This is a genomic window from Streptomyces thermovulgaris, assembly GCF_002155915.1.
GTDB classification, from domain to species: domain Bacteria; phylum Actinomycetota; class Actinomycetes; order Streptomycetales; family Streptomycetaceae; genus Streptomyces; species Streptomyces thermovulgaris.
In genome coordinates this window covers 1-52,827 of the sequence record NZ_MUME01000150.1, presented here as the reverse complement: position 1 = coordinate 52,827, position 52,827 = coordinate 1, and the positions used below count along the sequence as shown (strand labels likewise).

Here is a 52,827-nt window from a genome sequence, read left to right as displayed (position 1 = left end):
TGCGGAGAACGGCCCTGTCGGCACCGACGCGGGAGAGGGAAAGCCCTGGGCCGCGGCGCTCCGTCCCGATGACGACGGAGCCCGCGGCAAAGCGGACTTCTATGTTCCACCAATGTGACATCTACATGTCAAGTCTTCTACTCCCTTGATTATGCGGCCTAGTTACTCGACTCTTTACTCGGCTCTGAGCGAGACGCAGCGCTTCAGGGCCGTGTGTGCGGTAGCGCACTCACCCCCACGTCGCGCGCCCCACCCAGGCGCGCGACGTGGGGGTGAGNNNNCGCCGCCGACTCCCCCACGGCGATCAAGGACAGCTACATCGTCACGCTCAAGAAGAACGCGGGCTTCACGGCCGCGTCGGCCAAGGGCAAGGGCCTGGTCACCAAGTACGGCGGCAAGGTGAAGAAGACGTTCGGCAGCGCGCTGAACGGCTACACGGCGAACCTTTCGGCGACCGAGGCCAGAAGACTCGCGGCCGACCCGGCGGTCGCCTCGGTGGAGCAGGACCAGAAGGTCCAGCTGGCCGACGTCACGCAGACCAACGCCCCCTGGGGCCTGGACCGCATCGACCAGGCGTCCCTCCCGCTCTCCCGCACGTACACCTACCCCGACTCCGCGGGCAGCGGTGTGACCGTGTACGTCATCGACACCGGCGTCCGCATCACGCACCGGGAGATCAGCGGACGGGCCTCGTACGGCTACGACGCCGTCAGCGGCGGCACCCCGTCGGACGGCAACGGCCACGGCACCCACGTCGCCACCACCGTCGCGGGCACCACCTACGGCGTCGCCAAGAAGGCCAAGATCGTGGCGGTCCGCGTGCTCAACGCCAGCGGCTCGGGCACCGTGTCCGGCGTCATAGCGGGCGTCGACTGGGTCACCAGGAACCACTCCGGTCCCTCGGTCGCCAACATGTCGCTGGGCGGCGGCATCTCCACCGCTCTGGACACGGCCGTGCGCAACTCGATCGCCAGCGGTGTCACCTACGCGGTCGCCGCGGGCAACAGCAACACCAACGCCTCCTCCTCCTCGCCGGCCCGGGTCACCGAGGCGCTGACGGTCGGCGCCACCACCAGCACGGACGCCAGGGCCAGCTACTCCAACTACGGCTCGGTCCTCGACCTCTTCGCCCCGGGCTCCTCGATCACGGCGGGCTGGCACACCAGCGACACCGCGACCAACACCATCTCGGGCACCTCGATGGCGACGCCGCACGTCGCGGGCGCGGCCGCCGTCTACCTCGCCAACCACCCCTCGGCCACCCCGGCCCAGGTCTCCTCGGCCCTGGTGAACGGCGCCACCTCGGGCGTGGTCTCCAACCCGGGCTCCGGTTCGCCGAACAAGCTGCTGCGGCTCGTCCCGTAACCCGACTCACCGTCTGAACGCCGTCTCCTGAACGCCGTCTCCCGGAGGCCGCCGCGCCTCCGGGGGGCGGCACACGGCTTTGCGGCCGAGGCGCGGTCCCCCGCCACCGTGCGGGAAGTCCCCGCCGCCGGCGGCCTGTCGTACGACACCTTCCTCAACCGGCTGTGCCAAAGCCGTGATGCGGACCTCCTGATGACTTCCGCCGTTCTTGTCCGATGCCCCGCCCGGCTCAGAACTGCCCGGTGTCCAGGTCGAAGCCGAGCGGTTCGGGAAGGGGCACCACCGCGGACAGCTCGTACGGCACTGTGCCGGTGTACTTGTCGCCCTCCGGCTGCGAGTGGACGACCTGACCCGCCTCGCGGTCGATGAGCAGATGGACGGGGATGCCGGCACGGGCGTAACCGGGGAGCTTTTTCCGGCGGTCGTTGTCGCCTGTGGACGGGGAGGCCACCTCGGTGACCATCAGCACCGGCGAGGCGTCGTGATACTCCTCCTGGTCGGCGAAACCGCCCTTCGGTGCGAGAACCAGATCGGGCTCGACCTTGCCGGTTTTCGAAGCCCCGGGCACGAAGAGCCCGATTCCGGTGCAGCGCCCCAGGTCCTTGCGATGATCACGCACCTGGCCGCTGAGCTCCGAAACGATTTCCTCGTGCTCGCCGTCGGCGGGAGGCGTGACGTGGATGTCCCCTTCGATCAGCTCCACGCGCCACCCCTCGGGGGCAGCGGCACTGAACACCTCGAAGGCCCCTTCCGCCGACAGGGCGGGGACGGGCGCCTGCCGGAGCAGGCCGGGAACAGCGGTCAAAAACGGAATCATTCACCCGCACGTGTGCGCGTATGAGCGCGATGTCGCGATGGCAGTGCCGCGGTGGGGCAGGGGACGACGGGAACACCGGCAGCACCCAGGTCGAGCCGCGTTGCGGATGCCGGATGCATCGTTCGGCAGGAACGCGTCCGTGCGGCTGTGGGGCGTGGGGCTGCCGCTACGACGCGCTCGGGGCAGGGGTCGGGCCCATGCCCCGCAGCTGCTGAATGGTTCCGCCGGGCTTGGTCCGGAACTCCTCCAGCATCTCCGGCTCCTTCGCGCTGACGATCCAGCGCGGGCCGACCAGGTACGTGCCCCCCGTACACGGCGGCGGAGTCCAGCCAGACCTGCTTGTACTCCTCCTTCGGGAAGGTGGTGATGAGGTAGTCGATCTCCGGTGTGTGGCACACGCCCTGGCGCAGTTGTTCCGCCTCGATGCGGATGTCGGGCGTGCAGCCGGTCAGACGGGCGATCACCTCGACCTTCGCGGGTGCCACGACACCGGCCTGCGGGGCGGAGATCCTCGACGGGGCGCTGTTCACCGCGGCGTCGTCCGCACCGCCGTCGCACGCCGTGGCCAGGGGCACCAGGACCAGAGCTGCGGCGAGCAGGGTGCCGCGTGTCCGGCGGGCGGCGAGCAGGGGCCGGCCGGTGCGCCCGGGCTGCGGCTGCTGTGACTGCTCGGGATGCTGTCGCACGTGCCTCTCCGTCTCCGGGATGTTTCTGTCCGCCTCGGTGACCGGGCATGACCAGGCATGACGACAAGGGGTACGGGTGAACGCCCATGCCCGTTCACCCGTGGGAGCCCGTAGGAGAGCGGGAGCCCGCGGCACGGCCGGGACCCCGCCCACGGGCCCGGACCCATGCCCGGGCGCACGGTCTTCGCACGGACGGTGTGCGCGTTGTACCGGCCCACCCGGTGCTGCGGGGAACTCATGCGGGCGTGATCGGGGTGCAGCAATCCGGCGAGGTCGAGCTCGACCTGCCGGTCGGCGGGCAGTTGCTCCAGAGGAGTCGAGGATGCGCGGCAGACGCAGAAAGGCCGCGCGCCCGCGGATGGCGGCCCGCACGTGCCCTCACCGGAGTCATCCACGTTGATGTGGACGCGCGTGGTCTCCCAGGCCGCCTTCACCACCGCCAGGCCCAGTCCGATCGGGACGCCCTCGAACATGTCAATGACCAGGATCGCCCCAGCCGTGAACACCAGCACCACGACCTGCCCCTGCCGGATACCGAGGCCCCGGGCACGAAGAGCCCGACTCCGGTGCAGCGCCTCAGACCCATTGAGCTGATCACGCACCTGGCCACTGAGCTTCGAAATGTTTTCTGGAGGCTCTTTCGATCAACTTCACGCGCCACCCCTTGGACGGGGCGTGGCTTTGCCGGATGGGTCGGGAGCACGGGGCGAAACGGAATCGTTCACCCGCATGTGTGCGTATGAGCGTGATGCCGCAATGGCCGTACCGCGGCGAGACAGAAGGACGGCGGGAGCTCCATCAGGACGCATCAGGGCCTCGACCAGGCCGCTCTCCCTGGTCCGAGATCATGACGAACGACAGACAAGTCGGGCTGTACGCCAGGTTCTCCAGAAGCTCTTTTTTTGAACCCATCGTGACATGCGATCGCCTCGGTCCGGCCGAGCGAGCAGTACGAGGTGCGCAGAGCAGACTCCTGTCGTATGCGTAAACTCAGTCAAACAATGCCCCCGTGCGCGCAAATGATCATGGATCATGGGGCGCGAGACCGCCACGAGCTCCGGAGAAGATCATGTCCATGTCCCCAGAGCTGCCCCCGGTTGTTGTCACCTTGGCGGAGATCGCCCGCATCGCGGGGGTCGGGCGCGCCGCTGTCAGCAATTGGCGGCGACGATACGACAACTTCCCCTCCCCTGTCGGCGGCACCGACACGAGCCCGCAGTTCTCACTTCCGCAAGTCGAGGAGTGGCTCAGGCGCGAGAACAAACTCAAGGCGGCGCTGAACCCGCTGGATCGACTCTGGCCGGAATACGAGTCCCTGGGCAACCGGGAAGCAACGGGCTTGCTGGTGGCCCAGGTGGGCCTGTGGCAGAGCGGAGTCAAGACGGGGAGGCCAACGGCGGGGCCACCCCTTGATCAGCGTCAGCGCCATCTTCTGGAACGCACTCTCGAGCTGGCGAAGCAGGACGAGGAGCACAAGATCTTCGACCTGCTCATGGAGCGGTGGCTCCGGGCGCACGTGCGACAGGTCACGACAACTCCGGTGCAGTTGGCCGAACTCATGGCTCAAGCCGCAGCCATAAAGCATCCAGGGCCGGTACGGACCGTGCTGGATCCTGCATGCGGAGTGGGAACGTTGCTCGTCGCAGCCGGCCGCCGGTGGGGGGCCGACCATGCGGCGGGACTGCGCTTCCTGGGCCAGGACATCGACACGGTTCTCGTGGAGCTGGCCAAGGCGCGCCTGGCAGTCGGCGGGTTCACCGAACGTGACCTGTCCAATGTCTCGTTGGCGGCGGGTGACACATTGCGGGCCGACGCTCACCCCGGAGTGCAGGCTGACGTGATCCTTTCCAATCCACCGTCGAACGAGCGTGACTGGGGGCACGCGGAACTCGCCACAGACCCGCGTTGGGTGTACGGGCAGCCCCCGCGCACCGAACCGGAACTCGCCTGGGTTCAGCATGCCGCGGCAGCTCTGGCTCCCGGAGGCGTCGCAGTTCTCGTGCTGCCGCCCGCTGTGGCGGCACGCCGCGCGGGCCGTCGGATCCGGGCCGGTCTCCTGCGGTCCGGCGTACTCCGAACCGTAATCGCCCTGCCGCCCGGTGCCGCCCCGCCCTACGGTGTCGGCCTGCATCTGTGGATCCTGTGCGCGGACGGGGCCCCCGGTCGGGGCGGAGCGGACGGCGCAGAGCTCACGTTCGTGGACACCACACACGCCGCTCCTCCTGCTTCCGCCGACAAAGGCGGCATCGACTGGCCTGCCGTGACAGCGCAGATCACGGAGGTGCTCAGCGGTACAGGCGCGCAGGGAAGCATCTCGGTGCCCGTGGTCGACCTGCTGGACGACCAGGTGGATCTCACACCTGCCCGGCGTGTTCCGAGGACGCGGGCCGCCACCATCGTCGACCTCAGGCGTCTTTGGACACGGTTCGACGCGCACATGAGGGAACTGCGCGATGCCGCCAACGCTCTGTCCGCACTCGTGCCCGTGAACGACGACGAGACGGTTTCGCTCATCAGCGTCGGTGAGCTGGAGCGAGCCGGGGCCCTGGAGATTCGGCCCGGACAGGGGCTGCCGGAATCCCTGGTGCGCCGCGGGGAACGTCAGGAGGACGGGGCGCGCGTCCTCACGGGGGCTCCGCTGTCGGGGCAGGCACAGCTGTGGCTTCCGGCGACGGCCGTCGCGACGGGTGAGCAGGACGGCTCGCTCACAGTCACAGCGTCCCAGGACGTCATTGTCTCGGTGCTGGCCCGGGCCTTCGACGTATGGGTGGACACCGACGCCCCGTCCGTCCTGGGACCCCAACTCGTGGCACTCCGGGCGAATCCCGCAGTTCTCGACCCGTGGTTCCTGTCCGGCTGCCTGTGTGCCCCGGCCAATGTGCACAGGGCCGGCACTCACGCGTCCACCACGTCACGCATCGACATAAGGCGTCTGCACGTTCCGAGGCTCTCCCTGGAGGAGCAGCGGCGGTACGGGGAGATCCACCGGAAGATCACCGTTTTCGCACGCGAGCTCACCGACATGAGGAGTGTGGGCGGCGAGCTGAGCCGTGCGCTGGGGGATCTGCTGGCTGCGGGGCAGCTTCCTCGGGCCTGATCCGGCTACTGCTCGGGCAGCTGGTCGAGGAGGTCGGCCACCTCCGCTTCGTAGCCGGACTCAGCCAGTTCGACGGCGACCTCACGGCAACGGCTCGTCAACCGGTCGGACGCCGGTACGACGACGAGAGACAGACTGTGCACCACCGCGCGCCAGCCGCTGAACGCTCCGGTGAAGTCCCCCTCGGGCATCAGGCATTCGGCAATCCCAAGGCGCGCCTCCAGCACAAGAGGATCCGAGGGGTCTCCGTTCTCGGCGACGTGCTGGTACTGCGCCTTCGCCTCGGCCGTGCGGCCGTCCAGCCGGGCGGCGTCAGCACACACCAGTCGCCCCTCCAGGACGATCGGCTCACGGGCACCCCAGTCCGACACCGCTTTGGGCAGCAGGTCGAGGAGTTCGGCACAGCGGTCGCCGGGGCCGTTGGCGAGCAGTTCCGCCCGGGCCTGGGCAATCCGTCCCATGAACTGGTTGCGCCCCAGCCATCCGCCACGACGGCGGACCGGACGCCGCGATGCGGCACGGGGGCTGACCCGTGTGTCCGCCGTGCCGACCACCGGTCTCTCCCCGAGGCGATAGCGTGCGGTCGGGTCCGGATCCAGTTGCGGGTCCGGGGCCGGGTCGCCGGGCTTCGGCAGGAAGGCACGAAGAACGTCCAGCACTTCGCCGATGCTCTCGGGGCGATCCGCCGGGGTCTTGGCGAGGAGGTCCCAGGTCAGGTCGTCCAGTTCCTCGGGAATGCCGACGTTGATGCTCCGCAGCCGCGGCGGCAGGTCCTCGAGGTGCTGGGTGTTCATGTTCCGGTCCGGCTTGTCCTCGAAGGGCCGTTCACCGGTGAGAAGTTCGAACAGCACGCACCCGAATGCGTAGAGGTCCACCGAGGCGGAGATGTCCCGCTGCCCCCGCAACTGCTCCGGGGCCATGTACCCGGCGCTGCCCGGGGTTGCACCCAGCGCGGTGTAACGGGTCGCGTCGGGGTCGGTGAGGTGGGCGATACCGAAGTCGAGCAGCTTCACCGCTCCGTCCGCGAAGGCGATGACCACATTGCCCGGTTTCAAATCCCGGTGCACGACGCCGTTCGCGTGCGCATGCCCCAGGGCTTCGGCGATCTGGACGGCGATGGCGACGGCGGCGTCGAACGGGAACGGCCTGCGCATGTTCAGGAATTCGCGCAGGCTGACCCCTTCGACGTATTCCATGACGAGGTAGGGCTCCTCGCCCAGGTAACCACGGTGCAGCAGGCGGGGGATGCCGGGGTGCTTCAGTTCCTCGAGGATGACGCCCTCGCGTTCGAACCGCTTCAGCAGCTCGATCCGGTGTCGCGTGCGCTCCGCCGGAGCGAACCAGCCCTGCGTGTAAGCGTCGAGCCGCAGCACCTTGACGGCGACAACCTGTCCGCTTTCCAGGTCGGTGGCCGTCCAGATGGTGCCCATGCCGCCCTGGTCGAGTGCCTCCTTGACCCGGTAGCGGCCGTCGAGGACTTCCCCGGCTTCCACCCCTCACCCCCGGTGGTTCATGACACGCTGTCAGCCACACTGTAGCGGTTCACTGGTCACATCCAGTCAATCGCTTGACTTAGTTCACAAGCATGCGCTTCTCTGGGTGCGTTGGCGCTCTCATACCACCACGCCCCTAAGGGAGTGCATTGTGCCGCTCCGCCTGCCTCCGCCCGGAACGAACGGAGACATCCGACTCATCCGCACCTCACTGCCACTGCTGCGCGAGGACCCTCAGGACTGCCCGCGCGGCAACGCCCTGCGTGCCAGGGCGCTGCTCACCCAGGTTCCGCAGCGCCCGCGGGGCAAGCCCATCGAGGACTTCGCCCTCGGGCCTGTCATGAGTGTCCTGGACGCGATAGAGCACGAAGGAGAGGACGTCGACAGCGCCTTGGCACGGCTTCTGACGGATCAGAAGTACCACGCGGGGCACGTGCATTGGGCCGAATCAGCCGTTCGGTCCTATCTGCTGGCGCGCACGGCGCGCGAAGCACAGCGGCGCATGCTCGGGCGCCGGCCGACCCTGCCGGTGCGCGCTCAGTGGACGGCCATCACCCAGAGCGAGGTCCCGGACGCCCGAGGAGCGACCCGCTACGAGCGCACGGCATGGGGACGGCGGTATGCGTCCGCCGACGGATCGGAACGCGAACTGTGGCTGCTGTCCGTGAATTCCATCAACAGGAACCGGTCGCCTGCCGAGATCGCGGAGGCGGCGGCTGTGGCTGCAACGGGCATCCCCTCTCAGCCGGCATTCCGGGACATCTTCCGTCCGGTGCCTGGCTGCACCGTCCGCCCGCAGCGTGTCCGGATCGTCGGCATCGGCTGCGGCAGCGGTGAGCACGACGTGCTGGCCGACTGGGAAGTCGACGAGGTCGAGCGGCAGTTCGCCAAACATGCCAAGCCCGTGCTGCGCCGGGTGGTCGAGGACGACCGGCTCAACCCCGGCTCCAGTTGCACGCGCTGCGAGGGGCTGGTCTCCTGCGAGCAGCCGCCTCGCACCCCCGGTGTTCTCGGGGTCCCCGGGCCACGCCGCCCCCGCGTCCGCCGCTCCGTGTCCGCGAGCGACCTGCGTGTTCATGCGCGCTGCCCGGCGCAGTTCCACCTCACCCGCGTACTGCATCTGAAGTCGGGAAATCCGGAGAGCGAGTCGATCCGCAGGGGCCGCGCGGTCGACGAGTGGCTCAACCTCCGACACAAGCACGGATGCTGCCGCACAGCTCCCCTCCCGGACGCCCTTCCCGGCCTCTCCTCCGCTGAACTGCCGGCCGCCCTCGCCCTGCTCGCAGAACACCAGCGGGCCTGCCCTCTCGACGGCCTGCCGCCTGACGAGGTCATACGAGTGCAGCCACGTCTGACCGCATACGACCCCGAACTGGACGTCGTCCTGATCGCCGACCCCGACCTCTTGTACACCCGCTCCGGGGGCTGGATCTGGCACGAGACGAAAACGGCCGCGAAACCCCCTTGGGAAGGGCGCGCGCTGATGGAGACGTATCCGCAGCTCGCCTTCGCGGTGCTGATGATGTCCGCCGGAGTACTCGGTGGTGATCCGCGCCGGTCGCTGATCGAGCTGGAGGTGCTGTACCCGGATGCGGAGGGGACCGGGAGGTCGCGCTGCGAGGAGATCGATCCCGGCGATCCCGACACCCTGGCCGAAGCGCGCCGCATCATTGCCGGGCTCGCCGGCCCCTGGGCCGTGGACGAGACCTACGCGCCGACGCCCGGCGACCACTGCGACGGCTGCGACGTGCTCAGGCACTGCGCGGCGGGTCAGGCCCACCTGGAGGCACGGTGACCACGACGACCGGCAACGGAGTGCCGCAGCCCGATGCCGACTGGTCCGCCCATCGAGGCATCCCTCTCATGCGCACGCTCGCCACTGCCCTCACGGTGCTCGACGCGGCCACCGGCCCCGAAGCCTTCACCCTGCCCTATCCGCCCGAGGTCCAGCGCGCCCTCGACCGGACGGTGCTGGCCTGTCTGGAGCGCGGTGCCGAGCCTCCGGTGAGCCTCCCGGACCTGCTGTCCTGGTGCCGCGAGCGACCGGTGGCGGACTGGCCGGTGGGCCTGCCGGCCGAGGCGGCCGGGCCCAACGACCTGCTGCTCGACCCGGACTCCTCGCGACCCACCGAGTTGTGCTACGAGTGGGCGGAACAGTTCTCGGACAGCGCGCTGGTCCTCTACGACCGTGAGATCATCCGTGCCGCGCTGCGGTTGTGCCGCGAGCACGGCGAGGAGGACGCATACACCGAGTTCCGACGGCTCCTGGTCACCAAGCCCGTCCTCACCTCGGCCGAGGAGTGGACCGTGTCGATGGACCACGTGCTCGACCCGGTGAAAGAGCTTCTGAGCCGCATCTACCGCCCAGTCCCGGACAGCTATCTGCGCGGTGATGTCTACGCGACCTGTGGCCGGTGCCTCACCCTGCTGACGCCGCTCGACGGCGGCGGCTGGTGGTGCGAGCGGGATCGCTGCCGCCGCCGGGGCCGGCCGCCGGTGGGGCGTCGCATCGCGAAGGAGGAGGCCGGTGAGCTGCTGCAGCTGGCCAGGCCGTTGCGTCAGTTCGTCACCGGTCCCGGACAGGCGGAGGTGGACCTGGGACGGCGCCTGACGGAGCTCGGACTGAAAGTGCGGATGTGGCCGGCGTACGACGCCTACGACGTGCACATCACCTTCCCCGACGGCTGGGTGTGGGCGGTGGACGTGAAGGACTGGGCCCATCCGGCGTTCCTGGGGCGGGCCGCCCGGCCGGTGCCGCAGGAACCTCGGTACGACGAGGCGTTCTGGGTGGTGCCGCAGGAGCGTGTCGACGACCGGCCGGGCTACATCTCCGCATACGAGCGCAACCGCCCGGCCGCCGCCCGCGGGGTTCCGTTGCTCACCGACACCCAACTGCTCGCCCGTGCCAAGGACCGGCTCGCGCGCGTCGGCAAGGCCGCGCACAAGGAGGAAACCCGCAAGGAGGAGACCGGCGATGCGTGACCGTGACAGCTGGCACCATCCGGTCAGCAAGGAACTCGCTCGCCTGTGGGACGAAGTGCCCGCCGAACTCGGCAGCGTGAAACCCGGCCTGCTGTGCCAGACGGAACTGGCCCTGCGGATCCTGGAGCACATTGCACCCCACGAACCCGTCCGCGGCGCCTATGTCCTGTTCGGCGGCTACCCGTTCGCCGGTGCCCGGGGATACGTGTCCCGCCCCGAGCACGAGGTCATGCTCCTCGCGGGCCGCCATCTGCTGTGGCACCTGCGTCGCGGCCGTGCGTGGGAGCGCACGCTGGAGACCTACCGGGCTCTGCCGGACCGGCTGCGGGCCTATGAGGTCCTCGCGCTCGACCGGCCGGCCCGGCGGCGTGAGCCGGCCGTCGCCTCGGACCGGTTCGCCGTGTACGACGCCGCTCTCGCGGCGCTGCCTCCGCTGGCCCGCAAGCCCCTGCCCCTCGCGCCGGCCGGCCGCGCCACCTTCGTCGACCGGCGCCGTCCCACCTCTGTGACGCTGCCCGAGGGGCTGCGCTCCGACCCCGTTCCCGGTCATGACCCGGAGGCGGGACGGCCGGGGAAGGGTGAGCCGCTCACGATCAGCCGGGCCGAGCTCGTCGAGACCGCCCGCTGGATGGACGCGATGGAGCGGGCGAACGAGGTGGAGAACCCGGGCCACTGGGAGGACCGCCTCACCGAGCTGCACATCTTCCCGCGGGACGCGGACGGGCTGGGCTTCTCGCACGAGGGCGACCTCCGGCTCGACGGGCTGCTGCACCTGGTCGGCATGGTCGGCGCGGGCAAGTCGACCCTGATGACGCTGCTCGCGGTCTGGGGGGCCCGCCGGACTCCGGCGCTGCGCACCACACTCGTGGTGGGCGACGTGGCCGAACAGCTGCGTCTGACAACCCTGTTCCGCGATCTGGGGCTGACCGCCACGCCGGTGCTGGGCCTGACCACGCGGGAGACCCATGTGCAGCGGCTGCACCGGCGGCTCGCCTCCCGGGGCGTGCACAACCTGCTGGACCACGACGACCCGGGCTTCGACCACCTGAGCACGGTGTGCGTGGTGGACGCCCTGCGTGGCACCGAGGCGGCACAGCCCCTGCGGTTCGCGGACGCGCCGTGCACCTCGCTCTATCCGGAGAAGAAGCGCGCACAGGACGAGAGCGCGGACTCCGGCGCGCTGCCCGAGCCCTACCGGCCGGGGCAGCGGCGGTCCCCGTCCGAGGAGGACCGCCCGACCGAGGTGAAGGGAACCCCGCACGGGTGCCCTCTGTGGTACGTGTGCCCGCGTCACCGTGCGGCCCGGGAGCTGGTCGACTCCCTGATCTGGGTGGCCAATCCGGCGAGCCTCGTGCAGTCGGCCGTGCCGCGTCACCTGGGCGACGAACGGCTGCGTCACCTGGAACTGGCCTGCCTGCGCAGCGACATCATCGTCGTGGACGAGGCCGACTCGGTGCAGATGAAGCTGGATGAGATCTTCGCGCCGTCGGCGACGCTGGTCTCTCCCGGCCCCGAGTCCTGGCTGGATCAGGTGCAGACGCACCGCATCGAGGAACTGTCCCGGCAAGGCCGGCTGCCGCTCACCGACCAGGAGATCGAGCGCTGGTCCGCCTCGCTCACGGTGGTCCACGCCGCCACGGACCGCCTGTACAAGCTGCTGATCTCCGACGCGGACCTGCGCGAGTGGGCGGACATCGAGTACTTCAGCCCCTGGACGCTCCAGGAGAAACTGCTCGGCTCCTGGTTCTCACCGGGCCCCGAGACCGGCACTCCGGACGGCGTGCCCGACGAATCGGAACTGTACGAGGCATACGAGGACGATGCCCCGGAGCCCGAGTCGGCCGGGCCGGAGGTGGATGCCCGCCGCGCCGAACTGACCGAGCGGTTCGACGGCTTCCGGGACGATCCCCTGGGCGGCCGGGGCCCGTACGGCAACGTCACGGACGATCTGGTGCGTCTGACTCAGGATCTGCTGACCACGCTGTCCTCCGCCGGCACGCGCGAGCGGGTCCTCACCGTGCTCCGCCGGCTGCTCAAGGGCACCCCCGTGTCCGCCCGGGCCCAGGACGAGGACTGGCTCGATCTGACCGCCCGGCGCCTGGAGTTCATGCTGCTGCTCAGCGCCCTGCACCAGCGTCTCGACCGGCTGGTCTTCCTCTGGCCCCAGGTCGAGGCGGCCCTGCACCTGGACTCGACCGGCAACGAGCTGTCCCGCCGTCCGCCGCTCGACTACGCCCCGCTGGTCCCGGAGGCGCCGATGGGCAACGTCCTGGGGTTCCAGTACCTGCCCGACGAGCGGGAACGCGATGGCGAGGGGCGGCACAGCGGCACCCTGCGCTTCTTCCGGTGCGCGGGCGTGGGCCGCGAACTCCTGCTCTCCCTGCCCGACGTGGGGGCCGACCCGGGCCGCGGACGCAGAGGGCCGCACGTCGTGCTGATGTCCGGCACCAGTTGGGCGGGCACCTCGACACGCGCGCACGTTGTCGCCCCGGTGGGCGCGGTACTGACGCCCTCGCCACGGTCCCTCGCGGCCGTGAGCGAGTCGGAGTTCAGCACCCACTTCCTGTACGACGACGAAGGACGTCCTCTCAGCCTGTCGGGCGTCGAGCCGAAGGCCCGGCCCGCCGCCTGCCGGGCGATGGTCAGCCGGCTCGGCTCTCCCGGCCGGGGCGGTGCCCCGAGCCCTCTGGAGCAGGAACTGGCCAAGGTCGCCGACAGCCGCCGGCGCCGGGCGATCCTCCTGGTCGGCAGCTACAAGGAGGCGTACACCGCGGCGGAGGTCCTGCACGGGATGGAGCGCTGGCACGGCCGTGTCCGTGTGCTGACCGCAGACGACGCCGACCTGGAGCAGGCCGTCCGCGGCTCGGCACCGCCCCGGTCGGAGGCGGACCGGGTCACGGCACTGCGCCGGGGCGACCTCGCCATGTTCGCCCAGGACCCCACCGCCGAGGTCCTCGTGGCTCCGCTGATGGCGGTGGAGCGCGGGCACAACATCCTCAACGCCCAGCGCAACGCGGCTTTCGGCACGGCGTTGTTCCTGGCCCGGCCCCATCCGCGCCCGGACGACCTCGCCCTGGCCGTGTTCGCGATCAACGACTGGGCGACCCGGTTCGCCCGTGACGAGCCCGGGCTGCCGCAGGGCACGTTCAGCAAACTGGTCACGGCCGCGGCGGACCTGAACGCGGCCGGACTGGCCTTCCGGCACGTGGCACGCGCCGAGTGGCGCCGGCTGCTGTCCCGCCGCTACATCTACTCCCGCCTGTCCGACCATGAGAAGAAGTCCTTCACATGGGACCAGCTGGTGGCGATCTGGCAGGTCATCGGCCGTCTGGTGCGGGGTGGAGTGCCCGCCCGCGTGGTCTTTGTGGACGCCCGGTTCGCGCCGCGTACGGCCAAGTTGCTGTCGCCCGGCGCCGCGGCCGCGCCACTTCCGCAGGAGGACGGCCTGCTGACCGGTCTGCGGGACGTGCTCGCCCCCTACTTCGCGGAGGGCGCCCCGCCGCCCGACTGCCCCGATCCGGCGGACCCCGCGGTCGCCCGGCTGCTGTACGCGCCGCTGTACAAGGCGCTGTGCGCCATCGAACACCACACGTCCTGACCTTCACCGGAGAGGAACCCCGGCCATGGTTCGCCGTTACGACTCCATCCGCATCGCCGCCGCACGTCCCGTCTCCCCGGATGCCTCGGTGATCGAGCGGTACCGCACGCTGCCTTTTCCCGAGGAATGGACCGAGGCTCTGCTGACCCTGTGCAACGCGGGCCGTGACAAGCCGCTGGAGACCGTGCCCACGTTCCGCATGGACCAGGTCGTGCAGGCACTAGCCCCCGACGTGCTGGTGCGGCCCCGCCCCAACCGCCACCGCGGGGAGGGCCCGGACTTCTGGCTGTACGCCCCCGAAGACGTGCCCGATCCGCTGCCCGAGGCGGCGCTCAGGGGACTCCTCGGTGCCTGGCTGAAGGACCTGCGGCCGGAGCCCGAGTACCGTTCGCTGCTGTCCGAGACCCGCTCGGCGCTGCTGGAGAACCCTCCCCGATGGCAGGAGGGAGTGCCGGTGGAACTCCTGCGTTACGAACGGCCCACCGACGGCGGCACGGCCGCTCCGGAACCGCGCCAGTTCCAGCTGTCCACCGACTGGCTGGCCCGGCGGATTCTCGCCCTGGAGCCGTACGAGTTCGCTGGCGGCCGGCTGCGTTTCCGGGCGATGCCGCGTGGCCCGATGGACCGGGGTGCCGAACTCGTCTCGCAGGCGCTGGAGTTCGAGGGAAGTCGAGGGTCGGAGTGGTACTCCGTCGTCCTGAACATCACGCTGCAGACGGTGCCCTTCGACCCGCTGCCCCGCTTCCACCTGCACAGCCACATCCGCCGGTACGCGACCCGCGTGAGTGCGGGGACAGGGCGGCTGTACCTGCCGTTCGGCCGCCGCACCACGGTGCTGCTGCGTCCGCGGGTGCCGTGGCTGCCCGGAGCACCGGCGAGCGACCGGTTCGCGGTGGCGCGGCTCGCCTGGAGCCGGGACGGCTACGACTGGGTCGAGGGCGGGCCGGCCGGAATGCTGCGGAGCATGTCCCTCACGGAGTCGTTCCCGGACGCCGACGCCATCCTCACCGACCCGGTCGGCTGGCTGACCGACGACATGCGCGCGGCTGTTCTGTACAGCACGGCCATGGGGCCGCACGCGGTCGGCCACGGCCTGATGGCGGACCAGCGTTCGAAGATCGTGGAGTGGGCCCTGCAGGCCCTTCCGGAGCAGCTGGAGCCGGTGCCCGCACTGGTCCGCACCCGCTTGTCGGGCAGCACGCCCGGCAACCCCCGCCAGGAGCCCTCCAAGGAGCCGGCGAAGACCGAGGAGGAGCGCAGACGCGCGAGCGCCCGGCGGCGCGGTGCGGCATTCGCGCTGCGCCACCTGTCCCAGGATCTCGCCCCGGGTGAACTTCCCACCTTGGAGGCGTGGTTGCTCTGGCAGACCCCGGTGATGCGGGACACCGCCATCGACGCGCTCGTCGCGCACCTGGATCTGAAGGGCGACGGCGGCGCACCGACGGCCGAGGAGGCCTACGACGGCACAGTGGTCCTGGAGTGGCAGTCCCCCGAGCTCACCGTGCGTCTGCGCTGCCGCAGGCTCTCCCGTTCCCTCGGCCAGGACCTGGCCCTGCCGGAGGGGGTCCGGCACTCGCGGGCCGCGGTCACCGCCGCGATCCGTGACCGCCGCAGGGAGATGACGGCCTTCCTCACCGAGGGGGGCGTCTCCTCGCCCGCACCCACGCTCGCCCTGGTGGAGATCGACCGGGCCAAGGACTTCTCCTCCCCCGACCACGACGCGAAGTTCGCGCTGCGGCTGGGCTGCGCGGACGCCGGCGTGCTGACCCAGTTCATGGCCGTGCCGAAGAAGGCCAAGGGCTACAACAGCGAGAAGAACAAGGAGTTCCGCGCGGCGAAGGCCTGGGACGACGGGCTGCGGCAGCTCGGTGTGCGGGTCCATCCCGAGCACAGCCTCGGCGAGCGTCTGCCCGAGGGCCTGCGGTACGCGGCGGTGTGGATGGTGCGCAGGAACCGGCTCAGCCGCACCCGTTGGGCGGGGCATGTGCCCGTTGCCGTGCTGGTCACCCCGGATCCGTCCGGTGAGGGGCTGGCCCGGGTGGAGGGCTGGGACGACGAGGCGCGCGCCTGGGTGCCGTACCCGGTGATGCTGTTGAGGCTGACCAGGCAGTGCGAGGTGCCGAAGGACCTCGTTCCCGCGCCGCACGACGGCGAGGCACCGGCGGTCCGGCCGTCCTGGTGGGCGGACATGGCTCAGCAGCGGCGGGAGACCGAGGAATGGCTCCAGCGGGTGCGCCGCACGCTGCGCGGCAGGCCGACGATGCTGCTGGCCCACGGGCAGAACATGCGTTCGCACTGGACGTGGCTCCAGGACGGCACCGTGGTGGCGGACAAGTTCCGCGACGGCCATGCCCCCGCGCGCCGCCTGGATCCGGACCTGCGGCTGGTGCGGGTGCGCACGGCGCGCAACCGGGAGACCGCCCAGTGGTGGGGCGTGAACCCCGACGGTCCCAACGGTCTGGCCGCCCACTTGTGGACGGATCCGACCGCGGACCCCGGCAAGGCCCGCGTCTTCTGGTCCACGACGCCCAAGGCCCGCACCTTCAAGCTGTCGGTCGCCGCCGACAAGCTGGCGCCCCGCATCAACGCCAAGGGCGAGGTGACGATCGACACGGACAAGGCCGCCTGGAATCCCGGGCTGGTGGAGGTCGCCGTGCTGGGGTGCCACCCCGGTGACGGGGACGTTCCGGAAGCACTCGCGCTCGCCGTGCACCAGCTCCGGCAGGCTCCCGACCTGCCGGACGCGCTGAGCCTGCCGCTGCCCCTGCACCTCGCGGGGCTCGCACAGGAATACGTACTGCCGACCCGGAGCGAGGACGACGGGGACGAGGGCAGGAGCATCGACTCCGCCTCCGATGCCGACCCGGACACGGGGGCGGCCCCGGGCGTCGAGACGGCTCCCGAGCCGGAGGAGACGGACTGGGAGCAGCTCACCCTGGAGATCCCGGCGCAGGCCGCGTCCGTGGAGAAGGTGTAGGAAACGGAGGTTGCGCTGAGGTCCGTCTACCGTGGTCCGTCCGCCTCCCTGGCCCACTGGCGGACGGGCCGCGCGTCCGGTGCCATGGGGAACCGGAACGACCGGCGCGGATCCGCCTCGCCCCAGGGCACCAGGGCCTCTTCCGGTTTTCCGGGCATGGGCAGATGTGCGGCGAGACGCTGGTACACCTCGTCCGCATGGTCATGGCGGCGCGCAGCCGGCTCGCCGCGCTGCCCGAGACGGCCTGGCGGTCGGCCCTGGGCGCCAAGGGCCCGGCCTACCGGACGGTCTGGCGGATCCTCGACGGAGCGCAGTGACTCACCGGGCGCAGGACGCCCGACCCAGCTCACTGGAGCCCCCGCATGCGCCGGGCCTCCCTTCGGCTGCCGGGCGTCGACGCACCTCTGATCAAGCAGGAACCGCGACCGCTCCTGAAGCCCTACGGCTCAGTGACGGGTGGTTAATTGTCCCGAGCGCCGGTGGCAGAGCGGCCTACGCTACGGCGAGGCATCACGACACCGCTGCCAGATGCGCGGCCCGCCACGACAGGAGTCAAGTCCCTTGTCCTTCCCGCCCCGTGACATGGTCACCGCCTTAGGCACGTACCTGCACTTCCAGTCCCTGGAACGGACCCTGCGTGACCGACACCCCGAACTGGCCGAACGGGTCCGTTTCGACGACTCACAGGGACCTGTGTTCCTGAAGGTCCTTCTGTCCGGGACCCAGTCGGTCGCCCTGGCCCGCGTACGCATGGGGCACGGCATCGTCTGGGCGGTGATGGATCCCGCCCTGGACAGCGAACCGTCCCTCTGGCCGCTGGACACTCCCAGCGATGTGCTCGTGGACGCCGTGCACGCCCACGCCTCGGCCCGGCTCACCGGGAAGCCGCTCTCGTCCCCCTGGCGCTGGAACGAGAGCGAGCCGTCCGAGATGACCGAGCTGGCCGACCTCCTGGACATGCGGGGTGTACGCGTGCGACGCGTGGTCGCCGGGAACAGGTGCTTCGCCTACGGGCCGCGCCATGCGCCGAAGTTCGGCGTCGCCGACACCCGCGAGGGAACGTTCCTGGAAGCCGAGTTTCCCGAAGCCTTCGTGCGTGTCTCGCTCAAGCCCGCCCTCGGATGGCTGGTGGACGTGCACACACCGCGATGGGGCGAGTGGGGCCGTGTCGCACTCGCACGGTGCCTTTGCCGCACATCGTTTCCCGCGCCGGGTGTACCGCGCGCGGACGTGTCCGTGGAGGAACTCGCCGACCTGCTGGGCAAAGGTCCGGAAGCATGGGACACGGAGCCGCCGTGGACACCGGCAAAGCCCGTCGCCCCAAAGCCCCGATCCGATATGCAGGGCAGCCTCCCCGTGCAGAATGATGTCCTCGGGCGGACGGAGGAATTCCCCGATCTCCTGGACGGGCCCGAGGAGAGCAGATCCGAACGCCGCCCGGGTCCGCTGTCCCCTCAGGAGATCAAGGAGGCGGTCCTCCACCAACTCACCACGCTCGGTTTCTCGGACCTCGTGGAAGGCGAGGCCGACGCCCCGATCGAGTCCGAGGTGTTCCACATCGAGTGGCGCAGCACCGGCAAGGATCTGTCGGCTCCTGAGATCCAGCGGCTGAACGGCATGGCCGCGGCGGCCGGCGGGAAGTTGCCCAAGCGTCTGCTCCTCATCACGGGCGGCGGCCTCACCCGCCCGGCGGCAAAGTTCGCCGACAAGGCCAAGGCGTATGTCTTCTGCCTGAACCGGATGACGGGCAGGCTGACCGCCCTCAACCCCCTTGCCCGAGAGGCGTCGCTGCCCGCCGAGGCACCCAGCGCTTGGGAGCTCGAACCCTGGTGACCGCACAGCCGGGACGGGGCGGGGCTCCACCGGAGCCTCCTGTTCGGCCCCAGCCGTGACTTCCCGAGCCCAGTCCCGTCACCATTCTTCGTGGTCCCCAAGGGGGCTCCTGCCCTTCGGGGCCGGCCTGACTGTTGCCCCTGTCAAACCGACGACCTGGGGTATCACCGGGCTCGAGGGCACCGGCTGACCACCGATGAGAGGCCTGCTCCCCATCGCCCGCCGCGGCAGGAAGATCGTCACCGCGGTTCTCGGCCGCACCCCCTTCCCCGCGGGGAAGGGCGGCGACGCAAGCACTCTCCCGGGGTCTCGGCGCAGACGAAGTCTTCGTCGACACCGCGGCCGCGGGGAGTGCGGCGCGCTGCGCATGCACGGCCAGGAGAACACGGCAGACGGACAGCCGCCCGCCCTCCCTTCACCCGAGAGGACGTGCACAAGGGAAAGTCCGTACTGGTCCGGGTGCGGCCCCGGATGGCTTCATCGCCCCGGGAAAAGAACCTCTGGCCGCGGAGGCGGAGAGCGGCAGACGAGTCGGGCTGTACGCCGGGTTCTGTTCCCCGGGTTCCTCGCGGAGCCCGGGGCGACGGCCATCCATCTGGGACCGACGTTGCCGCCGGCCTCGTGCAGTCCACCCGCGGACATCGGACGGGCAGCCCTCAAGCGTCCGCGCAGAGACACCGGAGTGTCTCCTCTTGACCTTGCTCCGGGTGGGGTTTACCTAGCTGCCCAGGTCACCCTGGGCACTGGTGGTCTCTTACACCACCGTTTCACCCTTACCGGGAGCCGAAGCCCCCGGCGGTCTGCTTTCTGTGGCACTGTCCCGCGGGTCACCCCGGGTGGCTGTTAGCCACCACCCTGCCCTGTGGAGCCCGGACGTTCCTCGGAAAGCCCCGGAAGGCTTCCCGCGGCCGTCCGCCCGGCTCGTCTGCCGTGTGGACCATGGTACCGGTCACACCGGCCGGTCCCGTCCGCGCTCCGGTCCGGTCAGAGGAAGTCCGACGTCTCCAGGCCGTGGGCGAAGGGCTCGGGGAGCGTGAGGGACTTGCCGAACGGGCGCGTGCAGAGCTCCGGGTAGTCGTCGTTCTCCGGCTCGCTGAACAGCGTCACGGATGAGGCTTCCCGGCCGACCAGCAGGTGGAGAGAGACACCGGCACGGGCGCAGCAGCGGCGTCCGGCCTCGCGGCCGCCCGTCAGGCCGTGGCGTCCGCGGCCCGCCCCCGCGGCGAACGGCCCTCGTTCCCCCGGTCGTGTGCGCTTGACCTTTACGCAGCGTCAACGTCTGTACTGGTCCCCATGCGGATAGGAGAACTCGCCGCGGCCGTCGGCGTCACCACGCGGGCCGTGCGGCACTACCACCACCTGGGGCTGCTGCCGGAGCCGGAGCGGCGGGCGAACGGCTACCGGGACTACACGCTGCGGCACGCGGTCGTGCTGGCCCGGATCAGGCGGCTGACCGAGCTGGGGCTGGGGCTGGCCGAGGTGCGGGACGTCCTCGCGGACGAGGCCGGGAAGGACCTCGTCGAAGTGCTGACGGAGCTGGACGAGGACCTGGCGCGGCAGGAGGCGGCGATCCGGGACCGGCGGGCACGGCTGCGGGCGCTGCTGGAGACCGAGGGCGGGCCGAGCGCCGAGGGCCCTCTCTCCCCGGAGCTGGCCGCGCTGTTCCGGGAGATGGCCCAGGTCACCGACTCCCCCATGGCGGCCAAGGACCGGGAGATGCTCGCGCTGATCGAGACCACGGCGTCGCCCAAGGAGCGGAAGCGGTTCACGGAGCTGCTCGGCGGCGCGCTGAGCGCGCCGGGTGCCAAGGAGCGGGCGCTCCGCGCGTACGCCCTGCTCGACGCGCTCGCCGACGCCAATGTGGACGATCCGCGGGTGGACGAGGCCGCCCATGCCCTCGCCGCGTGTCTGCCCGCCGGTCTGCTGCCCGAGGGAGTGGGCATCGACCAGGACAGCAGCTTCCTGCGGGCCTTCTACGCCGACTTCGCCCCGGCCCAGGCGGAGGCGATCCGCCGGACGCTGCGGATCGCCGCCGAAGGGGAGCAGTCGTGAGGGCGGTCGTGAAGGCGCTCGGCATCCCCCTGACTCTCGCCCGGCACGAGCTGAGGCTCCTGGTGAGTCTGGCGCTGTGGCTGGCGCGGCGGACCCATGGCGTCAGGGGCGGGACGGCCTTCGGGTACGCGCGGGCGCAGGGCCCGCTGCTGCTCGGGTTCGGGTTCGTCTGCGTGGTCGAGACGGTGATGATGTCCGTGCTGCTGCGCAGCCGGCCGGCCGTGCACGCGGTGGTGCTCTTCCTGGACGTGTACACCGTCGTCATCGTCGTCGCCCTGCACGCCGCCTGCGTCGTGCGCCCGCACGTCCTGGAGGACGGTGCCCTGCGGATCCGCCGGGCCGTCCACGTCGATCTGCGGATACCGCTGGAGCGGATCGCCTCCGTGCGCCGCGAGCTGCGCACGACCCATGAGCGGACCGACGGCGAGCTCGACGTCGCCGTGGGCGCGCAGACGACCGTCACGCTCGAACTGACCGAGCCGGTCACCCATGTCACCTTCTTCGGCCGCCGCCGGAAGGTGCGTGTCGTCCGCTGCAACGCCGACGACCCCGAGGCCCTGGTGCGGGCCCTGGCGGCGGCCGGGGAGCGCACCGCGCGGGCCTGAGGGCCGGGAGGCGCCGTACTCTTGCGGCGGAAACCGTCCCGAACACCGAAGGAGTACGTGTGCTCGTCCTGCTGCCGCCGTCCGAGGGCAAGGCCGCTTCCGGCCACGGTGCTCCCGTGCGGCTGGAGTCGCTGTCGCTGCCGGGGCTGACCGACGCCCGAAAGGCCGTGCTCGCCGAGCTGGTGGAGCTGTGCTCCGGGGACGAGGACAAGGCCCGTGAGGTGCTGGGACTGAGCGAGGGGCTGCGCGGCGAGGTCGCCAAGAACGCCGGTCTGCGCACGGCCGGGGCACGGCCCGCCGGCGAGATCTACACCGGGGTGCTCTACGACGCCCTGGACCTGGCCTCCCTCGATGCCGCCGCCCAGCGGCGTGCCGCGTCCTCGCTGCTGATCTTCTCGGGGCTGTGGGGCGCGGTGCGGGTGACCGACCGGATTCCGTCGTACCGGTGCTCGATGGGGGTGAAGCTGCCGGGCCTGGGGGCCCTGTCGGCCCACTGGCGTGCGCCGATGGCCTCCGTCCTGCCCGAGGCGGCCGGGGACGGGCCGGTGCTGGACCTGCGGTCCGCCGCCTACGCCGCCGCCTGGCGGCCCAAGGGAGAGGTCGCCGGGCGGACGGCGACCGTACGGGTGCTGCACGCGCCGACCCGGAAGGTCGTCAGTCACTTCAACAAGGCGACCAAGGGGCGGATCGTGCGCAGTCTGCTGGCCGACGGGGCCGCGCCGAAGGACCCGGCCGAGCTGGTGGAGGCGCTGCGGGACCTGGGGCATGCGGTGGAGGCCGAGCCGCCCGCGAAGGCGGGGAAGCCGTGGACGCTGGACGTCCTGGTGACGGACGTCCACTGACCACTGAGGAACCGGCGAACGCACGTTGCGGTGTGTGCAACGTGCGTTGCGTGCTGCACTCGCCCTGGGCACGATGACGCCATGCCCTCCCCTCTGCCGGCCGGCTCCGTGCTGGACCTCGCCCCCGTCGTGCCCGTCCTGGTCGTCGAGGACGCCGCCGACGCCGTGCCGCTGGCACGGGCCCTGGTGGCCGGGGGGCTGCCCGCGATCGAGGTGACGCTGCGGACACCGGCCGCGCTGGACGCGATCCGGGCCGTCGCCGAGGAGGTGCCGGAGGCGGTGGTGGGGGCCGGTACGGTCCTCACCCCGGCGCAGGCGGCGGACAGCACGGCGGCCGGGGCGCGGTTCTTGGTGAGCCCCGGCTGGACCGATGCGCTGCTGGAGGCCCTGCGGGCGTCGGGGGTGCCGTTCCTGCCCGGGGTGTCCACGGTCTGCGAGGTCATGGCGCTGCTGGAGCGCGGGGTGCGGGAGATGAAGTTCTTCCCGGCGCAGGCGGCCGGCGGCACCGCGTATCTGAGGGCGCTGCACGGCCCTCTTCCCCAGGCCCGTTTCTGCCCCACCGGCGGCATCGGGCCCGACAGCGCGCCCGGCTATCTGGCGCTGCCCAACGTCGGCTGCGTCGGCGGCAGCTGGATGGTTCCCGCGGACGCGGTGGCCGCCCGGGACTGGGCGCGCATCGAGCGGCTGGCCCGTGCGGCGGCGGCGCTCAGCGCAGGTGGGACGTGTCGTTGAACAGGCGGACGCTCGCGTTGCCGTCCGCGTAGTACGCCACCGCCGACAGCGACGCCGCCGCCAGTTCCATGCGGAACAGGGACTGCGGCGGGGCGCCGAGGGCCAGCTGGACGAGCGTCTTGATCGGGGTGACGTGGGTGACCAGCAGGACCGTGCGGCCCGCGTGGGCCGCGATCAGCTTGTCGCGGACGGCGGCGATCCGGCGGGCGGTCGCCGCGAAGCTCTCGCCGCCGCCGGTGGGTGCGGCCTCGGCGGAGGCCAGCCAGGCGTTGAGGTCGTCCGGGTAGCGCTCGCGCACCTCGCCGAAGGTGAGTCCCTCCCAGGCGCCGAAGTCGGTCTCGCGCAGTCCCTCCTCCACGGCCACGTCGAGGCCGAGGCGGGCGGCGACGATCTCGGCGGTCTCCCGGGCACGGGCGAGGGGGGAGGTCACGACGGCCTGGATCGTGCCGCGCCGGGCGAGCGCCGCGGCGACCCGCTCGGCCTGTTCCCGGCCGATCCCGGACAGCGACGGGTCGGTGCCGCCGCTGCCCGAGAAGCGCTTCTGCGGCGTCAGGGGCGTCTCCCCGTGCCGCAGCAGCACGAAGGTGGCGGGAGGGCCGAGGTCGGCGGGCCCCCAGCCGGGGGTGGCGACGGTCCGCGCGGCCCGGGCGTCGGCGTCGGCGCGGGTGCCGGCGTCGGCGCGGGCGCCGGTGCCGGCCCGGGCGGTCGCGTCCGGCGCCGCGTCCCGTGCCGGTGCGGTCCGTGCCGGTGCGTCCGGTGGCGTCGCGGAGGCCGGGGCCGACCACTGCTCCCCCCGCGCTCCCGCGTCCATCGCCTCGTTGGCCAGACGGTCGGCGTGCCTGTTCCGCTCACGCGGGACCCATTCGTAGGTCACCCGTCCGGGCGGGAACACCTCGGCCGCCTGGGCCGCCAGCGGTTTGAGATCCGGGTGCTTGATCCTCCAGCGGCCCGACATCTGCTCGATCACCAGCTTGGAGTCCATGCGGACCCGGACCCTCGCCGAGGGGTCCAGTGCGTGCGCGGCGCGCAGACCGGCCAGGAGGCCGCGGTACTCGGCGACGTTGTTGGTGGCGGTCCCCAGGTACTCCGCGGTCTCGGCCAGGGGCTCCCCCGTCGCCGCGTCGAGCACCACCGCGCCGTAGCCCGCGGGGCCCGGGTTGCCCCGTGAGCCGCCGTCCGCCTCGACGACGAGCTCCCGGACGGACTCCCGGACGGTCTCCTGCACGTCCACCGCCCCCTACAGGCCGGACTCGGCGGTGCGCACCAGGATGCGGCGGCAGTTCTCGCAGCGCACGACCGCGTCGGGGGCCGCCGCGCGGATGTCGTTCAGCTCGGTGATGGCGAGCTCCTGACGGCAGCCCTGGCAGGTGCGCTGGTGCAGCTTGGCCGCACCGATGCCGCCGTACTGCTCGCGCAGCTTGTCGTAGAACTTCAGCAGGTCCGCGGGGACGGCGGCGGCGATGGCCTCGCGCTCCCTGGTCACGGAGGCCACCTCCGTGTCGATCTCCTCCAGGGCCCGGTCCCGGCGCGCGGTGGCGTCGTCGACCTTGGCCTGGACGGAGGCGACGCGCTCGGTCAGCTCCTTGACGCGTTCCTGTGCGGCCTCACGGCGCTCCATGACCTCCAGGACGATGTCCTCGAGGTCGCCCTGCCGCTTGGCGAGCGAGGCGATCTCGCGCTGGAGGTTGGAGAGGTCCTTGGGCGAGGTGACCGCTCCGGAGTCCAGGCGCTGCTGGTCGCGCGCGGCGCGCTTGCGCACCTGGTCCACGTCCTGCTCGGCCTTGGCCTGCTCGCGGGCGCAGTCGCTCTCCTCCGTCTGCGCGGCCACGAGCAGGGCGCGCAGCTGCGCGAGGTCCTTGGACAGCGACTCGATCTCGGCGTGCTCCGGCAGGGACTTCCGCTTGTGCGCGAGCTGCTGCAGGCGGACGTCGAGTGCCTGGACGTCGAGGAGTCGGATCTGGTCGGCGGGCGCGGCGTTCAGTTGGGGGCTCCTGTCAGTCGGTGGCAGAGGGGGCGCCCGGGGCGCTCCCCGGAAGGGTGACGGCGGGCGACGGGCAAACGGACGCCGCATGGGCGGTCCAGGGGTCGGTGACCGTCCGGGAGACATGGACGCGAAGGCCCCATCCGTGCCGGTCGGAGATCTCGTCGAGCTGGGCGGCGGCCAGCTCGCACCAGGGCCACTCGGTGGCCCAGTGCGCCGCGTCGAGCAGCGCGACCGGACCGCGGGAGCGGTCCGCCGTGAACTCCGACGCCGGGTGGTGACGCAGGTCCGCGGTGAGGAAGGCGTCGACCCCGGCGGCCCGGACGGCCTCGAAGAGGCTGTCGCCGGAACCGCCGCTGACGGCGACCGTGCGGACCTGTGCCTCGGGGTCGCCGGCCACCCGGATGCCCTGCGCGGTGGCGGGCAGCCGCTCGGCGGCGCGGGCGGCCAGCTCGCGCACGGTCAGCGGGTGGTCCAGCTCGCAGACCCGGCCCAGGCCCCGGCGGCCGGCGGGGTCGGTGGGGTCCGGCACCAGGGGGCGTACGACCCTCAGGTCCAGGGCCCCGGCCAGCGCGTCGGAGACCCCGGGGTCGGCGGTGTCGGCGTTGGTGTGGGCCACGTGCAGGGCGATGTCGTTCTTGATGAGGGTGTGCACCACACGGCCCTTGAAGGTGGAGGCCGCCACGGTCGTCGTACCGCGCAGATACAGCGGATGGTGCGTGACCAGCAGGTCGGCGCCCAGCTTCACCGCCTCGTCGGCGATCTCCTGCACCGGGTCGACCGCGAACAGCACCCGGCCGACCTCCTGATCGGGGTCGCCCACGACGGTGCCGACCGCGTCCCAGGACTCGGCCCGTTCGGCGGGCCACAGGTTCTCCAGCTCGGCGATGACTTCAGACAGAAGGGGCACGAGTGCAAGGCTACCTGGGTGTTCGCCGTGGCTGAACCGCTGCCGCCGCCCCCCGCGCGAGGCCGCGCCCGCCGGGCGCCGCGGAGCCGGTTTCCGGACGGGCACGACCGGCCCCGGTTTCTCAGGCGAATCGTTCCTGGGCCACCCGTATGTGTGAAGCCGCCGCCCGCCGGTCCGCCGTCCGCGCGCCCGAAAACTACCGTCCTCGCAGGAGGTGACCGAAAGATGACGGCCTGTGTTGTCGAGCCTTCGGCGGCCGGCGAGGACGACGGTGTCCCGCAGGCGGGCTGCACGATCACGGCGGACGGCGCCTACGCCGCCCGGCTCGCCCGCAGCGGTGACTCCTGGTACGCCGAGCGGTGGACGCTGGACGGCCCCGAGCCGTACGCGGTCCCGCTGCCCGGCAGCCGGTCCGAGGAGCCCGGCACGGAGGTGCAGCCGATGGGTGACGGCCGGGTCCTCATCCGGCGGCTGGTGGCCGGCCGGCACGCCTTCTCGCTGCTGTACCCGACCGGCCCCGGCACCGGCGAACTGCCGCTCGGCGCCCTCGAGTGCGCGAAGGGCGCCCGGCTGCGGCTGCTGCCCCCGGCACCGGGGGGCAGGCGGGCGTACGCGCTGGCCGCGGGTCCGCGCTCCACGGCGGTGTGGCTGGTGGCGGGCGGCGCCCACGGGCCCGAGCAGCTGGCCGAGGTGCCGGGCCGCTGTTCGGGCGGGGTCTGGCTGGACCGCACCGGACGGCTGCTCGCCCTGGACCGGCAGGCCGGCGGGCGCACCAAGGCGGTCGTGGTGGACCTCGAGCGCGGCGGCGAGGTGTCCCCGCTGCTGCAGATCGCGGCCGACAGCAACGACCGGCTGCTGCTCGCCGATCCCGACAGCGGGCTGCTGCTGATCCGCTCGGACGCGCCCTCACCCGGCCAAGAGCGGCTGGGCTGGGGGGTTCTCGGCAGCACGCTGCCGGTGCGCTTCCCGGAGTGTCTGATGCTGCCCGACTGCACGGTGACGCCGTTCGCGATCCAGCCGGGGCAGGCGCTCACCCCGGAGCAGTGCGCGGTGGCGCTGCGCTGCGACGGCGCGTACGGCAGCTGGGTCGGCGTGTGGCGGCCCGCGGAGGGCTGGGTGTGCCATCTTCCGGCGCCCGAGGGGTGGTTGACCGGGGCGGGGCTGTGGACGGGCGACGGTGTGCTCCAACTGCCGTGCGCCACCAGGGCGGTGCCGTGCGGGCTGGCACGGTGGACGGCTCCGGCTCCGGCCGACGCCCCGCGCCCGGCCCCGCCCGGGGCGTGGGACCGGGGCCGGGGATTCGGGCCGTGCCCCGAGCCCGTGCCCTCTCCCGGACCGCGGGACGAACCGCGCGCCGCGCATCCTCCGCAGTCCTACGCCTACACCTATCCCTACCTCGACGCCGCGCCCTCCCCCGCTCCCGCCCCTGTTCCCGAACAGGGGGCGGCGGCAACGGAAGCGGGGCTTCCGGCCCACTTCCCTCCCCGTCCCGTCCCTCTGCAACAGGCGCCTCTGGGGCAGCTTGTAACGAAATAGTCCCGGTGGGCATGCCGCCTGGATGCGGTCCGCGGTGCGCTGGTTACACTCGCCCGGCCGTACAAAAGATCATGGTTGACGGGGTGAATTTCTTCCGATGAGCGACGCCAGCACGACCCAGCCGCTCGAGACCGCGGACCAGGCGGACCAGCCGGCCCCGGGCCGCGGCAGGCACCGCGGCCCGGCCTCCCCCCACGACCGCGAGGGCGTGCCCAGCGGCCGTCACCGCAAGCCGGCCGAGGGAACCGAGGCAGCCGCCTGACGGCACCACCACAGCGGCGAGCGGCCCCGTCCTGGAAAGGGCGGGGCCGTCACGCGTTCCCGTCCGGCTGCCGGACAAGGACGCCGGCCGGCACCGCCGGCCCCCTCCCTCCGTCCAGGCCCTTTCCTGTGCCGCCCGGCCGTCCGGCCGTCTCCCGCCGGAACAGCCCCGCCCACAAGAACGCCTTCCCGAAGTACGCCGACTCCTCCGGCTCCTCGCGCATCCGCCGCAGCTCCACCTCCGTCAGATCCGCGAAGATCCGCCGCAGCGACTCGGGCGTGTAGGCGAGCCCGCCGTGCAGACGGCCGTCGCGGTACAGCTCGGCGTCGGACAGCTCGCATCCCATGCTCCCGGCCGCGAAACAGGTCAGCACCAGATGACCGCCGGGTGCCAGGACCCTGTCCAGCAGGGCCAGGTAGCTGATGCGGCGGTGCGGCGGCAGATGGTGGAAGCACCCGGAGTCGTGGACGAGGTCGTAGGGGCCGGTGAGCTGCGCGCCGGCGTCCCCGAAGGCGTCCCCGTGCACGAACCGCACGTCCACCCCCGCCTCGTGGGCCCGTTCCCGTGCCCAGGCGACGGCCCTGGCCGACAGATCGACCGCGTCCACCTCGAAGCCCCGCGCGGCGAGATACAGGGCGTTGCGCCCCGGCCCGCACCCCAGGTCCAGGGCCCGGCGTCCGGTGACGGTGCCCCGCTCCACCCACTCGGCGAGGTTCTCGTCCGGCTTGACCGCGAAGAAGGGCACCGGCCGCGACCGGTCGGCGTAGAACCCGTCCCACCAGCCGGCCGCGCCGCCCGTCCAGCGGTCGGCGTCCGGTGCGAACAGCCCGTCCAGCAGCCGGAGCACGTCGTCCACGGTGCGGATGTCCCGGTCCATGCCCGCTCCCCTCCCCCGTCCTCTCCCCCCGGGCCCGTTCGGGGTCCGCTCCCGGTACCGCGACCGTAGCTTCGAACTGCCTTGAATCCCAGGTCAGTCGGGATGGGGGCGCGCTTGCGGGACGTGCTGTCCGGGCGTGTGCGGGGCTGCCGCGGACGCCGGAAGGGGATCGCACCGGGGCCGGGCGGGAATTCCCTCCGGCCCCGCGCCGAGGGCCTCCTGGACGGCACAGCGCGCGACGCCCGGGGGACTTTTTTGCCGGCGCCCGGGGAGGCGGCCGCCCGGGAGGTTCTGCGGCTAGGACGCCTTGTGTGCGGAGCGCGGCAGCCACACCAGCATCAGCAGCGCCCCGAAGAGCAGCACGCCCGTACCGGTGAGGAAGACCGCCGCGTATCCCTCCGTCAGGCCCACCGGTGTGTTCCGGTCCCCCGTGCGGGCCGCCGCGACGGTCGACATGACCGCAAGCCCCAGGGAACCGCCCATGGTGCGGGAGGTGTTGATGAGCCCGGACACCAGCCCGGCGTCCTCGGGCGCCGCCCCGGAGGTGGCCAGCGCGGCGAGCGGGGTGCCCGCCACTCCCGCGCCCAGCATCATCAGGATCCCGGGGAACATGATGTCCGTGAGATAGGTGCCGTCCGCCCGCATCGTCGACTGCCAGGCGAACCCGGCGACCGCCACCAGCGTGCCCAGCACGGCGACATTGCGCTCCCCCGCCGCCCGCATCAGGCGTGGCGCCACCTTGGAGCCGACGACCACCGCCAGCGAGCTGGGGACCAGGGCGAGTCCGGCGGCCAGCGGCGAGTAGCCGAGGACGTTCTGCGCGTACAGGGTCATGAAGAACCACATGCAGAACATCGCCGCACCGGAGAGGAACATCGCCACGTTCGCGGACGCCACCGAGCGCACCCGCAGCAGCGCGAGCGGCATCAGCGGGGCGGCCGTGCGCGCCTCGACGGCGAGGAAGAGCCCGATGAGCACGAGCCCGGCGAGCAGGGGCACCAGCGTGGCCGTGGCCGTCCAGCCCTCCGCCTCGGTCTGCGAGATCCCGTACGCCAGGATCGCCAGCCCCGCCGTCACCAGCACCGCTCCGGGCAGATCCAGCCGGCGCCCGTCCCCGGCCCGGCTCTCCACCAGCCACCGCACGGCCCCGGCGAGCACCACCACACCGATGGGCACGTTGATCAGCAGCACCCACCGCCACGACAGCCCCTGCACCAGGAGTCCGCCGACCAGGCCGCCCGCCGCTCCGCCGCCCGCGCCGACCGCCGACCAGGTGGCTATGGCCCGGGCCCGGGCCGCTCCCTCGGGCACGGCGGCGGTCAGCAGCGTCAGCGTGGAGGGCGCCAGCACGGCCGCGCCCAGCCCCTGCACGGCGCGTGCGAGCAGCAGCTGCCAGCCCTCCTGGGCCATGCCGCCGCCCAGCGAGGCCAGGGTGAACAGACCGAGCCCCAGCAGGAACATCCGCTTGCGCCCGTACAGGTCCCCGGCCCGGCCGCCGAGCAGCATGAAACCGGCGAACGCGATGGCGTAGGCGTTCACCACCCATTGCAGTCCCGGGGCGCTCAGCCCGAGGTCGGTCCGCATCGACGGCAGGGCCACGTTCACGACGGACACGTCCAGCACGACGAGGAACTGTCCGGCGCAGGCGAGGGCCACCACGAGCCAGGTGGGCGGCGTCGTGGTACGGCGTCGGACGGTCGGGGCGGTGTCAGCGGCTTCGAGCATGAGTGCCATGCTCTCAAGCGGTCCGTGCCCCTTGCATCGGATATTTGCCGGGGGCCGGTCGGTCCGCGGACCCAGGTCCCGGGACCGACCGGCGTCGTCCGGCGGCCGTACGCCCGCCGGGCGCCGTCCGCCTGCCGGGTGCCGTCCGCCTGCCGGGTGCCGTCCGCGGCCGCACGGGGTCCGGCCGGCGTCCGGGCGCGTCCGCCCGGGACCCGTGTCACCGCACCCCCGTCCGCCCGGCCGGCAGGGCGTGCGGCAGCATGGCCGCCGGAACGGACGCACCGACCGGAAGGACCCTGCCTCATGCCCGCGGCGCCCCCATCCGACTTCCCGGCCGCACCCGAGCGGGGAGGACCCCCGCCGGAGATCCTCGCCGCGTTCGAGGCCGCGAAGGGGTTCATGCCCGTCGACGAAGGGCTCGCGCTGTACGCGGCGGCCGTGGAGGCCGGGCGGCTCGGGCTGCCGCTGCTGGAGATCGGCACGTACTGCGGGCGCTCCACCCTCCTGCTCGCCGACGCGGCCCGGCGGGCCGGGGTCACCGCGCTCACCGTGGACCACCACCGCGGCAGCGAGGAGCAGCAGCCCGGCTGGCAGTACCACGACCCGGAGACGGTCGACCCCGAGGTCGGCCTGATGGACACGCTGCCCGCCTTCCGGCGCACCCTGCACCGGGCCGGTCTGGAGGAGCACGTGGTGGCGCTCGTCGGCCGCTCGCCGCAGATCGCCGCCCTGTGGAACTCCCCGCTCGGCCTGGTCTTCATCGACGGCGGCCACACCGACGAGCACGCCGGCGCCGACTACGCGGGCTGGGCGCCGCATGTGGCCGTGGGCGGTCTGCTGGTCATCCACGACGTGTTCCCGGACCCCGTGGACGAGTTCACCGGGCAGGCCCCGTACCGCGTCTATCTGCGGGCCCTGGAGTCGGGGGAGTTCACCGAGGTCTCGGTGACCGGCTCCTTGCGCGTCCTGCGGCGAACGGAAGCGGGCGGCTCCGCGCACCGTTAAAGTCGCAGTCGTGTCGTACCCAGACCCCGCATACGGTCCCCCGCAGCCCGAGCGTCCGCGCCGCCTCCGGCGCGGGCTGCTGACCGTCGCGCTCGCCGCGCTGGTGCCCGGAGCGCTGCTGGGATGGGTGGCGTACGAGGCCGCGGGGTCCTCGGGCGGGGACCCGGAGCGGGCCGCCGCACCGCCGTCGGCCGGCGGGCCCGCGCAGCCGAAGGAGTCGCCGCCGCCCTCCTCCGGCTCCCCCGACCGGGACGGCGGAAGGCCGAGCACACCGGCGAGTTCGACGCCCTCCTCCTCCGCGCCCGCCGTCTCCGGGCCGCTCAAGGGGAAGGTCGTCGTCATCGATCCGGGGCACAACCCCGGCAACTTCCGGCACACCGCAGAGATCAACCGCAAGGTGGACGTCGGCACCCACGTCAAGGAGTGCGACACCACCGGCACGGCCACCAACGACGGTTACACCGAGGCCCGGTTCACGCTGGATCTGGCCCATCGGCTGCGTGCGCTGCTCGAGGCGCAGGGCGCCACGGTGAAGCTGACCCACGACAACGGCTCGCCGCCCTGGGGCCCGTGCGTGGACGAGCGCGCCCGGATCGGCAACGCCGCCCGCGCGGACGCCGCCGTCTCCCTCCACGCCGACGGGTCGGCACCGGGCAACCGCGGCTTCCATGTGATCCTCCCGGGCGCCGTGCACGCCGGTGCCGCCGACACCCGTCCGATCGTCGCCGCCTCCCGCGAACTCGGCGAGCGCATCGCGGGCAACCTCGTCCGTGCCACGGGCCAGGGACCGTCGAACTACATCGGCAACGGCACCGGTCTTGTCACGCGCAAGGACCTGGGCGGTCTCAATCTGTCAACGGTTCCGAAGGTGTTCGTCGAGTGCGGCAACATGCGCGATAGCAAGGACGCGGCGCTGCTGACCAGCGGTGATTGGCGTCAGAAGGCGGCGGAGGGGATCTCTGAGGGAATCGTGGGGTTTCTGCGCGGGTCCTGATCGGAACGTCTGTCCCTGCGGACAGCCCGGGCATACGGACGATAATGTCGTCCGTACGATGAGGGCACCCCCCGCGCTTCGCACCTTGGCCTGACGGCGAGATGGTGACAGCGACGCCTCTACCGACGACGAGACGACCTGTGAAGGATCTGAAGTGAACATCCGCTCCCTCACTAGGGGCGATGGCGTGGTGATCGGAGCAGCGGTGTTGCTCTTCATCGCGTCGTTCCTCCGTCTGTACGACACGAACTTCGTGGAGACCAACGCCTGGGACGGGTTGGGTACGGGCCTCGGCCTCTACATGGGCGGGGTCATCGGCGCCGCGCTGATCGTCGTCAACCGGTGTCTGCCGCAGCCCCGCAAGGTGGCAGGTCTGGACCTGGGCACCGTGGGAACGGCGTTCTCGGTCCTCGTGGCGTGGATCCTGTTCTGGAACCTGGTGGACATCCCCGGCTCGGTCGACGCGGGTGCGGGTCTGATCCTCGGCTTCATCGCGGCCCTGCTCATGGCCGCCGCGGCCGTCGCCACTCCGCTGGTTCCCGCCCTTCAGGGGACGCTGATTCCCGCTCCCAAGCCGATCGCTCCGCAGCCCTACGGCGCGCAGCCCCCGGGCGGTTACGGCTACCCGGGCGCCCAGCCGCAGCCGTACGGCGGGCAGCCGCAGCCGTTCGGCGGTACCCAGCCGCAGCAGGACCAGCAGAACCCGTCGACGGGAACCTTCTCGCCGTTCTGGTTCGCCGTGCCGGCGCCGCGTCCGCTGTTCGCGGAGGACGGCTCCCCCACGCCGATCGCCGAACTGTCGCCGGGCGTGTGGTACTTGGCCGTGGAGCAGCGCGGCCAGGGCCTGCTGACCGAGATGCAGGACGGCCGCCGCGGCGTGCTGCAGGACACCTCCAACATCCAGCGCGGCTGACCGGCCCGCCCCGACAAGCCGAACGGCCCCTCGCTCCTTCGGGCGGGGGGCCGTCGCCGTGGCCGGCGGATCCGGACGAGCCGGCGGTCCGTCAGGCCGGAGAGCCGCTTCAGGACTTGGCGCCCCGGTACAGCTCGCTGGTCGAGGGCACCTTGTCCTTGACCTCGGCGCCCGCGCTCTTCCCGGCCTTCTTGACCTCGTTGATGGTGTCGTTGATGTCCTTGACCGCCGAGTCGTCGCCCTTGCGGAGCTTGGACGGCAGCTGCTTCAGGTCGTCGATGCCCTTGGTGACCGGGGCGACGGCCTTGGACAGCGCGGGGTCGCCCTTGGCGTTGCGCACGGCCGCCTTGAGACGGTTGTACGCGAACGCGCCCGCCAGGCCGGCCTTGACGAGCGTCACCCTGCGGTGCTTGGCGCCCTTCTTGAACCTGCCTTCCTTGTACGGCTTCCAGATCCACTGGTAGACGGCCCCGGCCGCGAGGGCCGCGTTCGCCACGAAGCGGGTCTTGGCGAACTTCTGCCTCTCCTGCGGCGTCGTGGGAGTGGGTTCGGGGGCCGCCATGGTGACGGTCGGTTCCGGTCGTGCGGCGTTCTGGTCCGCGGCCCACGCGGAGGAGGTACCGACGAGCAGAGCGCAGCAGAGGGTGAGCGCCACGACGAGGCGTCGTATCGGAACGCGCACGGTTCCTCCAGAGACAACAGTGCTGTGCGTACTCCGTCGGTCCGGGTGATCCCGGGCGCTTCCGCCGAAACAGGGCACCGAGGGCGCCGGCCCGTCACTCTCCGCACGCGGCTCTCCGCGCGGCATGACGGCGTCGTCCGCCTCCCGGGTGCCGCCGCGTGGCCTCTCCGGCGCGTCCGGTGCACCACCGGGCCGGAAGGAGGACCCGGTCTCTCACCGTCCGCTGCCGCCGCCGGCCGCACGCCCCGCCGCCGCCGACGGCGGTGCGTCTTCGTCAGCCGTTCGTCAGTCGCAGCAGTCCGGGTCCAGGCCCCGGGGCAGACGGTCGCCCGCGAAGACCGTGCAGGTGGCCTCGTGGCCGCCGAGCGCGGCGACGGCGAGGAGGAGCGCACCGGCGGTCCAGGTGGTCAGCTCCTCCGGCCACACGGCCTTGTCCTCGTAGACATAGCCCGTCCAGTACAGGCCGCTCTCCGGATCGCGCAGGTGCTGGATGGACTGGAGGATGTCCAGTGCCCGGTCGGACTCGCCCACCGCCCACAGGGTCAGGGCGAGTTCGGCCGACTCCCCGCCCGTCACCCACGGGTTGGGCGCGACGCAGCGCACCCCGAGGCCGGGCACCACGAAGCGGTCCCAGTCCGCCTCGATCCGTTCCTTCGCCTCCGCGCCGGTCAGCGCGCCGCCCAGCACCGGGTAGTACCAGTCCATGGAGTAGCGGCTCTTGTCCAGGAACCGCTCCGGGTGCCTGCGGATCGCGTGTCTGAGCGCGCCCACCGCCAACTCCCAGTCGGGCTGGGGCTCCTCGCGGTACTCCGCGATCGCCAGCGCGCAGCACAGCGCGTGATGGATCGACGAGCAGCCGGTCAGCAGCGCGTCCGCCGTGTCCGTGCCGTCGTCCTCGCGCTTCCAGCCGATCTGCCCGCCCGGCTGCTGCAGCCGCAGCACGAACTCGACGGCCGCGTACACCACCGGCCACATGCGGTCCAGGAACGTGTCGTCGCCCGTGGACAGATAGTGGTGCCACACGCCCACGGCGACATAGGCGACGAAGTTCGTCTCCCGTCTGCGGTCGGTGACGTCGTCGTGCGCCCCGTCGGCGTAGGCCGCGTACCAGGAGCCGTCGCCCAGCTGATGCCGGGCCAGCCAGAGGTACGCCCGCTCGGCCGCCTCGTGCTCTCCGGCCGCGTCCAGCGCCATCGCCGCCTCGACGTGGTCCCACGGGTCGAGGTGGTGGCCGCGGAACCACGGGATCGCCCCGTCCTCCCGCTGTGCGGCGAGGATGCCGCGCACGGTCGCGGCGGCCTGCCCGGCGGTGAGCACGCCGGGCAGGACCAGATGTTCGGTGCGGGGAGTGGTCACGGGGCGGCCGCCTCGCCGGTCGCGGCCGACCGCGGCAGGTGCGGCTTGGTCGCATACGCCACGAAGCTCTTGCCGATCAGCGGGTTCAACGCCTGCTCGGCCACCCGTGTGACCAGCGGCTTCTTCATGATGTCCCAGACCAGCAGCTTGTGGTACGCCCGCACCGGCAGCGCCTTGTCGTTGTCGACGCCGAACGCGCACTTCAGCCACCAGTACGGCGAGTGCAGCGCGTGCGCGTGATGGGTGCCGTACGGCCTCAGACCGGCCTCGCGCATCTTCCTCAGCAGCTCGTCGGCCTTGTAGATGCGGATGTGGCCGCCCTCGACCTCGTGGTAGGCGTCGGACAGGGCCCAGCAGATCTTCTCCGGGCCGTAGCGCGGCACGGTGACCGCGATCCGGCCGCCCGGCTTCAACACCCGCACCATCTCGGCGAGTACGCCCTTGTCGTCCGGGATGTGCTCCATCACCTCGGAGATGATGACGACGTCGAACGACTCGTCGGGGAAGGGCAGGGCGAGGGCGTCGCCCTCCATCGCGACGGCGGTGGCCCCGGCGGGTGCCTCCCCGGCCTCCTTCATCGCCGCGAACCACTTGGCGACCTCGCGGATCTCCTCGCCGTTGCGGTCCAGCGCCACGACCCGCGCGCCGCGCCGGTAGCACTCGAACGCGTGCCGGCCGGCACCGCAGCCGAGGTCCAGGACGCGGTCGCCGGGAGCGAGCGGGAACCGGGTGAAGTCGACGGTCAGCACGTGGCCCTGCTTTCGTAGTCCGCTTCCACTGAGGCTTGTCGTACGGCTCGGTCCGGGGCCGTGGAGCTGTACGGGCCCGGGTCCGTGGCGGGGGTCCCTCCGCGGGGGCGACGGCGGTCGCGGGCGAGGGCCTCGCGGTAGCGGGCCACCGTCCCCTCGGCGGCACGGGCCCAGGTGAAGTGCCGCAGCACCCGCTCGCGTCCGGCCGCGCCCAGCCGTGCCCGCAGCTCCGGGTCGCCCAGCAGCCGGCTCAGCCCGGCGGCCAGCGCCCCCGCGTCACCGGGCGGCACCGCGACGCATGTCTCGCCGTCGCGCCCGGCGACCTCCGGGATCGCGCCCCCGGTCGTGGCGACCAGCGGCGTTCCCGTGGCCATCGCCTCGGCCGCCGGCAGCGAGAAGCCCTCGTACAGCGACGGTACGCACGCGACCTGGGCCGAGCGGATCAGGTCGACCAGTTCGGCGTCGGAGATGCCCTTGACGAACTCCACGGCGCCCTCGATGCCGTACCGCTCGATCGCCTGCGCGACCGGCCCGTCCTCGGGCCGCTTGCCGACGACGACGAGGTGCGCCTCGGGGTGCTCGGTGCGGACCTTCGCCAGGGCCTCCACCAGGAAGACCAGGCCCTTGAGCGGCACGTCCGCGCTGGAGGTGGTCACGATCCGTCCGGGGACCTGCGGCACGGCCGGGTCGGGCGAGAACAGGTCGGTGTCGGCGCCGATGTGGACCACGTGGATGCGGTCCTCGCGCACGCCCAGATGCTCGACGATCTCCTGGCGCGACGTCCCGGAGACGGTGAGCACGGACGGCAGCCGGCGCGCGACCCGCTTCTGCATCCGGGTGAAGGCGTACCAGCGTCGCACGGACAGCCGGCGCGCCCGGCTGTCGGCGGCGTCCAGCTCCAACTGCCGGTCCACGGTGATGGGGTGATGGATGGTGGTGACCAGGGGCGCGCCGAGGTCCCCCAACAGCCCGTATCCGAGCGTCTGGTTGTCGTGGATGATGTCGAACTCGCCGCGGCGGGCGCGCAGATGACGGCGGGCGCGCAGGCTGAACGTCAGCGGCTCGGGAAAGCCGCCGGTCCACATGGTGGCGACCTCCAGCACGTCGATCCAGTCGCGGTACTCGTCGCGCTTGGGCGTGCGGAAGGGGTCCGGCTGACGGTAGAGGTCGAGGCTGGGCAGCTTGGTGAGGCTCAGCCGGCCGCCGCCGTGGCCGTCGCCCTCGTCCAGGGTGTCGAGGATCGGGTACGGCTGTGCGCCGATCACCTCGACCTGGTGGCCGAGACGGGCCAACTCCCGCGAGAGGTGGCGTACATAGACACCCTGGCCACCGCAGAACGGGTTTCCCTTGTAGGTGAGGAGTGCGATCCTGAGCGGTCGCCCGCCGTCCGCGGCGAAGTCCGTCGGGGACCCCGCCCGACTGGCCTCAGCGGTCACTCTGGGCCCCCTTCTGACTGCATTGCCCCGCGAGGTTACGCCGGGACGCTAACCTAGAACAAGTTTCAGACTTGATCGTCCAGGAGGCTTCGAATCTACCGGCAGGTAGCCGCGCTGTGACCAGTGGATCAGGTGATTCGCGCCACGACCCGACGCCTCTGCCTGCGGTCCGATGACAGGGCCTCACCGACCGTCACGGAACGGGACCGATGTCCGCGCACGCCAGGCCCTCCCGGCTCGTCACCCCGCCCCTCACCGAGCGGCAGCAGGCCCGTCGCCGGCGCATTCTGCACGCGAGCGCGCACCTGGCCTGCCGGGGCGGCTTCGACGCCGTGCAGATGCGGGAGGTCGCGGAGGCCTCGCAGGTGGCGCTCGGCACGCTCTACCGGTACTTCCCGTCCAAGGTGCATCTGCTGGTCGCGACGATGCAGGACCAGCTGGAGCAGCTGCACGCCGCGCTGCGCAGGAAGCCGCCGGCCGGCGAGAACGCGGCCGAGCGGGTGGCCGAGACGCTGATGCGCGCCTTCCGTGCCCTGCAGCGCGAGCCGCAGCTCGCCGATGCGATGGTCCGCGCCCTGACCTTCGCGGACCGCAGTGCGAGTCCCGAGGTCGACCAGGTGTCCCGGCAGACCACCGCGATCATCCTGGACGCGATGGGGCGGGAGAACCCCACCCCCGAGCAGCTGTCCGCGGTCCGCGTGATCGAGCACACCTGGTTCTCGGCCCTGATCGCCTGGCTGTCGGGGCGCGCGTCGATCGCCCAGGTGAGGGCCGACGTCGAGACGGCGTGCCGGCTGATCGGCCCGACGGCGCCCGCCGAAGAGCGGTGACGGCCGCGGAAGACGCGGAAGAACGGGGACGGAAGAGCGGTGACGGCGGCCCGGAAGGCGGCGACAGCACCGGGGGACGGCGCCGCAGGAGGCGCCGGGGGCGGAAAGCGGCGCCCGGGAGTGCGGAAGCCGAAGGCCCCGGAAGCCCGAGTCCTTGAAGGCCGAAGTCCCGGCGGACGGCCCGGAAGCCGGGGAAGCAGGAGAGGACAGCCGGGAAGGCCGGGGAGAGGGCAGAGAAAGGACCTACGAGACGGGTTCCCTTCGCCGGCATTGCCCGGATCAGGTTCTGGGGGTCGCCGTCCGGTCCGCAGACCTTCCAGCCTCTCAGCCCGACCGTCGACGTCGGCCTCGGCGGACACCTTCCGGCATCTCGCCCAAGTCGGCTACTCCGGTCGAACTCCCTCACTCGCCTCGTAGGCCACTTTCACTATATCCCTCCATAGTGGAATGGAACCACCCAGAACAGAATTTTCTTCTCTTTTTCTTCCGATGTCTTCCCGGACGGGAATACCCGTTCGGGGGCCTTGCGACGGGCCGGTACAGTGATCGGCGTCGTCATCACACCCGTACGGGGGGAAGCCGGTGCGAATCCGGCGCTGACCCGCAACCGTGAGCCGTTCCGCGAGGACGGTGAGCCGGAATGCCCCGGACGGGACGTGACCGGCTCATGTGCGTCGGCGGGCCGCCGGCGCACGGCACCGTCGAGGTCTGCGGAGCCGAGCCGCCGGGTGTCCTGTCCCGTGCTGCCCGATTCTCCGCAGGGAGAGCCGAAGGGGTCCCCGCCCCGAAGGCGCACCGAACAGCACAGAGAGGCACCCGCCGATCATGAATGTCCGCCGCAGCGCCGCGGTCGTCACCGCCGCCGTCACCGTGATCGGCCTCGCGGCACCCGCAGCCGTCGCAGACTCCTCCCCCGCCCCGTCCGCGTCGCCGTCGCTGCCCCCGGGGCTCCACGGCAGCACCGATCCCCGGTACGACGGTGTCTGGCGGCAGTCCCTCGCCCTGCTCGCGCAGCACACCGTGGGAGTGCGGCCCGCCGCCGAGGCCGTGGACTGGCTGACCGGACAGCAGTGCGCGGACGGCTCGTTCCCCGCCTTCCGCGCCGACCCGGGCAAGGCCTGCGACGCCAGGACCGCGGTCGACACCAACAGCACCGCCGCCGCCGTGCAGGCCCTCGCCGCGCTCGGCGGACACGACGCCGCGACCGGCAAGGCGGTGTCCTGGCTGAAGTCCGTGCAGAACAAGGACGGCGGCTGGGGGTACACCCCGGGCGGGCCCAGCGACGCCAACTCGACCTCGGTGGTCATCGGCGCGCTCGCCGCCGTGGGCGAGAAGCCCGAGAGCGTGGTGAAGAACGGCAGGTCGCCCTACGACGCCCTGATGGGGTTCGCCCTGCCCTGCTCCGGTGACGGGGGCGGCGCCTTCGCCTACCAGCCGGACAAGAAGGGCGAGCTCACCGCCAACGCGGACGCCACGGCCGCAGCGGTCGTCGCTGCCCTCGGACAGGGCCTGGCCGCCGAGGGCGGCAGCGGCAAGAGCGCGGCCGGCGCCCCTCGTTGCGTCGACGCCGGCAAGGGCGACGGGCCCGATCCGGCCCGGGCGGCGGCCAACGGGGCGTCGTACCTGGCGCGGGCCGTCGCCGAGAACGGTCACCTGGTCTCCTCGCTCCCCGGTGCCGGCGACCAGCCCGACTACGGCAACACCGCCGACGCCGTCGTCGCCCTCGCCGTGCAGGGCGGGGCCGCACAGGCGCAGAAGCCGCTGAAGTGGCTGGAGCGGAACTTCGAGGAGTGGGCCGAGCAGAGCGGGCCCGCCGCCTACGCCCAGCTCGTCTTCGCCGCCCACGCCGCCGGGGCCGATCCGCGCGACTTCGGCGGGGTGGACCTGGTCGAGCGGCTCAACGCGACCGGTCCGGCGCCCCGGGCCGCCGACGGCAAGCAGGCCGAGAAGACCGCGCGGAGCACCGCGAAGAGCGAGGACTCCGCGCAGAGTTCCGGGTCCGGTCTCCGGTGGGCCGTCGCCGGCGGTGTCCTCCTCGCCGCGGCGGCCGGCATCGGCCTGGTGCTGCGCGGACGCGGGAACAAGCGGCGGGAGCAGCAGTCGTGATACGCCGGATCGGAATGTTCTGCGCCCTGGTGGCGGCCGTCCTCCTGCCGGTGGCCGCTGCCGGGCAGGCCCAGGCCGTGGGCTACCGGTACTGGTCCTTCTGGGAGCGTGACGGCGACCGGTGGACGTACGCCACCGAGGGACCGTCCACGGCACGCCCCCTCGACGGTGACGTGCAGGGGTTCCGGTTCGCGGTGAGCGAGGACTCCCAGGACGCCGCCAAGCCGCGCGGGACGGCCGACTTCGCGGCCATCTGCGCCGGGACCCCGGCCCGGGAGGGCAGCAAGCGGGTCGCGCTCGTCCTCGACTTCGGCACGCATGAGGACGCCCCGGCCGGGGAGACCCCGCCGGCCCCGCGCACCGCCTGCGCCCGGGTGCCCGCCGACGCGACCACCGCGGAGGCCCTGGCGGCCGTCGCGGGCCCGCTGCGGTACGACACCAACGCCCTGCTGTGCGCCATCTCCGGCTACCCGAAGAGGGGATGCGGCGAGCAGGTGACCACGGAGAAGGACTCCGCGAAGGGCACGGGGAGCACCAGGAGCACGGAGAGCACGAAGGACGCGGCGCAGGAGAAGGACGAGTCCGGCTCGGGCCCGTCCCTGGGTCTTCTCGCCGGCGGTGCCGCGGTGCTGGCGCTGGGCGCGGCGGCGGTGTGGCGGGCACGGCGGCGCGGGAATGCGTGACCGTGTGCACGCGGGGGCCTGGTGGCTGTGGGCCCTGGGTCTGGGGACCGCGGCCACCCGCACCACCAACCCGCTGCTGCTCGGTCTGCTCCTCGCGGTCTCCGGCCATGTCGTGGTGACCTGCCGCAGCGCCACGCCCTCCGCCCGCTCCTACACCGCCTTCCTCAAGCTCGCCCTCGTCGTGCTCGCCGTCCGTCTCGTCTTCGCCGTCGTGCTCGGCTCGCCCATCCCCGGAACGCATGTGCTCGTCTCCCTTCCCGAAGTCCCCCTGCCCGACTGGGCGCAGGGCATCCGGCTCGGGGGCAGGGTGACGGCCGAGGCGGTCGTCTTCGCGCTGTACGACGGCCTGAAGCTGGCCACTCTGCTGGTCTGCGTGGGCGCCGCGAACGCCCTCGCCACCCCCGCCCGGCTGCTCAAGTCCCTTCCCGGCGCGCTGTACGAGATCGGTGTCGCCGTCGTCGTCGCGCTCACCTTCGCCCCGCATCTGATCGCCGACGCCCGGCGTCTGCGGGCCGCCCGCCGGCTGCGGGGCCGCCCCGACCGGGGAGTGCGCGGGCTGCTGCAGGTCGGACTGCCGGTCCTGGAGGGCGCGCTGGAGCGCTCGGTGGCCCTCGCCGCCGCGATGGACGCCCGCGGCTACGGCCGTACCGCCGAGGTCCCGCCCGCCGTGCACCGGACGACCGCCGCGCTCACCCTCGGGGGTCTGCTGGGCGTCTGCGCGGGAACGTACGGACTGCTCACCGCCGAGGGCGGCACCTACGGCCTTCCGGTGCTGCTCGCCGGGCTCGCCGCCGCCCTGGCCGGCCTGTGGCTGGGCGGGCGCCGGTCCCCGCGCACCCGCTACCGTCCCGACACCTGGAATCCGCGGTCCTGTGCCGTGGCGGGGTCGGGCGCGGTGGTCGCGGCGCTGCTGGCGCTCGCCGCCGCCCGGGACCCCGGGGCCCTGCACCCGGGGGTGGTGCCGCTCGTCGCGCCCACTCTTCCGCTGTGGCCCGCCGCCGCCGTGCTCCTCGGTCTGCTCCCGGCCGTCGTCGCACCCGCACGTCCCGTCCCCGCGCACTCCGCTGCCGCACGTCCCGCTGTCAAGGAGCCGTCGTGATCCGCTTCGAGAATGTCTCCGTGACGTACGACGGGGCGGACCGGCCCACCGTCCGGGGCGTCGACCTCGAGGTGCCCGAGGGGGAACTCGTGCTGCTCGTCGGGCCGTCCGGCGTCGGCAAGTCCACCGTGCTCGGTGCGGTCAGCGGGCTGGTGCCGCACTTCACCGGCGGCACCCTGCGCGGGCGGGTCACCGTGGCCGGACGGGACACCCGCACCCACAAGCCGCGCGAACTCGCCGATGTGGTCGGCACCGTCGGCCAGGACCCGCTGTCGCACTTCGTCACGGACACCGTGGAGGACGAACTCGCCTACGGCATGGAGTCGCTGGGGCTCGCCCCGGACGTCATGCGGCGGCGTGTGGAGGAGGTCCTGGACCTGCTGGGCCTGGCCGATCTGCGCGACCGTCCCCTCTCCACGCTCTCCGGCGGCCAGCAGCAGCGGGTCGCGATCGGCTCGGTCCTCACCCCGCACCCGAAGGTCCTGGTCCTGGACGAGCCGACCTCGGCGCTCGACCCGACCGCCGCCGAGGAGGTCCTCGCCGTGCTGCAGCGGCTGGTGCACGACCTCGGCACGACGGTCCTCATGGCCGAGCACCGTCTGGAACGTGTCGTCCAGTACGCCGACCAGGTCGTCCTGCTGCCCGAGCCGGGCGCCGTCCCGCTGGTGGGCGCCCCGGCCGACGTCATGGCCGTGTCCCCCGTGTATCCGCCGGTGGTGGACCTGGGCCGGCTGGCGGGCTGGTCCCCGCTGCCCCTGACCGTGCGGGACGCCCGCCGCCGGGCCGCGGACCTCCGGCAGCGGCTTCACGGGCGGGAGCCCGTGCCCGCGGGGCCGGCACCGGCCATGGCGCCGCCCCCGCCTCCCCCGCCCCGGCGGCCGTCGCGGTGGCGGCTGCGGCGCCGCGAGGCCCCCGAGGCCGCTCCGGCGGACGCGCCCGCGGCCGAGGTCCGCTCCCTCACCGTGGTCCGCGACGGCATCCGGGCGCTGCGGCGCGTGGAGCTGTCCGTCGCCCCGGGGGAGACCGTCGCGCTCATGGGCCGCAACGGCGCCGGGAAGTCCACGCTGCTCGGCACGCTCGTCGGACTGGTCGAGCCGTCCGGCGGATCGGTGCGGGTGGGCGGCGCGGTCCCGCACCGCACGGCACCGCGCGAGCTCGTACGGCGGGTCGGTCTCGTCCCGCAGGAGCCGCGCGACCTGCTGTACGCCGACACGGTCGCCGCCGAGTGCGCGGCGGCCGACCGGGACGCGCAGGCCGCCCCCGGAACCTGCCGTGCGCTGGTCTCCGACCTGCTGCCCGGTGTCACCGACGACACCCACCCCCGGGATCTGTCCGAGGGACAGCGGCTGGCCCTGGCGCTCGCCGTCGTGCTCACCGCACGCCCGCCCCTGCTGCTGCTCGACGAGCCGACGCGCGGACTGGACTACGGCGCGAAGGCCCGTCTGGTCGCCCTGCTGCGCGACCTGGCCGCCGAGGGGCACGCCATCGTGCTCGCCACCCATGACGTGGAGCTGGCCGCCGAGCTGGCCCACCGGGTGGTCCTGCTCGCCGAGGGCGAGGTGATCGCCGACGGTCCGACGGCCGAGGTGGTGGTGTCGTCCCCGTCCTTCGCCCCGCAGGTCACCAAGATCCTGGCTCCGCAGCGGTGGCTCACGGCCGCCCAGGTCCGCGAGGCGCTGGCATGAAGTCCGTACAGCCCGCGAAGCCCGCGCGCCCCGCACAGCCCGCGCAGCCCGGGCGGTCCGAGCGGTCCGGGCGGCCCGTTCCCCAGGTCCGGCCCGTCCGTCTGGGTCCCCGCTCCCTCGCCGCGCTCGCCCTGGTCAGCGCCGTCGGGGTGGCCGCCTTCGTCTGGCCGTTCCTCGCACCGCCCGCCTCGCAGCTCAGCGCGCACGCGCAGGACGCGCCCTGGCTCTTCGCGGGCCTGCTCGTCCTGCTCGTCGCCGTGGTCGCCGCGACGATCTCCGAGTCCGGACTCGGCCCGAAGGCCGTCGCCCTGCTCGGTGTGCTGGCCGCGACGGGGGCCGCGCTGCGCCCCATCGGGGCCGGGACGGCCGGGATCGAGCCCATGTTCTTCCTGATGGTGCTGAGCGGGCGGGTGCTCGGGCCGGGCTTCGGGTTCGTGCTGGGCGCGGTGACGATGTTCTCCTCCGCGCTGCTCACGGGCGGGGTGGGCCCGTGGCTGCCGTTCCAGATGCTGGCCATGGGGTGGTTCACCCTGGGCGCGGGCCTGCTGCCGGGCCCGGACCGTCTGCGCGGCCGCGCGGAGTCGGTGCTGCTGGCCCTCTACGGCTTTGTGGCCGCCTTCGCCTACGGCACGGTCATGAACCTCGCGGGCTGGCCCTTCATGAGCACCCTCGCCTCCTCCATCGCCTTCGACCCGCAGGCGGACGTCACCGCCAACCTGGCCCGCTTCGTGGCGTACTGCCTGGCCACCTCGCTCGGCTGGGACCTGGGCCGGGCCTCCGTCACCGTCGTCCTGACCCTGACGATCGGCCCCGCCGTCCTCAGGGCCCTGCGCCGGGCCACCCGCCGGGCCGCCTTCGAGACACCGGTCACATTCGACGCGCCCGCGCCGTGACCTCGGGTGACACACCCTTCACCGTAGGCGACGGGTCCGGTGAAGAGGCGCACATGACGCAGATCACCTCCGAGGCCGGGTCGTAGTCACGCACGCCTGGCATGCTCGCGACTTCACCCGCGCTGACCTGGGCGGTGAGAGCCGGCTCACACAAACGACCTTCACCCCGAATGCGACGACCACTAGTAAAAGGGGTGTTTGCCGACGGATGGGCCTCCTGCTTCTCTGGGCGGCGTCGCCGGGCGCCGGCGGACCCCACGGGTCCCGGACCGCCCGCGACCTCTGTCCGTCCCGACGCATGAGGTTCCCAGAGGTTCCCCCGTGACCGTCTCCTTCCTCCGCCGCATCGCCGCCCCGAAGAAGGCCCTCACCACCGCCGCCGTGGTCGCCGCCACCGCCGGCATGGCCCTCGCCTCCGCTCCCGCCCATGCGGCGCCGACGTACTCGGCCGCCGAGGCGAAGGCGATCGCGCGTCAGATGATCCCGGGCGACGCGCAGTTCCGGGCGTTCAGCAACATCGTCCAGCGCGAGAGCAACTGGAACGTCACGGCCACCAACCCCTCCTCCGGCGCCTACGGCCTGGTCCAGGCGCTGCCCGGCTCCAAGATGGCCTCGGCCGGCCCGGACTGGAGGACCAACCCCCGGACCCAGATCAAGTGGGGTCTGGACTACATGAAGTCCCGCTACGGCAGCCCGGTCGGCGCCTGGAAGTTCTGGCAGGCCAACGGCTGGTACTGACCTCGAACTTCCGTGACGGTCCGCCGACGGAGTCGGCGGACCGTCACGCTTTCGGCGGCTGATGGTGGGCATGCCAGGTGCCCGAGTGTCGCCTCGGGTGGGCACCGGGTTCCACTGCTCCAAACTGAGCTGGTGTTTTCGTAGGAGCGGGGAAGATGCTGGTCAGCCGGGGTTCGGAAGGTGGGGGAGCCGTCCGAGGGCGCCTGTGATCTCGTGGGTCCATGGCCAGTGGGCCGCGAGGCGGAGGATGCGGCGTCGGCCGGTGGTGACGAGCTGGGCGGCCGCGGAGAAGAGGCGGAACCGCAGACGGCGGGGTTCCCAGAGACGGGCTTTGCCGGTCAGGGCGAGCAGGGGCATCCTCCCCCGGACTCCGTCCGGGGGTACCCCCAGCCAGCAGGTCGAGGGCGATCTGCACGATCTTCAGCCAGACCCGGTTCTGCGTGGTGTGATGCAGGGGCAGGTTGCGCAGACCGGTGGCCCGGGCGGTAAGGATGCCCCGAGTCAGCGTTCGGCGGCGTCCCTCCAGTAGTCCTTCAGCATCTCACTGGGCCACGCGGGCTGGGTGACGGTGCCGCGCGGCAGGAACTCCTTGAAGACCGCCACCAGGTCCACCACCAGCGTGCCGTCGTCCGCATCGAGGTCGGCGACGTGCAGGTCCCGTCCGTCGACGCGGAGCAGCCTGGGGAACGAGGTCGCGAGGCGAGCCGGACGCCGGTGGTTGTGGTGCACGAAGGTTCCCGTCGCCGGCCAGTCCGGGTTGTCCCGCGGGCTGCGCGCGTGGAGGGCAACGTCTTCAGGAGAGCCGAAGTTGAAGAACCAGGTGACCTGGAGGTGAGAGAACTCCTCGATCCCCTGCAGGGTCTCCTCCGGGTACTCCGGGCGCAGCCGAATGATCGACTCCACACCGCCCTTGAAGTCGTCGAGGCGTCCCTTGTGACCTCCGACCACTTCGGCGATCACCGGCACCTCGATGGACTGTGTGGACACGGGTCCCCCCTCCTCCGCTCGCGGCCCGGCGAGGCGGTCAGCCACAGCGTACCCGCCTCCTTCACCATGGCACCGTCAGGCTACTCGTTCGAGTACGGCCTTGGCGCGCTCGTCGATCTCCGCGGCCACGCCGATTCCCCGATTGCGGAAGGGGGACAGCACCCGGCGCATGGTCACGGCTGCCTCGCGCGCTCTGCCCGACTGGACACCCTCCATCGCGTCCAGGGCCTGTGCCCACGTGTGGCACGCGGCCTCCACGTTCCCTTTGCGGGCCTGCACCATACCCATGTAGCCCAAGGTCACAGCGTGGGTCCGGCTGAAGGTGTCGGCCTTCCTGGTCAGCACACTGTTGTTGAATTCTCGGAGCGCTCCGTCGAGATCGCCAAGCGTCCACAAGGCGCGGGCGGTCTCGTGGGCCAGGGATGCCTGCTGGAAGAACCACACCCGACTCGGATCCTCGTCGCCGACGTCCGCCGCAGCGAGGTCGTCCTCGGCGCGGAGAAGCGCTGCGATCGCGGCCCGCTTCTGTCCGTCGGCGGCAAGGCTGCGTGCCTGCACCACACCGAGCAGTGCCCGCTCGCGAGGGGTCGCGAGGGTGTACCGCGAGTTCTTCGCCAAGCAGCACAGCAAACGCGACCGATACATTCGAGAACTCCACGCCTATCTCACCTGGGGAGCTCACCTGATCGGGCACGTCCCCCGAGTGGTGGGCCGACAGGACAGAACATGCACCCTGCTGCTCACCGCGGTGCGCGGCGTACGGGCGGATACAGTCGCGCCAGGGTCGCCGGAGGAGGAACGGGCTCACTACGAGGCCGGGCGCGTGCTGGGCAAGCTGCATCACGCCACCTCGGTACCGCGCACCGGCGCGGTCGGCACCGAACTCGCCCGGCGGCTGCGCGACTGGATCGCCCGTGCAGACCGGGCCGGCCTCATCTCCACGGCCGAACGCGACCGCATGGGCCACAGCGCGGACGTCCTGGCGAACACACTCATGGACAGCGCGGTGTGCCACCTCGACTACCAGCCGCGAAACTGGCTCCTTGGGGACGCCTTCGGAATGTGCGACTTCGAGCACATGCGCCGGGACGCCCGCATCCGTGACTTCGCCCGGCTCGAATTCCGCCGCTGGCAGGCCGCCCCCTACCTCCGCACAGCCTTCTTCGCCGGATACGGAACGCCGCTGAACGACACCGAACAGCGGCTGCTGGAGTCCTTCGGCGCCATCGAGGCCGTCACCGCCCTGGTCCGCGGACACGAACAGGACGATCTCGCCCTCAGTGCCCACGGCCGCACCGTTCTCGCCCGGCTCGCCTGAACCACCCCTCCTCGGATTCCTGGAGAACTCCGTGTCACAGCACGCATCCCACCTGACCACCGCTGCCCCCCGCCGGGCTGTGGTGACCGGCGCCGCCGGCTTCATCGGCTCCCACCTCGCGCATGCCCTCGTCCAGGCCGGTGCCGTCGTCGTCGGCGTCGACCGTCGCGACCCGGCCACCGACCCCACGGCCGCAGCCAACCTTGCCGCCCTGCAGAGGCTCCCGGGGTACATGCACGTCACCGCTGACCTCCTCAACTGCGCGATCGAGCCGCTTCTCGTGGACGCGAACGCCGTCTTTCACCTGGCCGGCATCCCCGGGGTACGCCCCTCCTGGGGGCCAAAGTTCAGCGAGTACGTCGCCTCCAACCTTCTCGCCACCCACCGCGTCATGGACGCTGTCACCCGTATGGGCGTTCCCCGGCTGGTGGTGGCCTCATCCTCCAGCGTCTACGGCCCCACCGAGGACGGTCCGAGCGCCGAAACCGACCGGCCACAGCCCGCATCCCCGTACGCGGTCACGAAGCTCGCCGAGGAGCAGCTCTGCCTCGCGTACTCCGCCCAGGCCCATTGCCCCACCACCGTCGTCGCTCTGCGGTACTTCACCGTTTACGGCCCACGGCAGCGCCCCGACATGTTCACCCACCGCGCCCTCAGGGCCGCCCTGACCGGCCAGTCACTACGTCTGTACGGAGACGGTCACCAGCGCAGGGACTTCACGTACATCGACGACGCGGTCATCGCCACCATCGCCGCGGCCACGATCCCGACCGCCAGCGGAGTGATCAACGTGGGGAGCGGTTCGAGCGCCTCCCTGCTGGAAGTGATCAATATCGCGAACAGCCTCTCCGGCCGCGAGATCCAGGTTCACCAGGAAAACCCCCGCAGCGGCGACGTCCTCACCACCCGCGCCGACCCCAGCCGTGCTCATGAGGTCTTGGGCTGGCAGCCCCAGGTCGACCTTCACAGCGGCATGCGCGCCCACATGCAGGCGCTGGCTGCCGAGACCGCCGCGTACGGCCACGTGGCATAACCAGCGGGACACCAGGAGGAGTTGCAGTGGAGAGTCCCGAAAAGGCTCGACTGGAAGCCTTCTTCCGGCAGATCACAACACGGTTCCCCCCTGGCGAGCACGTCACCACGCTGATCATCACGCACCTGCTCTCCGAGCGGCCGGCGTTCCTCCGCGCGATGGCCGCGATGTCCACGGTCGGTGCCGTGCTCCCCAAGCCCAGGTCAGTCGACCGGCCGACGCTGGAAAAGGTCCGACGTGCCTTCACCATCCATGACCTGAGCAGAGAACTGTTTGCCGACTCGACCAGGGCGTTGGAGTACCTGGAGGACACAGCGGGCGGCCGGAACGTCATCCTGATGGACATCGGCGGCTACTTCGCACCGTGCCTCGACACCCTGGTAGAGAAGTTCTCCGGCCGCATCCTCGGCGTCGTCGAGGACACCGAGAACGGACACCAGCGGTACGCGACACTCGACCGCCTGCCCTGCCCCGTCGTCTCGGTGGCCCGCTCCCCGCTGAAGGACTGCGAGGACCACCTGGCGGGCCGGTCCATCGTCTTCTCGACCGACGCCCTCGTACGCGCCCGCGGCGACATTCTGACCAGCCGAAACGCCTGCGTCATCGGGTTCGGCAAGGTCGGCCGGGCCATCGCTCAGACGCTGCGCGCCCAAGACCTGCGCGTCACCGTCCACGACACCGATCCGGTCAAAAGAGTGCAGGCGCATTCCCATGGCTTCCGTACGAGCGCGTCGACGGCCGAGGCGCTCCGCGAGGCGGAACTCGTCCTGTGTGCCACAGGCAACCTCGCCCTCCGGCAGGGCGATTTCTCCGCCCTGCGCAACGGGGCGTACCTCGCCTCAGTGACGTCCTCAGAGGACGAACTTGAACTCGGCAGCCTCCATGGCCTCTACAAGCGCACCCCGGTCAGCGAGCATCTGACGCGTTACGAGATCACGGGCCACTACTTCTACGTCCTCGCCGACGGCGGCGCCGTCAACTTCGTGCACGGCGCCGCCGTCGGCTCATACATCCATCTCGTTCAGGCCGAGATACTCGCCGCCACCGCGGCCCTCAGCCATGGCCGCTTCGAGTCCGGTCTCCATGAAATGCCCACACCCGACCGCCAGGCCATCGCCAGGATCTGGTTCGACTACTTCGACAGGTGATCCCATGCCGCCTTCCCCCGGCCACATCCGCGCCACCGTTGAGGCGTACCTCACCCGTCACCCGTCCGAGCGGGACGCCCTGGCTGCACTCTTCGTCGTCCTTACCGGCGAGGACGATCCGACCAGCCGCAAGACCTTTCCCACGCACGTCACCTGCAGCGCCATCGTCATCAGCAGCAACGACCGGGTGCTCCACATTCAGCACAACGCCACGGGCAAGGCCCTCGCGCCCGGCGGTCACAACGAGCCAGGCGACAAAGACCTTCCCGGTGCCGCCCTTCGTGAACTGGGCGAGGAGGCCGGCATTCCTCGTGATGCAGTCGTCCCCCTGCCCGGCTTCGAGACCGTGCCGCTGGACATCGACGTACACGACATCGCCGCCAACCCCGCGAAGGGCGAACCGGCACACCAGCACGTGGACTTCCGCTGGGCCTTCCTCCTTCGGGCCGAACGCACCGTGAAGCTCCAAGCCGAAGAGGTCAGCGGCCACGAGTGGCGGTCCTTCGAGGACTTCGCCTCACCGACCGTCCGCGCCAAGCTGGCCCTCCTCCCCCGCCCCACTCATTCCTGACATTCATCGACGGGAGTACGCCGTGGCAACCACCACCGCCGCACCGCCGAGCACCGCGCACCGCCACCACATAGCGGTCATCCCCTGCCGCTGGGGGGCATCCCGATTTCCAGGAAAGCCCCTTGCCCAGCTCGGGGACAAGCCGCTGCTGTGGCACGTCCACCAGCGCTGCCTGGAGGCAAAGTGCCTCGACGGGGTGGTGGTCGCCACCGATGACGAACGCATCGAGGAGGTGTGCCACCGTCTGGGCATCGAGTGCATGCGGACCGGAGAACACCTCACCGGCACGGACCGCGTCGCGGAGTGCGCAGAACGCCTGCCCGCAGACGCGTACATCAACGTCCAGGGCGACGAGCCGTTCATCTCCCCCACCGCGATCGACGCTGTCTCCCAAGCCATGGAGCACCTGACACCCGGAACCCTGGCGGTGAACGCGTACACGGAGCTGGACGACGCCGGTGCCGTCCTGGACCACAACGTCGTCAAGGTCGTCGTCGACGCCGAGCACAACGCCCTCATGTTCTCCCGGCAGCCGATCCCGTACCCGCGCGGTGACCGACCGAGGTACCTGCGTCAGCTCGGTCTCTACGGCTTCACCGGAGCAGCCCTCAACACGTTCCGGCATCTCCCCCAGGGGCCGCTGGAACGTACCGAAGGCGTGGAGATGCTGCGCTTCATTGAACATGGCCACGGCGTACGGATGCTCGGCGTCGCGGACGAAGGGTTGGCGATCGACACTCCCGAGGACCTCGCGAGGGCCGGCGCCTTGTTGCGGATTCACACCGAGCCTGCGATTTCCCGCTTCTCCTGACAACGGCGGTCGACCGCCGCTCCCTGGATCCGGCTCTCTGCTCGCCCGCTTCCGCTGGACGCAATACCGGTGATTCAGGTTGTTTTCCAGCTGGTGGGGGCGGCTCTGACCGGCCCGGCCAGCCGGACCGTGGGGGTGTCCGGTCGTGGTGGGCTGTGGTGCCCGGCTCGTTTGAGGGCCCAGGAGGAATTGACCTCACCCCATTTGACAATATGTCATGCGCATGCATTGCTCCACTGGCACAGGGGCAGGGCCATCACCCCTCCTCCTGCGCCTACGGCCTGATCCAGGCGCTGCCCGCCTCCAAGATGGCCTCGGCCCGCTACGGCAGCCCGGTCGGCGCCTGGAAGTTCTGGCAGGCCAACGGCTGGTACTGACGGCCGGCACCGAAGGCGCGGCCACGGTTCGCGTCACCTCACGGCACCTGTGACGGCGGCGGCCCCTGATCCCCGGGCCGCCGCCCTGCCGTGTCAGAGCCCGGTGCGGGCCGGCGGCTCTGCTTTTCTGGCCGCATGACGACAGAGCCGCAGGCAGACGACCGCAGGGCACGCGGGCTGCGTCTGGTGACGGTGCTGCTGGGGCTGACCGTGGTCAGCGGAATGATCGACGCGGTGAGCTTCCTGGGGCTCAACCACGTCTTCACCGCGAACATGACCGGCAATGTGCTGGTGCTCGCCTTCGCCGCCGCGGGGGCGGTCTACTTCTCCGTCCCGCACACCGTCACCTCACTGGCGTGCTTCCTGGCGGGCGCGGTGATCGGCGGCCGGGTCGCGGTGCGCTACGGCGGTGCGCGCCGCACCTGGGTCCGGGTGACGCTCGCCGTCGAGGCGGTCCTGGTCGGCGGGGCGGCGGCGGTGGCGCTCGCCGCACCGGACGCGGACGGCACGCTGTACGCCGTGATCGCCCTGACCGCCTTCGCGATGGGGCTGCGCAACACGACGGTCGTCAAGCTGGGCGTGCCCGATCTGACGACCACCGTGCTGACCAGGACCCTGGCGAGCCTCGCCGCCGACTCCCGCGCGGGCGGCGGTACCGGCCGGCGCACCCCGCGCCGTCACGGCCTGGGGCCGCCGCTGATGAGCAGCGGCGGGGGTGACGGGGCTGCTGGCGCTGGTGGCGTCGGAACGGGAGTGACCGGGAGGGCCGGTCCCTTCTGATCCCTTTGACTCCTTTGAGTCCTTTGACTCCTTCTCGTCCGGTCAGCGCAGCTTCCGGCAGTACAGGGCGTCCGGGGTCCGTGCGGAACCCAGCCGGCCGGTGTAGGCGATTCCGGCCACGTACTCGTCGTTGGCGCACTGGCCCTTGTAGTGGCCGTAGGCAAAGTCGCCGCCCTGGGGGGCCGGGCCCCTGTTGTCGCCCCGGTCGAACCAGACGGTCCGGCCGCTCGTGCCGAGCGTCCCGGCCGGGGCGGGCACGCACA

43 protein-coding genes, 1 other RNA gene, 4 pseudogenes and 1 riboswitch are annotated in these 52,827 nt (G+C 71.9%); of the genes and pseudogenes, 30 read left to right on the top strand and 18 right to left on the bottom strand.

Annotation, left to right across the window (positions count from 1 at the left end; all coding sequences use genetic code 11):
* Positions 1-282: 282 nt before the first annotated feature.
* Positions 283-1,365 (top strand): annotated as a pseudogene (locus CCN35_RS14080) (S8 family peptidase); the annotation flags it as partial.
* 229 nt (positions 1,366-1,594) lie between these two features.
* Here the strand turns inward: CCN35_RS14080 and CCN35_RS14075 are convergent.
* Positions 1,595-2,170: a Uma2 family endonuclease gene (locus CCN35_RS14075; RefSeq protein ID WP_236560582.1), complete on the bottom strand. Its 576-nt coding sequence runs from the start codon at positions 2,168-2,170 to the stop codon at positions 1,595-1,597.
* An 8-nt stretch (positions 2,171-2,178) separates the two neighbouring features.
* Complete coding sequence (locus CCN35_RS14070) at positions 2,179-2,868, bottom strand: hypothetical protein (RefSeq protein WP_328587095.1); 690 nt, start codon at positions 2,866-2,868, stop codon at positions 2,179-2,181.
* Positions 2,869-3,943: 1,075 nt separating this feature from the next.
* On the opposite strand from CCN35_RS14070, the gene CCN35_RS14065 reads away from it, so the two are divergent.
* A complete protein-coding gene (locus CCN35_RS14065) occupies positions 3,944-5,965 on the top strand; it encodes an HsdM family class I SAM-dependent methyltransferase (RefSeq protein ID WP_079129645.1) in 2,022 nt (673 codons plus the stop codon).
* Between the two features lie 5 nt (positions 5,966-5,970).
* On the opposite strand, the gene CCN35_RS14060 is transcribed toward CCN35_RS14065, so the two are convergent.
* The gene (locus CCN35_RS14060) at positions 5,971-7,458 is read right to left on the bottom strand and encodes a serine/threonine protein kinase (RefSeq protein ID WP_086792897.1); all 1,488 of its coding nucleotides are present in this window, start codon (positions 7,456-7,458) and stop codon (positions 5,971-5,973) included.
* Between the two features lie 151 nt (positions 7,459-7,609).
* Here CCN35_RS14060 and CCN35_RS14055 point away from each other — a divergent pair, with 151 nt between their 5' ends.
* The 5 genes from CCN35_RS14055 (at position 7,610) to CCN35_RS14035 (ending at position 18,848) form a co-directional block, all read left to right on the top strand.
* Positions 7,610-9,253 carry a PD-(D/E)XK nuclease family protein gene (locus CCN35_RS14055; protein ID WP_158100407.1) on the top strand — a complete coding sequence of 548 codons (1,644 nt, stop codon included), beginning with the start codon at positions 7,610-7,612 and terminating at the stop codon, positions 9,251-9,253.
* The gene (locus tag CCN35_RS14050) at positions 9,250-10,440 is read left to right on the top strand and encodes a pPIWI_RE_Y domain-containing protein (protein ID WP_079129643.1); all 1,191 of its coding nucleotides are present in this window, start codon (positions 9,250-9,252) and stop codon (positions 10,438-10,440) included. The genes CCN35_RS14055 and CCN35_RS14050 overlap by 4 nt, the downstream gene beginning before the upstream one ends.
* The gene (locus CCN35_RS14045) at positions 10,433-14,038 is read left to right on the top strand and encodes a pPIWI_RE_Z domain-containing protein (protein ID WP_067392080.1); all 3,606 of its coding nucleotides are present in this window, start codon (positions 10,433-10,435) and stop codon (positions 14,036-14,038) included. Before CCN35_RS14050 ends, CCN35_RS14045 begins: the two co-directional genes overlap by 8 nt.
* A gap of 25 nt (positions 14,039-14,063) precedes the next feature.
* A complete protein-coding gene (locus CCN35_RS14040) occupies positions 14,064-17,015 on the top strand; it encodes a pPIWI_RE module domain-containing protein (RefSeq protein ID WP_086792892.1) in 2,952 nt (983 codons plus the stop codon).
* 561 nt (positions 17,016-17,576) lie between these two features.
* Complete coding sequence (locus CCN35_RS14035; protein WP_067392082.1) at positions 17,577-18,848, top strand: hypothetical protein; 1,272 nt, start codon at positions 17,577-17,579, stop codon at positions 18,846-18,848.
* Between the two features lie 523 nt (positions 18,849-19,371).
* On the opposite strand, the gene rnpB is transcribed toward CCN35_RS14035, so the two are convergent.
* Both rnpB and CCN35_RS30235 read right to left on the bottom strand, forming a co-directional pair.
* An RNA gene (gene rnpB, locus CCN35_RS14030) (RNase P RNA component class A) lies at positions 19,372-19,772 on the bottom strand.
* A 60-nt stretch (positions 19,773-19,832) separates the two neighbouring features.
* Positions 19,833-19,955, bottom strand: coding sequence for a hypothetical protein (locus CCN35_RS30235; RefSeq protein WP_385881184.1), 123 nt, complete (start codon positions 19,953-19,955; stop codon positions 19,833-19,835).
* Positions 19,956-20,141: 186 nt separating this feature from the next.
* Between CCN35_RS30235 and CCN35_RS14020 the strand changes: the two genes are divergently transcribed.
* The 4 genes from CCN35_RS14020 to eda all read left to right on the top strand — a co-directional run bounded on the left by CCN35_RS14020 (position 20,142) and on the right by eda (position 23,079).
* Positions 20,142-20,900, top strand: coding sequence for a MerR family transcriptional regulator (locus CCN35_RS14020; protein ID WP_086792890.1), 759 nt, complete (start codon positions 20,142-20,144; stop codon positions 20,898-20,900).
* Positions 20,897-21,505 carry a hypothetical protein gene (locus CCN35_RS14015; protein WP_245863154.1) on the top strand — a complete coding sequence of 203 codons (609 nt, stop codon included), beginning with the start codon at positions 20,897-20,899 and terminating at the stop codon, positions 21,503-21,505. Before CCN35_RS14020 ends, CCN35_RS14015 begins: the two co-directional genes overlap by 4 nt.
* Positions 21,506-21,564: 59 nt before the next feature.
* Positions 21,565-22,347, top strand: coding sequence for a peroxide stress protein YaaA (gene yaaA / locus CCN35_RS14010; protein ID WP_086792888.1), 783 nt, complete (start codon positions 21,565-21,567; stop codon positions 22,345-22,347).
* Between the two features lie 81 nt (positions 22,348-22,428).
* On the top strand, positions 22,429-23,079 hold the full coding sequence (eda, locus tag CCN35_RS14005; RefSeq protein ID WP_067392095.1) for a bifunctional 4-hydroxy-2-oxoglutarate aldolase/2-dehydro-3-deoxy-phosphogluconate aldolase: 651 nt from the start codon (positions 22,429-22,431) through the stop codon (positions 23,077-23,079).
* On the opposite strand, the gene CCN35_RS14000 is transcribed toward eda, so the two are convergent.
* The 3 genes from CCN35_RS14000 to CCN35_RS13990 are packed head-to-tail and all read right to left on the bottom strand — an operon-like array spanning position 23,054 to position 25,970.
* Positions 23,054-24,304 carry a bifunctional RNase H/acid phosphatase gene (locus CCN35_RS14000; RefSeq protein ID WP_086792904.1) on the bottom strand — a complete coding sequence of 417 codons (1,251 nt, stop codon included), beginning with the start codon at positions 24,302-24,304 and terminating at the stop codon, positions 23,054-23,056. The two genes, eda and CCN35_RS14000, sit on opposite strands and share 26 nt — an antisense overlap.
* 12 nt (positions 24,305-24,316) lie before the next feature.
* Positions 24,317-25,060 carry a zinc ribbon domain-containing protein gene (locus tag CCN35_RS13995; RefSeq protein WP_067392147.1) on the bottom strand — a complete coding sequence of 248 codons (744 nt, stop codon included), beginning with the start codon at positions 25,058-25,060 and terminating at the stop codon, positions 24,317-24,319.
* Between the two features lie 13 nt (positions 25,061-25,073).
* Complete coding sequence (locus tag CCN35_RS13990; RefSeq protein ID WP_067392096.1) at positions 25,074-25,970, bottom strand: Nif3-like dinuclear metal center hexameric protein; 897 nt, start codon at positions 25,968-25,970, stop codon at positions 25,074-25,076.
* 225 nt (positions 25,971-26,195) lie between these two features.
* Between CCN35_RS13990 and CCN35_RS13985 the strand changes: the two genes are divergently transcribed.
* Both CCN35_RS13985 and CCN35_RS28700 read left to right on the top strand, forming a co-directional pair.
* Entirely contained in the window at positions 26,196-27,506 is a 1,311-nt protein-coding gene (locus CCN35_RS13985; RefSeq protein ID WP_086792886.1) for a hypothetical protein, read from the top strand.
* A gap of 97 nt (positions 27,507-27,603) precedes the next feature.
* Entirely contained in the window at positions 27,604-27,768 is a 165-nt protein-coding gene (locus tag CCN35_RS28700; RefSeq protein WP_086792884.1) for a hypothetical protein, read from the top strand.
* A gap of 49 nt (positions 27,769-27,817) precedes the next feature.
* Here the strand turns inward: CCN35_RS28700 and CCN35_RS13975 are convergent, their stop codons facing one another.
* The gene (locus CCN35_RS13975; protein WP_086792882.1) at positions 27,818-28,645 is read right to left on the bottom strand and encodes a class I SAM-dependent methyltransferase; all 828 of its coding nucleotides are present in this window, start codon (positions 28,643-28,645) and stop codon (positions 27,818-27,820) included.
* Between the two features lie 297 nt (positions 28,646-28,942).
* On the bottom strand, positions 28,943-30,379 hold the full coding sequence (locus CCN35_RS13970) for an MFS transporter (protein WP_067392106.1): 1,437 nt from the start codon (positions 30,377-30,379) through the stop codon (positions 28,943-28,945).
* 294 nt (positions 30,380-30,673) lie between these two features.
* Here CCN35_RS13970 and CCN35_RS13965 point away from each other — a divergent pair, with 294 nt between their 5' ends.
* From CCN35_RS13965 to CCN35_RS13955, 3 genes are all read left to right on the top strand, one after another.
* Positions 30,674-31,375 (top strand): class I SAM-dependent methyltransferase, encoded by a 702-nt coding sequence (locus CCN35_RS13965; RefSeq protein WP_067392104.1) that lies wholly within the window; start codon positions 30,674-30,676, stop codon positions 31,373-31,375.
* A gap of 10 nt (positions 31,376-31,385) precedes the next feature.
* Positions 31,386-32,369 (top strand): N-acetylmuramoyl-L-alanine amidase, encoded by a 984-nt coding sequence (locus tag CCN35_RS13960; RefSeq protein WP_086792880.1) that lies wholly within the window; start codon positions 31,386-31,388, stop codon positions 32,367-32,369.
* Positions 32,370-32,556: 187 nt separating this feature from the next.
* Positions 32,557-33,282: a DUF5336 domain-containing protein gene (locus CCN35_RS13955; protein WP_086792878.1), complete on the top strand. Its 726-nt coding sequence runs from the start codon at positions 32,557-32,559 to the stop codon at positions 33,280-33,282.
* 109 nt (positions 33,283-33,391) lie between these two features.
* Here CCN35_RS13955 and CCN35_RS13950 read toward each other — a convergent pair whose 3' ends face one another.
* From CCN35_RS13950 to CCN35_RS13935, 4 genes are all read right to left on the bottom strand, one after another.
* Positions 33,392-33,964, bottom strand: a complete 573-nt coding sequence (locus CCN35_RS13950; protein WP_067397460.1) for a hypothetical protein — start codon at positions 33,962-33,964, stop codon at positions 33,392-33,394.
* Between the two features lie 285 nt (positions 33,965-34,249).
* On the bottom strand, positions 34,250-35,320 hold the full coding sequence (locus CCN35_RS13945) for a prenyltransferase/squalene oxidase repeat-containing protein (protein ID WP_067397459.1): 1,071 nt from the start codon (positions 35,318-35,320) through the stop codon (positions 34,250-34,252).
* Positions 35,317-36,069, bottom strand: a complete 753-nt coding sequence (locus CCN35_RS13940) for a class I SAM-dependent methyltransferase (RefSeq protein ID WP_067397458.1) — start codon at positions 36,067-36,069, stop codon at positions 35,317-35,319. Before CCN35_RS13940 ends, CCN35_RS13945 begins: the two co-directional genes overlap by 4 nt.
* The gene (locus CCN35_RS13935; protein ID WP_086792876.1) at positions 36,063-37,505 is read right to left on the bottom strand and encodes a glycosyltransferase family 4 protein; all 1,443 of its coding nucleotides are present in this window, start codon (positions 37,503-37,505) and stop codon (positions 36,063-36,065) included. The genes CCN35_RS13940 and CCN35_RS13935 overlap by 7 nt, the downstream gene beginning before the upstream one ends.
* Before the next feature lie 209 nt (positions 37,506-37,714).
* On the opposite strand from CCN35_RS13935, the gene CCN35_RS13930 reads away from it, so the two are divergent.
* From CCN35_RS13930 to CCN35_RS13900, 7 genes are all read left to right on the top strand, one after another.
* Positions 37,715-38,335 carry a TetR family transcriptional regulator gene (locus CCN35_RS13930; protein ID WP_067397456.1) on the top strand — a complete coding sequence of 207 codons (621 nt, stop codon included), beginning with the start codon at positions 37,715-37,717 and terminating at the stop codon, positions 38,333-38,335.
* Positions 38,336-38,907: 572 nt separating this feature from the next.
* Positions 38,908-38,981: riboswitch (cobalamin riboswitch) on the top strand.
* Between the two features lie 179 nt (positions 38,982-39,160).
* Positions 39,161-40,441: an SCO2321 family membrane protein gene (locus CCN35_RS13925; protein ID WP_086792874.1), complete on the top strand. Its 1,281-nt coding sequence runs from the start codon at positions 39,161-39,163 to the stop codon at positions 40,439-40,441.
* A gap of 14 nt (positions 40,442-40,455) precedes the next feature.
* Positions 40,456-41,124 carry an SCO2322 family protein gene (locus CCN35_RS13920; protein WP_067397469.1) on the top strand — a complete coding sequence of 223 codons (669 nt, stop codon included), beginning with the start codon at positions 40,456-40,458 and terminating at the stop codon, positions 41,122-41,124.
* Entirely contained in the window at positions 41,117-42,223 is a 1,107-nt protein-coding gene (locus tag CCN35_RS13915; protein WP_086792872.1) for a CbiQ family ECF transporter T component, read from the top strand. Before CCN35_RS13920 ends, CCN35_RS13915 begins: the two co-directional genes overlap by 8 nt.
* Complete coding sequence (locus CCN35_RS13910; RefSeq protein ID WP_086792866.1) at positions 42,220-43,908, top strand: ABC transporter ATP-binding protein; 1,689 nt, start codon at positions 42,220-42,222, stop codon at positions 43,906-43,908. The genes CCN35_RS13915 and CCN35_RS13910 overlap by 4 nt, the downstream gene beginning before the upstream one ends.
* Positions 43,905-44,801: an ECF transporter S component gene (locus CCN35_RS13905; RefSeq protein WP_086792864.1), complete on the top strand. Its 897-nt coding sequence runs from the start codon at positions 43,905-43,907 to the stop codon at positions 44,799-44,801. Before CCN35_RS13910 ends, CCN35_RS13905 begins: the two co-directional genes overlap by 4 nt.
* A gap of 321 nt (positions 44,802-45,122) precedes the next feature.
* Entirely contained in the window at positions 45,123-45,539 is a 417-nt protein-coding gene (locus CCN35_RS13900; RefSeq protein ID WP_086792862.1) for an aggregation-promoting factor C-terminal-like domain-containing protein, read from the top strand.
* A gap of 162 nt (positions 45,540-45,701) precedes the next feature.
* Here CCN35_RS13900 and CCN35_RS13895 read toward each other — a convergent pair.
* The 3 genes and pseudogenes from CCN35_RS13895 to CCN35_RS13885 all read right to left on the bottom strand — a co-directional run.
* Positions 45,702-46,065, bottom strand: a pseudogene (locus tag CCN35_RS13895) (transposase); the annotation flags it as partial.
* Positions 46,041-46,526 (bottom strand): TrmO family methyltransferase domain-containing protein, encoded by a 486-nt coding sequence (locus tag CCN35_RS30230; RefSeq protein ID WP_158100406.1) that lies wholly within the window; start codon positions 46,524-46,526, stop codon positions 46,041-46,043. The pseudogene CCN35_RS13895 and the gene CCN35_RS30230, both read right to left, overlap by 25 nt.
* 75 nt (positions 46,527-46,601) lie before the next feature.
* The gene (locus CCN35_RS13885; protein WP_245863151.1) at positions 46,602-47,144 is read right to left on the bottom strand and encodes an NsdA family TPR-like regulatory protein; all 543 of its coding nucleotides are present in this window, start codon (positions 47,142-47,144) and stop codon (positions 46,602-46,604) included.
* Between CCN35_RS13885 and CCN35_RS13880 the strand changes: the two genes are divergently transcribed.
* The 7 genes and pseudogenes from CCN35_RS13880 (at position 47,122) to CCN35_RS13850 (ending at position 52,541) form a co-directional block, all read left to right on the top strand.
* Positions 47,122-47,844 carry a phosphotransferase gene (locus CCN35_RS13880; protein WP_211285521.1) on the top strand — a complete coding sequence of 241 codons (723 nt, stop codon included), beginning with the start codon at positions 47,122-47,124 and terminating at the stop codon, positions 47,842-47,844. The genes CCN35_RS13885 and CCN35_RS13880 overlap by 23 nt on opposite strands.
* A gap of 31 nt (positions 47,845-47,875) precedes the next feature.
* The gene (locus tag CCN35_RS13875; protein ID WP_245863150.1) at positions 47,876-48,877 is read left to right on the top strand and encodes an NAD-dependent epimerase/dehydratase family protein; all 1,002 of its coding nucleotides are present in this window, start codon (positions 47,876-47,878) and stop codon (positions 48,875-48,877) included.
* Between the two features lie 26 nt (positions 48,878-48,903).
* Entirely contained in the window at positions 48,904-50,025 is a 1,122-nt protein-coding gene (locus CCN35_RS13870) for an adenosylhomocysteinase (RefSeq protein WP_086792859.1), read from the top strand.
* A gap of 4 nt (positions 50,026-50,029) precedes the next feature.
* Positions 50,030-50,596: an NUDIX hydrolase gene (locus CCN35_RS13865; protein ID WP_086792857.1), complete on the top strand. Its 567-nt coding sequence runs from the start codon at positions 50,030-50,032 to the stop codon at positions 50,594-50,596.
* Between the two features lie 22 nt (positions 50,597-50,618).
* Complete coding sequence (locus CCN35_RS13860) at positions 50,619-51,407, top strand: 3-deoxy-manno-octulosonate cytidylyltransferase (RefSeq protein ID WP_086792854.1); 789 nt, start codon at positions 50,619-50,621, stop codon at positions 51,405-51,407.
* A 212-nt stretch (positions 51,408-51,619) separates the two neighbouring features.
* Positions 51,620-51,784: a hypothetical protein gene (locus CCN35_RS13855; RefSeq protein WP_483883419.1), complete on the top strand. Its 165-nt coding sequence runs from the start codon at positions 51,620-51,622 to the stop codon at positions 51,782-51,784.
* 135 nt (positions 51,785-51,919) lie between these two features.
* Positions 51,920-52,541, top strand: a pseudogene (locus CCN35_RS13850) (YoaK family protein).
* Between the two features lie 65 nt (positions 52,542-52,606).
* Here CCN35_RS13850 and CCN35_RS13845 read toward each other — a convergent pair.
* Positions 52,607-52,827 (bottom strand): annotated as a pseudogene (locus CCN35_RS13845) (glycoside hydrolase); the annotation flags it as partial.

Coding starts and splice junctions, on each gene's coding strand:
- CCN35_RS13970 (WP_067392106.1), bottom strand. CDS start 30,379: ATGGCACTCATGCTCGAAGCCGCTGACACCGCCCCGACCGTCCGACGC.
- CCN35_RS28700 (WP_086792884.1), top strand. CDS start 27,604: ATGAGCGACGCCAGCACGACCCAGCCGCTCGAGACCGCGGACCAGGCG.
- CCN35_RS13855 (WP_483883419.1), top strand. CDS start 51,620: ATGTCATGCGCATGCATTGCTCCACTGGCACAGGGGCAGGGCCATCAC.
- CCN35_RS13930 (WP_067397456.1), top strand. CDS start 37,715: ATGTCCGCGCACGCCAGGCCCTCCCGGCTCGTCACCCCGCCCCTCACC.
- CCN35_RS13865 (WP_086792857.1), top strand. CDS start 50,030: ATGCCGCCTTCCCCCGGCCACATCCGCGCCACCGTTGAGGCGTACCTC.
- CCN35_RS13965 (WP_067392104.1), top strand. CDS start 30,674: ATGCCCGCGGCGCCCCCATCCGACTTCCCGGCCGCACCCGAGCGGGGA.
- CCN35_RS13915 (WP_086792872.1), top strand. CDS start 41,117: ATGCGTGACCGTGTGCACGCGGGGGCCTGGTGGCTGTGGGCCCTGGGT.
- CCN35_RS13920 (WP_067397469.1), top strand. CDS start 40,456: ATGTTCTGCGCCCTGGTGGCGGCCGTCCTCCTGCCGGTGGCCGCTGCC.
- CCN35_RS13975 (WP_086792882.1), bottom strand. CDS start 28,645: ATGGACCGGGACATCCGCACCGTGGACGACGTGCTCCGGCTGCTGGAC.
- CCN35_RS14020 (WP_086792890.1), top strand. CDS start 20,142: ATGCGGATAGGAGAACTCGCCGCGGCCGTCGGCGTCACCACGCGGGCC.
- CCN35_RS13905 (WP_086792864.1), top strand. CDS start 43,905: ATGAAGTCCGTACAGCCCGCGAAGCCCGCGCGCCCCGCACAGCCCGCG.
- CCN35_RS14065 (WP_079129645.1), top strand. CDS start 3,944: ATGTCCCCAGAGCTGCCCCCGGTTGTTGTCACCTTGGCGGAGATCGCC.
- eda (WP_067392095.1), top strand. CDS start 22,429: ATGCCCTCCCCTCTGCCGGCCGGCTCCGTGCTGGACCTCGCCCCCGTC.
- CCN35_RS14040 (WP_086792892.1), top strand. CDS start 14,064: ATGGTTCGCCGTTACGACTCCATCCGCATCGCCGCCGCACGTCCCGTC.
- CCN35_RS13985 (WP_086792886.1), top strand. CDS start 26,196: ATGACGGCCTGTGTTGTCGAGCCTTCGGCGGCCGGCGAGGACGACGGT.
- CCN35_RS13925 (WP_086792874.1), top strand. CDS start 39,161: ATGAATGTCCGCCGCAGCGCCGCGGTCGTCACCGCCGCCGTCACCGTG.
- CCN35_RS14045 (WP_067392080.1), top strand. CDS start 10,433: ATGCGTGACCGTGACAGCTGGCACCATCCGGTCAGCAAGGAACTCGCT.